The organism is Bacillus sp. MM2020_4, assembly GCF_011250555.1.
GTDB lineage: Bacteria > Bacillota > Bacilli > Bacillales > Cytobacillaceae > Neobacillus.
In genome coordinates, this window is sequence record NZ_JAANMZ010000001.1 from 115,343 (window position 1) to 172,849 (window position 57,507).

Sequence of the window (57,507 nt, forward strand, 5' to 3'; positions counted from 1 at the left end):
AGTATCATCAATTTCTTTATGTTATTCATGCTCCTTGGTGTAAGTGCTGTCATGTTGGCCGGCGCCGGTGCCGTTTTTGAGGAACAGCTCGGCTTGACAAAAAATCTTGGTGTATTTCTAACCATATTTCTTTCGTATCTTGTCATGCTTGTGGGCACAAAGGGTCTTTTTGCGGTAAATACGTTCGTCGTTCCCTTAATGATTACCTTTAGCTTAATCTTGATGTTTTTATCACTAGGAATGCCGAACTTTTTAGATCGCTTTTTATTTATACCACCTGCTACAGACGGCTGGAAGAGTGTGATTGCTCCATTTTCCTATACGGCCTTAAATTTGGGATTGGCACAAGCAGTTCTCGTTCCTGTTGCCACTGAGGTTAAGGATGACTGGACGATAAAATGGGGAGGTATTCTGGGAGGACTTGCGTTAACACTTATTTTAATTGGCAGCCATTTTACATTAATCATGCTGCCTAACCTTGAATTGTATGATATCCCAATGGCCATTATTATGAAAAACGTAGCCCCGTTTTTATATTGGATATTTGTACTTGTGATCTTTGGAGAAATCTTTACTTCTGTAATTGGAAATGTTTTTGGCCTTGATAGGCAGTTGCAGCAATATATCCGTATTCCAACGCTTGTATCGGTTACGGTCATTTTTACTGTTTCCTATCTCATTAGTTTGGTGAATTATAGTACGTTGCTTTCCTATTTATATCCATTGTTTGGCTATATTTGTATGACCTTTTTTATATTATTATGGATGAAACCATTTACACCAAGGAAGTAATAAAGGAAGAAGCAGCTGTGAAATCACAGCTGCTTCATTATGTTAAAGGAATAATGATAAAAATCATGAGATCGAAGATGATATGGGAAACAATCACAAGCGGCATGCTTTTTTTCCAATAATAAAGGAAACCCCATACGCAACCTGAGACAAAGGCCGCAAAGACAAGCAAAAATGAGCCTGCGTAAATATGAACAGATGCAAAAAGTACTGCTGCTAGTAAAATACTCCACAGGGGTTTAAAGTTCTTTAATAAACTTTTCTGAATAAATCCCCTCCAGAATAGCTCTTCACCAGGCGCGGCAACCAGCACGAGGGCAATGTATTGCCAAAATACATGTGGAGCATACCAACGGTACAGTTTTTTTATTGGTTTTTCAAACGGTAGGTGAAGAATTTGAATGGTTTGGTATCCTATCCAAAAAAGTAGATATAACAATAGACCGGAAAGGACGCCTAGAAACAGATATTTGATAAAGGATGCTTCATCATCCACATCCCCTTGAAACATGGCAAATGCTATTAATACAAGTACTGATCCAGTAAAAATGTACCAAAAGATTACTCGATCATGAAATGAAAAAAATAGTAGAGCATGTGCCAGAATTAGGCCAGCTAGAAGGCGAATGTTTAAAATGTTTTGCTTCATTATGTTTTTCCCCTTTGGAACTCAATAAAATATACTTTATCAAAAAATAGATGGAAAAGGAAATGATTGCATTAAACATTTTAACCAATTCTTATGATAAGAACCTGAAAAGAAGAAAAAAATAAGTGGGAAGGGAGTGAAAATCTATGAGTAAATCACGTAGCGAACAAGAAAGAGAATGGACTGTTAGGAAACAGGATCAAAATCCTCATGGGAAAGTAAAATCCTTGAGGCAGCTGTCAAAGGAAACAGAACAAGTAAAATAGCTTAATCCGTTGAAAACAGAAAAAGGCAGTCAATGTCTGCCTTTTTCCCAAAACGATTACATATAAGCGCTTTCTTTTACGACTTTATAGTTTTTATGGTTGACAACTGTCCGCTGATCTAATTCTAAATCACGGTAATTATCCATATAAGTTAAGTCGACTATTACAGAATTTTCATTTACCTTTTCAACAATCCCTTGCAAGCCACCGCGGAATTCTATGATATTTCCTACTTCTGCTATTTTCATTAGTCTCTCTCCTTTGCCTTAAAAACTCTTAAAAACTATTAATAAACCAATTAAATAACAGTTTGCACTACTTTTTTATATTCGTAAAGGTTTTTGTGTGACAATTTGGTTAATTTTTTCAATTTATACTATTATATAATTAAATAAGGTGTTTAAGAATGAAAAGCGCTTTCAATAATCAAATTTGTTGAAAACAGAAAGTGGACTTTTTAGATAGTTGATAGGTTACAATAGATGATGGAAAAGGGGGTGTATTGACATGCAGGAAGAGTTGATTAACGACATATTAAATGGTTTAATGTCGGGAGATCTTTCGGAATATTATGTAAAGAATGATGAATTTATGGAATTTCGAAAGGTTTTAGTAAAAAGAAAAGATTTTAAACATTTCCGTGGTATCGGGCAGCGTGGTGGGGATGTATTGTATCAATACCTTAAAGAACCGAGAAGCTAATCGGATTCTTGGTTGAACACGGTTACGAAGGGGATGAGAAAATGGCCTTACTAGAAAAGATCTCTCAATTAAAGCGGGAGATTGGTAAAGTGATTGTTGGAAAAGAGATAGAAGTTGAATTAATGGCGATCTCGTTATTATTTAATGGTCATATTTTACTTGAGAGTGTACCTGGAACAGGTAAAACACTACTCACAAAAAGCTTTGCTTCCGCCATTGGCGGGAGGTTTTCCCGTATCCAGTTTACCCCAGATGTTCTTCCAAGTGATGTCACTGGGATTCAATTTTTTAATCCAAAGATTCATGAGTTTGAACTGCGCCCTGGGCCCATTTGTGCAAACATTGTCTTAGCTGATGAGATTAATCGGGCAACACCAAGGACACAGTCAAGTTTATTAGAGGTAATGGAAGAGCGGCAAGTAACCATTGATGGTATAACCGTTCCCTTGGAAGAACCTTTTATAGTGATTGCGACACAAAATCCTGTAGAATCCCAACAAGGAACCTTTTCATTGCCTGTTGCGCAAATGGATCGTTTTTTTATCAAGATTAATGTTGGTTATCCCGATTATGAGGATGAAAAAAGGGTTTTGCGAATACATCGCAGGGAAGTAAAAAGGAATACCATAGCACAGGTGTTTTCTCTGACGGAAATTGATCAATTAAAAAAAGCGATTAATGAAATATATATTTCAGACGATCTTGAAGATTACATTTTATCGATTGCAAGAAAAACCCGAGAACATAATAGCATTGAGTTGGGTGTCAGCCCACGAGGAACCTTAGCGCTAATGAAAGCTGCTCAAGGAAAGGCTATATTGAACGATCGTACATATGTTACCCCGGATGATGTAAAGGCGGTTGCTCCATACGTCCTAGGCCACAGAATTATTCTCTCAATGGAAGGGTCATTAACAAAGACATCAGAATCCATTATTGGTGAAATCCTTGTTTCCATCCCTGCACCGGTCGAAAAAGGTGCAAATGAATGAGTTGGAATACGTATTCGATAGAAGATCGGAAGCTTACGGTAATTTCCGGCTTGGCCATTGTTCTCATTATTGTAAGCCTCTACATCCAGTCAAAATTAGTATTGTTTCTTTCCGTCTTTATTCTTACGGTCCTATGCTGTAATCAATTTTATTTAAAAAGAGTCGGAAAGCAGTTGTTTTTCGAAAATATCACTGAAAAACATCGGTATTTTGTGAACGATAAAGGGCAATGGACAATAACGATTCGAAATGAAGGCTACCCCATTTTAAATGCTAAGTTAAAAATATACTTTGATCAATGCGTGATTCCTGAGGGAGAGACCTTGGAGCCCAATCTTTCGCTCAATGAAATTTCTCTTCGATTTTCGATTTTCGCAAGACAAACCAAACAAATCATTGTCCCATTTTCGGCAAACGGAAGGGGAATTGCCCAAATCCATAAACTCGAATTCCGTATCCCAAGTTTATTAGGGTTTGGGGAAACGGTGCTGGAATCTAAATGGTATTTAAACCAGCTGGCTGTAGTTTATCCAGAACCTATTCCCGTTAAAGGATTAAAGGAACAGTTGTCTGTTCATCAAGGAATATATAGTGCCCCTTCCTCTTACTATGAGGATCGATTGGGACCAACAGGTACAAGAGACTATATTTCGTCAGACAGCTTTAACCGTATTCATTGGAAAGCAAGTGCCAGAAAGCAAGAATTGCAAACGATGATCTATGAAAAAATTTCTGAAAAGGGCTGGATGATTGCCTTAAATATCTCCGACGGTCATTCGATAACAGGTAACCTTGAAAAATTGCTTAGTAGTATAACCGAGATGGCATATTTTGCATATAAAAATCAAATTCCTTTTTCCCTCTGCATTAATGTTCGAACAGCAGGAAGTACCCCATTTCTTTATCTTCCAAAGGGAGAAGGAAAAGAGCATTTGCAAACTGTCTTGGAAACCATCGCATCCATCAATAGCCAAAATATAAGTTTACCATATGAACAAATGCTTTCTTTCTATAGTAAACATTTGGAATATCAGCCCATTTTCATCCACGCTGGAATTAGGAGAGATGATACGAATCGATTGCTCCTAAACTTGTCCAATAAAGGTGGGAAATTGTTTAATCTAAAAATTGAAGAGGATCATGGATTACTAAGTGAATTAGATATTCATCATGAACGAAGGGCGCTGTTATGTTGAATCGAGTGGCAGTTATTACCTATTACTTCCTTTTGGAACTAATCTCAGGGATTCTTTTTTTATTTTTATTTTTTATAAATAAAAGGGAGTTACCTCCACTCCATGTATTGGCAGGTTTGTGTGTTGGCAGCATCATCATATTTTCACTACTTCTAGTAAAATATCACAATAGGGGGAAATGGCTTTATTTTGTTACGGTATTTCCAACACTCTTGGTGATTTGCAATCACGCCAATATTTCTCTTTTTAGTGGAGCATGTCTTGGGTTGTTTGTGTTTTGGCGAGGGATTTCCTTGTTGGATGATTTTTCGTTGCATTCCGAAACATTGTTGTTACTGTTGTCGTTTTTCTTTGGATTAGTTGCCATCATCTACGCTGCAATGAGTCATTACCCCTATCAAAGTGAAATAATCTATCTACTAATTGGACAGTTAGTTATTGTCCTTATAGGAGAGTTTGTTAGAAAATGGTATTTGGTCAAGAAGGATCAATCAAAGTTTGTCTTTTATTTTTTACTAATTATTGCAGTAATTACATTAATAAGTATTTCTTTTACAACTTTCCTAAAATATTTTCAACTTCTCTTTTTTGGCATCTTACAGACCATTTTGTTGCTTTTGGCTAGTATTGCGAAACCGCTCTTTGCCATCCTGGAATTTCTTGTTAGTCTGGCGGGGAATGAAAGTAAACCAACAAAAATGATAGAAAGTAGTGATTTACAGGACAAATCGGATAATTACCAAGCTCTCTCCTATGATACGGCAGAGAATATATTGTATTTCATTCTTATCCTTGCTGCCGTTACATTTATCATCTATCTATTTTATAAAAAGAAACTAAAACCCCGGTCGGTTTCAATTGATTCTTCGCTTGTTATTTCCGTTTCTAAAGGGGTGGTTGGAGCTGTGCACACGACGCAATATCACCGAAGAATCAAACCGCCCGAGGATAAAATTAGGAGGGAAATATTTGAATTAGAAAAATATGCCGAAAGGCTAAATTTAGGAAGATTATCTTTTGAAACACTTGAAGAATGGTGGCTAAGGGTGGGACTTTCTGGTTCACTAGAATCGCTTAAAATCTATGAAAAAGTTCGCTATGGCGGTGTTCCCTCATCCCTTGAAGAACAGACCAAGATGAAAACGGAAATTCGCTGTTTGAAGCAGCAATTAAAGGAAATCAAAAAAGCCTGATTGGCTATTGTAATAAAGCCCTTTTCTATTTATGATAGGAGGAAAAGTGCTGGGAAAGGGTTTGAAAGGGATGGAACAAAAGATATTACCTGCTTCAGCAAACATGAAGGAATTCGAACGTTTTTTGCAAAGCTCATACGAAATTGGTGTTTTTCTAGATATGCACGTTGCACAATTAAAAAACATTAACATGATGGCCAATCAAAAAGGAAAGAAAATGATTTATCATGTTGATTTAATCCATGGCATTAAAAATGATGAATTTGCTACAGAGTACATCTGCCAAGAGTTTAAGCCCTATGGTTTAATTTCAACGAAGGCTAGTGTTATTTTAAAAGCGAAGCAAAAAGGGGTTATCGCTGTCCAAAGAATCTTTCTGATCGATACACATGCTATTGAAAAAAGCTATAAGTTGATTGAGAAAACACGTCCGGATTATATTGAAGTGCTTCCAGGTGCAATGCCTTGGATGATTACAGAAATAAAAGAACGGGTTAAAACCCCCATTTTTGCCGGTGGGCTAATTAGAACGGCAGAAGAAGTTCAGGCTGCATTAGATGCTGGGGCAGATGCGATTACTACTTCTAAGAGAGAGCTGTGGGAAGCTTATGTTAAACAAGGTTAAAATAGTAATATACTATTTTATCTTTAAAAAGATGTTGACACCGCTTTCATAACTTTATATAATCTAGTTAACAAGTTAATATCTTTGTGACGGAGATAAGGAGATTCACACAGATGCCCATTTTGGGGTATTTCTGCTGTGAATCTCTTTTTTTTCGTGAATTTATTCAAGGGGAGTGGAGAAAAATGTCACCATTTGTTGGGGAATTGATTGGAACAATGATTCTAATCGTATTTGGTGCCGGTATTGGAGCTGGTTCTTCTTTAAAGAAGTCATATTCCAATAACGCTGGTTGGATTGTTATTACTATTGCTTGGGGGCTTGCAGTCACAATGGGGGTTTTTGCTGTTGGTTCTGTCAGCGGTGCCCATTTAAATCCAGCTGTAACGGTAGCTTTAGCGTTAAATGGAGATTTTCCGTGGTCTGAGGTGCCAGGTTATATTGTTGCACAGATGATTGGTGCAATCATAGGAGCAGTACTTGTTTATTTACATTACTTACCGCATTGGAAGGCGACAGATGATCCGGCTACAAAGCTTGGTGTGTTTGCTACAAGTCCTGCCATCCCGCATACGTTTTCAAATCTTTTAAGTGAAATCTTTGGTACCTTTATTCTAGTACTTGGTCTATTATTTATTGGGGCAAATAAATTTACAGAGGGAGTAAATCCATTAGCTGTAGGATTATTAATTGTTGTAATTGGTATGTCTTTAGGCGGAACCACAGGGTATGCGATTAATCCGGCACGTGATCTTGGCCCACGTATCGCTCACTTCCTATTACCAATCCCTGGTAAGGGTGGTTCCAATTGGGGTTATTCATGGATACCAGTAGTCGGCCCGATTCTGGGAGGGTGTTTAGGAGCAGTATTTTACAAGGCTGTCTTTATTGGAAAAGTGACGGGATCGCTTTGGGTAGTGTTAGCAGTTTTGATCGGTATCCTAATACTTGCATATGCAGCAAGTAAAAAGCAGACTACTGCGATCAATCAATCAGGCCAAGCGGCTTAAAAGATGATAAGTTAAAATGGGGGGGATTTTACATGGAAAAGTATATTTTATCTTTAGATCAAGGAACTACAAGCTCAAGGGCAATCATTTTTAATAAAAGTGGCGAAATTGTTCACACAGCGCAAAAAGAATTTACACAGCATTTTCCAAAGCCGGGCTGGGTTGAGCACAATGCTAATGAAATCTGGGGGTCAATCCTGTCCGTAATTGCCGGGGTTTTATCCGAATCAGGCATTAAACCTGAACAAATTGCGGGAATTGGCATTACCAATCAACGGGAAACTGCTGTTGTCTGGGATAAAGAAACTGGTGATCCAGTTTACAATGCAATTGTATGGCAATCAAGGCAAACAAGTGAAATTTGTGATGAGTTAAAAGAAAAAGGCTATAATGACCTTTTCCGCGAAAAGACAGGCTTACTGATTGATGCCTATTTCTCTGGTACAAAAGTGAAATGGATCCTTGACAATGTTGAGGGTGCACGTGAAAAGGCGAATGAAGGGAAATTGTTGTTTGGAACGATTGACACGTGGCTAATTTGGAAACTCTCCGGCGGTCGTGCTCATGTTACAGATTACACGAATGCATCACGGACCTTAATGTTTAATATTCATGAACTCAAATGGGATGAAGAATTATTAGAAATTTTAAGTGTTCCTAAATCCATGCTTCCGGAGGTTCGTCAGTCCTCTGAAGTTTACGCCAACACTGTTGATTATCACTTCTTTGGCAAGGAAATACCGATTGCCGGAGTTGCCGGTGATCAGCAGGCCGCATTATTTGGTCAGGCATGTTTCGAAAAAGGTATGGCTAAAAATACTTATGGCACTGGCTGTTTTATGTTAATGAATACTGGTGAAAAGGCAGTTCAATCTAAGCATGGTCTATTAACCACCATTGCTTGGGGATTAAACGGTAAGGTGGAGTATGCGCTAGAAGGGAGCATTTTCGTAGCGGGATCCGCGGTTCAATGGCTTCGTGATGGATTAAGATTAATCCAAGATGCTCCACATAGCGAAAAATTGGCTGTCCAGGTAGAATCGACAGATGGTGTATATGTTGTTCCAGCATTTGTTGGACTGGGTACACCATTCTGGGATAGTGATGTCCGTGGGGCAGTGTTTGGTTTAACGCGTGGAACATCGAAAGAACATTTTGTCCGTGCTACGCTTGAATCACTTGCGTATCAAACAAAGGATGTTTTATCAGCCATGGAAGCTGATTCAGGTATCGAACTTAAAACACTGCGCGTCGATGGTGGTGCTGTTAAAAATAATTTCTTAATGGATTTCCAAAGTGATATCCTGAATGTACCGGTAGAAAGACCGATAATTAATGAAACCACTGCACTAGGGGCAGCATACTTAGCAGGGTTGGCAGTTGGTTTTTGGAAAGACCAGGAGGAAATTTCAACACAATGGGCAATTGACAAACAGTTTACCGCAAACATGACAGAAGAAAGTCGTAATGATTTATATGATGGCTGGAAAAAAGCTGTAAAGGCGGCAATGGCCTTTAAATAATAACGATTCTCATTATAAAAGAAGTATGGTATAATGAAAACAAGTTAATAAATTGGCTGGAGAATTCGGAGAGACCACAAAAACATTATCGAAAACGGTAATGTCTTTGTGGTCTTTTCTTATTTCCCCTACCTATATTTCGGCATATTAAATAATATCAGCTTGAAAAACTGGGAGGAATCACGATGAAATTTTCTAATTTAAATCGGAATGAAATTGTCAATAAGTTAAAAAGTGAACAATATGATGTACTGATAATTGGCGGAGGCATTACAGGTGCTGGCATTGCTCTCGATGCCACAGTAAGGGGAATGAATACAGCTCTTGTTGAAATGCAGGATTTTGCAGCCGGTACTTCAAGCAGATCTACAAAGTTAGTCCATGGCGGACTTAGGTACCTAAAACAATTTGAGGTGAAAATGGTTGCTGAAGTTGGGAAAGAGCGTGCCATCGTCTATGAAAACGGCCCACATGTGACAACACCGGAATGGATGCTACTACCGTTGCATAAAGGAGGGTCCTTCGGCAAATTCAGCACTTCGATTGGGTTACGGGTTTATGACTTCTTAGCAGGAGTAAAAAAAACAGAGAGAAGGACAATGTTATCAATCGACGAAACATTAGCCAAGGAGCCACTTATTAAGAAGAACGGTTTAAAGGGGGGAGGCTATTATGTTGAATACCGAACAGATGACGCCCGTCTGACGATTGAAGTAATGAAAGCGGCAGTTAGTAAAGGTGCTGTTGCCTGCAATTATACAAAAGTAATGAAGTTGATCTACGAAAATGGGAAAGTTGTAGGGGTCTTAGTAGAGGATCAGTTGACCGGGGAAAAATACCAAGTATATGCAAAGAAAATTGTCAATGCCGCTGGCCCGTGGGTTGATTCGATTCGTGAGATGGATCAATCAAAGAAAGGGAAGACATTGCAACTTTCAAAAGGGGTTCATCTTGTCATTGATCAATCTCGATTCCCGTTAAAGCAAGCTGTTTATTTTGATACGCCTGATGGAAGGATGGTCTTTGCGATCCCGCGGGCTGGTAAGGCATATGTAGGGACAACCGACACATTTTATGATAAAGATGCGATTAATCCCAATATGACAATGGCTGACCGCAGTTATATTCTTAATGCCATTAATTACATGTTCCCTGATGTGAAAATAAGCGAAAAGGATATTGAATCCAGTTGGGCTGGAGTAAGACCACTTATTTATGAAGAAGGAAAAAATGCTTCTGAAATATCCCGAAAAGATGAAATATGGGAATCACAGTCTGGTTTGATAACGATTGCGGGTGGTAAATTAACAGGGTACAGAAAAATGGCTGAAACTATTGTTGATGTATTAGCAGCTAAATTTAAGCAAGAGGGAGGAAAGCAATACCCAGCATGTGCAACAGTAACGATGCCGATTTCAGGCGGAGATGTCGGTGGATCGAAAAACTTCCATACATTTGTAAAATCTAAAATTGCTCTGGGAATGGAAGCTAATTTAGCCAACGAAGAAGCAGAAGAATTAACAAAAATGTACGGATCTAACGTAGAAGTGGTTTTCAACCTGCTGAAATTAAACAAATCTGATGCGGAAAAATATAATTTGCCGCTTTCCTTGTTAGCAAAGCTTGTATATGCCATTGAAGAGGAGATGGTTGCAACACCAATTGATTTCTTAAATCGCCGAACAGGGGCCATTTTGTTTAATATTGATCTAGTGAATAAATGGAAGAAACAAGTTGTTGATTACATGACTGATAAGCTGAATTGGACGGAAAAGGATAAGAATAAATATTCGTTATTATTAGAGGATGCCATAAAGGCAACCGTAATTCCTGTAGATGAACAAAAAGAATTTCCTCGTGCTGTGGGCGAAATTTAACCAAGAAAGCTGTCGATGACAGCTTTCTTTTTCTATAGTATTTTTTGGATGATAGTAGATGTTTTTGACAGTTTTGTGAACAATCGCGTTCTGGATGTTTTTTAGTTGTTTGAATAAGATGAAAATGCTATTCTAGCATTTGTATGATTGAAAACATGATGTAAAGTCAATACATGTTTATTTTCGTTTTTGGGGAAAATAAGTTGAATAAAATTGATTTTTTTCTCTAGTCAAGTAGTGATTTAGTTGACTAAATGGCGGGAAATGTTTATTTTTAATAAAGCAAGTTTTATTTTATTTTAAAGGAGTTTGATTAAGCATGGCAGAAAAACAATTTAAGGTAATCGCAGAAACAGGTATTCATGCAAGACCAGCAACTTTATTAGTTCAAACAGCGAGCAGATTTGATTCTGAAGTTAATTTAGAATATAAAGGTAAAACCGTTAATTTAAAATCCATTATGGGCGTTATGTCACTTGGTGTTGGCCAAGGTGCTGATATTAAGATTTCGGCTATGGGCAGCGATGCTAACGATGCGTTAAATGCATTAGAAGAAACATTGAAAAAAGAAGGTTTGGCAGAATAATGACTTTTTTACAGGGAATAGCTGCATCAAACGGAATTGCGATCGCTAAAGGCTACCGTCTTGTTGAACCTGATCTATCGTTTGAAAAGACCACCATTGAGGATTCCGCTGCTGAAGTGGAGCGGTTTCAAAGGGCAATGGAGAAATCAAAATCTGAACTTGAAGCTATTCGTGACAAGGCTAAAGTAGACCTTGGTGCAGATAAAGCAGCTATTTTTGAAGCACATCTCCTAGTTCTAAGTGACCCTGAACTAAATGCCCCGATTGAGGATAAAATTCAATCTGAAAAAGTAAATGCCGAATCTGCACTTAAAGATACGGCTGATATGTTCGTTACGATGTTTGAACAGATGGATAATGAATACATGAAAGAACGTGCAGCCGATATCCGTGATGTCACGAAGCGTGTTCTCGCTCATTTACTAGGTGTTCAATTACCAAATCCAAGCATGATTGCAGAGGAAGTAATCATCGTGGCTGAAGATTTAACTCCATCTGACACAGCGCAATTGAATCGTACCTTTGTTAAAGGATTTACGACAAATATTGGCGGTCGTACATCCCATTCAGCCATTATGGCCCGATCAATGGAGATTCCAGCTGTAGTGGGAACAAAGACGGCAACAAAGGAGATTAAAACTGGTGATCTTGTCATTGTCGATGGACTAAAAGGGGAAGTACATATAAACCCAACACCAGAACTTGTTGCAGAATATCGTAAAGTCCATGAAGATTATGAAGTTCAAAAAGCGGAGTGGGCTAAACTTGTGAATGAACCGACAATAACGAATGACGGCCATCGTGTCGAGTTAGCTGCCAATATCGGTACGCCTAAAGATTTAAAAGGGGTAATGGAGAATGGCGGTGAGGGTGTAGGTTTATATCGGACTGAGTTTCTTTACATGGGAAGAGAACAGCTCCCAACAGAAGATGAACAGTTTGAGTCCTATAAAGCTGTCCTAGAAGGAATGGCTGGAAAGCCTGTTGTTGTTCGTACTTTGGATATTGGCGGCGATAAGGAACTCCCATATTTGGATTTGCCAAAAGAAATGAATCCATTCCTAGGCTTCCGGGCCATTCGTCTATGTTTAGAAGAGCAAGGGATTTTCCGGACACAGCTTCGTGCCCTTTTACGTGCAAGCAGCTTTGGAAATTTAAAAATTATGTTTCCGATGATTGCTACATTGGACGAGTTTCGTGATGCAAAAGCGATTCTTGAAGAAGAGAAACAAAAGCTCCTTTCCGAGGGTCAAGCTGTTGCCGACAAAATTGAATTGGGAATCATGGTGGAAATTCCATCTACAGCAGTTTTGGCTGACCAATTTGCTAAGGAAGTAGATTTCTTTAGTATTGGTACCAATGATTTAATTCAATATACTATGGCGGCTGACCGGATGAACCAGCGAGTATCTTATTTGTATCAGCCATATAATCCTTCCATTTTAAGACTAGTAAAAATGGTAATTGATGCTGCACATAAAGAAGGTAAGTGGGCTGGTATGTGTGGGGAAATGGCTGGGGATGAAACAGCTATTCCAGTTCTTATCGGCCTTGGCTTGCACGAATTCTCGATGAGTGCTACTTCCATTTTGAAAGCACGTTCAATAATCAAGAATTTGAAAAAGACCGAAATGGAAAAGCTAGCACAAGAAGTGTTAAATATGCAAACTACTTCACAGGTAATTGAAGCAGTTAAAATAGCAACATCTAAAAACTAATGAAACGAAAAGACCGGCATAATGTGTCGGTTTTTTTGCTATTATTTTTATAGTCACATGTTCCCAAGTATTTCCTTACAATATCTTGTATAATAGAATTAACACTGGAAAAGGTAGGAGTGAAATTATGGAATTGAACTTAAGAGGTAAAACTGCTCTTGTAGTGGCTTCAAGCCAAGGGTTAGGATTTGCTATTGCAGAACGGCTAGTGAAAGAAGGAGCTAATGTGATGATTTCCGGCCGGGAGGAGGAGAAATTGAAACAAAAAGCAAGAGAGCTGGAAACGGTTGGTTCTGGAAAAGTAGCCTATCAAAAAGCCGATATTACCAATCCTGCTGATATTAAAAAGCTGGTAGCTGGTACAGCTGAAATATTTGGTGGCATCCAATTACTAGTCAATAACGCAGGAGGGCCTCCAGCTGCTTCTTTTGAAGAATTGACAGATGAAGACTGGCAAGCCTCCTTTGAATTAAATTTGTTATCTTACGTTCGTCTGACAAGGGAGTCCTTGCCCTACCTAAAACAACAGGGTGGAAAGATTTTAAATATCGCTTCTTCTTCAGTAAAAGAGCCTATTCCGGGATTGATCCTTTCCAACACATATCGAACTGGGATAATAGGACTCTCAAAAACACTTGCATCGGAGCTGGCACCCTATAATATTCTAATTAACACGATTGCTCCTGGAAGGATTGCAACCGACCGTGTTAAGCATTTAGACCAAGTAAATGCAGATAAGCTTAACGTCGAGAGGGAGGCGGTTGAACAACAAATGAAAGCGGGCATTCCATTGAAGCGATATGGAACACCTGAGGAATTTGCCAACGTGGCGGTGTTTTTACTTTCTGATGCTAATTCCTATATGACTGGCAGCTCATTCCTTGTTGACGGCGGTATGATAAAAGCTATTTAATTAAAATCCCCTTCTCCATATTTAACCTTTCTTAACGTTTATTACCAATGTATTTTGGCTATGGTAAAAATATAAGGGAGTGTTACGAATGCGCAAGAATTTTCGAACGGTCATTGTCTTCGTCATGGTTGTAATGGGATCATCCTTTTTAAGTGGGTGTGGAATTCTTTTTTCAAATGAATTAATTGTTAACCGCTATGCCGATGCCCTGCTCACGAAAAATAATGAACTTCAGTTTCGTTTTCGGATTAATAATGAAATATTGGAAGGTCACCAATTATATAAGGTGAAAATCACCATTCATGATGACAAATTGGCTGCAGCAATCGGAAAAAGGGAAATAATTTACGGTGAAGACCAAGTCCTTAATGGAGATTATTTGGAAGTCAAAGGGAAAAGTGAGAAATATATTTTTATGGATCCACTTCCTTTACAAAAAGATTTACATATTCAAGAGTTAAAGAATATGATTGTGAGGGATCAGGCTGTTTCTATTGAAGTATTTAACGATGAAGAAGTTTTTGGACGCACATACTTAACAAATTTTTCTTCAGAGTTATAAAAATGGTTTATTTTTAAACTGTAAAGGACAACATTAGTATGTGCATAAATTTGGAGATGGAGCACGAAAGACCGGACGAGCTGGGGCGTACGGTCTTTTTTATTCCCTTAAAGGGAATGGAAGTGCTAAAATAAAAGAAAAATTAGAATGAAGGGAAGGATTATATTGCTTACTCCAGAAAATACCGTAATTGGTTTTATAGGTACAGGTGTAATGGGCAGAAGCATGGCACTAAACTTTTTAAATGCCGGTTATTCATTAGTTGTCTATTCACGAACAAAAGAGAAAGCAAATGACCTATTGGATTGTGGAGCAGTGTGGGCTGCTACACCAAAAGAGGTTGCGGAAAAAGCAACAGTTATTTTTACTATGGTCGGCTACCCATCAGATGTTGAGGAAGTGTATTTAGGTGAAGGTGGTTTGCTTCGACACAGTAAACCGGGCAGTTATCTTATTGATATGACAACCTCTTCACCATCGCTGGCTGCAAAAATCTACAATGAGGCGGAAAAAAAGGAGATCCACGCAATCGATGCCCCGGTTTCAGGCGGTGATGTAGGAGCAAGGGAAGCAAAGCTCTCCATTATGGTTGGTGGCGAGAAGGAGGCCTTTGAAGCGATTCGTCCGCTACTAGAATTACTTGGGACAAATATTGTACATCAGGGGGAGCCTGGCGCCGGACAGCATACCAAAATGTGCAATCAAATAGCCATCGCTTCGAATATGATCGGTGTCTGTGAGGCCATTATTTATGCCGAAAAAGCAGGATTAGATCCAGAAAATGTCTTAAAGAGTATCACGACAGGAGCTGCTGGCAGCTGGTCATTAACAAATCTTGCTCCGAGAATGCTAAATGGAAATTTTGAGCCTGGATTTTACATAAAACATTTTATTAAGGATATGAAAATCGCTTTAGACGAGGCAGAGCGTATGGAAATGGATGTACCTGGATTGTCGCTCGCGAAATCTTTATATGATCAATTAGCTGAAAAGGGTGAAGCGAATAGCGGTACCCAAGCTCTTTATAAATATTGGCAAAACTAGCTTAGGAATCGGCACAATCTGGTAAGAATAAATTCCTCCTGACTTCAAGAAACTATGATAGAAATCTTGATAGGAGGAATTTTTTATGGCAAAAAGAACGAAAAAAAATGATGCAAAGCAAAAGAACAAAAAGGGTTTTGATTCTGCAGTATTAAACGAAGAATTTGCCCACGAAATGGGATCGGCTGCTGCCAATCAAAATCATAAAGACAAAGCAAAAAAAGAAAAGGCCGCTAAAAATAACGGTGAATATAAGGGACAATAAGCCAATTAGTTCAACAAAAAACCCTCACATCAAATGTTGAGGGTTTTTTGTTGAACTATGAGAAGGTACTGAAATAATGCTCCATTCGATTTAGGCCTTTCTCTAATGAGTCCATTGAACAAGCGAAAGAAAGCCGGAAATATCCTTCGCCATACTCGGAAAATGCGCTACCAGGGACAACAGCTACCTTTGTCTTTTGAACAAGATCAAGCGCAAAATTAAAGCTATTAAACGGAATATGAGCAGGTATTTTAATGAAGAAGTAAAAAGCACCATCCGGTTTAACGACATCCAGCCCCATGGAGGTTAATCGATTCAATACATATGCTCTTCTTGTTAAATATACCTCCTTCATGACAAGTGCGTCGTCAATTCCCGTAGTCAAGGCGTCATAAGCAGCTTTCTGAGCAATAGAATTCGCACAAGACACATTATATTGGTGCACCTTTAAAATATGCTTGGTGATGTTTTCAGGCGCAAATAAAAGGCCAATTCTCCAGCCAGTCATCGAGTGGGATTTGGAGAGCCCGTTGATCACGATTGTCTGTTCCTTTAAAAAGCTTGCAATCGAAGTATGTTTTTGATCAAAAGTGAGTTCACTGTAAATTTCATCTGCTAGGATAAAAATATCCTTATCGGTTAAAAAGTCGGCTATTTCCTTTAATTCCTTTGCTGATAAGCTGACACCGGTTGGATTAGATGGGTATGGCAAGACAACACAGCGGGTTTTTTCTGTAATATACGGTTTGATCATCTCAAGTGTAAAGCGAAAGTGATTTTCACGGATATCGACGTGAACCGGGACAGCACCCATCATGCGAATAATCGGTTCGTATCCGGGGTAAATCGGACCGGGTAAGATTACTTCTACCCCTTCTGACAGAATGGTACGAAAGGCAATATCAATTGCTTCACTTGCGCCCATCGTCACAATTACTTCTGATTCTGGGGCATAGTCTAAATCGTATTTCTTGGCGACAAACTCACATGCTGCTTTTCTTAATTCGAGTGTACCTGCATTGTGTGTATAAGACGTAAAGTCCTTTTCAATCGCAGCAATGCCGGCATCTTTTACATGCTCTGGGGTAGGGAAATCAGGCTGCCCTATGGTAAATGAAATGAGGTCATCGATATGGGCGACCATATTAGAAAATTTACGAATACCCGAGATTTCAATGGTTGTAACTCGCTGATTAATTAAATGCTCCACTTTTGTCCATCCCTTTTCATAAGAATCTCTGTCTACTTTGAATATGTTGATTATAGACTAAAAATCGCGAAGGATTCTACTAATTAAGGTATTCCCATTAGAAAAAATAAAAAACGGTCTCACATTTTTAGGCGATACCGTTTTTTTATGGTATAAGAAATTACAGAATCATTTGTTGTGGATAACTTTGTTTAAGTTTCTGAATCCAGCTCCAGCGCCTAGCCCCTCGGGTCATAAGCCGCCCCGCTGTGGTGGCTGGGGAACTGCCTTCTCGCGGTTCGTCTTATGCCTGTCGGGGCTGACCAAGGCGCTTGCGCTTTTTGTTTGGGGGAGGGGAGTATATATCAAATTTAAGAGTAATATTAATAGCCGTAATCCCAATCAACATCATTTTCATGCCAGAAAACAGGTGACACAGAACCGAATTCCACCGTCTTTTCATCAAGCGTGCAGCTGCAATGTTCACAACCGCATTGCTCTTTGATTTCCTCGAATAAAGAATGTTCAACATCCTCAATAAACGTAATAGTCTGCTCCTGAAAAAGAATGGCTGTTCCTTTCATTTACATACACCTCATTAAAATAATATTTCTTCATCATGAAAAAGTATTGCTTATGACGTAAGTGTACTTCTGATTGAAAGAGACGTCCATTATTTTGTGATGTCGTTCACAAAATTCTCAAGAAGATATTGCAAAAAGGGGAATTTCCATAAAAATCATTGAATGTTGGAAAACGAAAAAAGTCAGGAGCTCTTTTCCCTGACTTTCTGAATTTTTTTAAGAGTATCGCTCGCCTAATTTTTTGAAAATTGGTTTTTGGTAGGCTCGTTTTTTATTTTGGGGATTCGATGGTGGGTTCCTAAACTCAGATAGCCCAGTATAGGATTGTAACATTGCTTTTGCCGTATTAAGTGAGAGTGTTGCCCTTGGGTTTCTGACACTTCCATCTAGTTTTCCAAGATGTGGGAGATCTTGGAAGTCTGATTTAGTAGGAGGGATATGAAAGGTATAGCGGCCACATTCAACAAGTACATCGGATTGCTGTTGACTATTTCGCGGATGTTCAGAAAAATGAAGGCCAATTTTACTTGCCTTGCCCTCAGTAATTAACTTTTTTAGTGCCTCCTGTTTTAATTTGTACAAATATTTGGGATTTGTTGCAGTCTTTGCATGGCGATTCACGATAAAGACAGCTTGTGCGAGGTTATCAATGGATAAAATTAGATCTGTTGGTAGGGGATATTTCTGATCGTGATTCAACGTGTGTTCTCCTTTCATTCTTTCAAACAACTACATTATACCTTTTTTTCTTTTACCTTTCAATTCAGTAAAAATGCAGTTTAGGATAGGTTGTTTACTCATAATATAATGGATAAAGAAAAAACTTTAGTAAAATAATCATTATTTTCTATAAATTACTTCCTTTCAGTTAATTTCATTGTAAAATAGAAATGGTAGAATGTAAAAACATTATTTTAAAAAATTTAAACTTTCTTGATTGAAGGATGATTTCATGGATCCATTACATAATTTTTTAACCAACGAATTAGATTCCGGCAAAACCAGTGAAATAATACAGAAAATTATTTTTGATATCATTTTTCAACATGTACAGGATATGGTTTTTGTGATGAAAGTTGAAAAAGGCCCACGCTTTCGTTATTTATTTGTTAATGAGTCAGGAATGAAAAAGGCAAACTTAACGGTCAATTCAATCGGAAAAACGTTTCAGGAAGCACTTCCTGATGAATTCGCCCATCCTTTGCAGCAAAAGTACGAGAGGCTATTAAAAAGAAAAGAGATTGTCATATTTGATGACCAATTCGTTTTTGAAAATGGAAAGATACTTTATGGAGAAACCATTTTAACACCAATCTATAATGAGGAAAACTCAATTTGTTATGTAGTTGCTGTAACAAGAGACGTCACGGAATGGTCGATTAAGAGAAATAAAATTGTCGAAAGTGAACAAAGGTATCGTTCCATCATTGATAATAACCTTGATGCTATTTTTACGATAAGCCCTCAGGGAAAGATACTTGAAGCAAATCCCGCTGCAGCTGAATTGACTGGAAATACACAAAAACAAATGCATCTCAGGTCTATTTATAATTTCATGAATGATCAAGATTTAGAAAAATTTAAGACATTGATAGAAAAAACCTGTTCAGGTTATGCACTCGAATCATTGGATTGTAAAATTATGCACGCAAAAGGGCATCTGCTCATGGTGCATATTAAAACCGTCCCGATTGCCATCCATGGAAACATTAAAGGCCTATATGTCATATTCAAAGATATATCCCAGCAAACAAAGGATACAGAAATGATAAGGTTTATGGCTTTTCATGATCATTTGACGGGTTTGTTAAATAGAAGAGTGTTACTCGAACATTTAAATCAACATATTTATTCACCTTCTAAATATTCTCAAGAATTTGCGTTGATTTCAATCGATTTAGATCGATTTAAATATTTAAATGACACGCTTGGTCATCTGGCGGGGGATGAAATTTTAAAAAGAGTTGCCGAGCGTATAGCCCAATTTCAAAATGAAAAATGCCTTGCATATCGTGTTGGAGGGGATGAGTTTAATATTTTGCTCCTTTCAGCTGACCGGAAAACAACAAGCACTTTTGTAAAAAGGGTATTTTCTGTCTTCTCGAATTCGTTTTATTTTAATTCACAAGAATATTTTATTTCACCAAGTATTGGGATCAGCATGTATCCTTATGATGGGACAGATGCCGAACTGTTGATCAAGAATGCAGATGAGGCGCTTTTTCGTGTGAAGGAACGGGGAAAGGCCCATTTTCAATTTTATCGATCAGATATGAATGCTGTTTTTTCCAATGTCGTTACGTTAGAGACACACCTAAGAAAAGCCATAGACAAAGATGAACTTTCGTTGTTTTTCCAACCGCAAATTGACGTGATCACTGGTGAGGCGAAAAGTTTTGAAGCGTTACTTCGCTGGAATGACAAAGAATTTGGTGCCATATCACCGGAAGTGTTTATTCCGCTCGCAGAAGATACAGGTTTAATTATTCCGATTGGAAATTGGGTAATCGAACAAGCATGCAGGCAAATTCGGTCCTGGAATGAAAAGGGAATTTCTACTATACGGGTTGCCATAAACATTTCACCCAAACAATTTCAACATTCAAATCTTGTTCCGTTTATTCAATGTATGATAGAAAAATATCAAATATCGGCTTCCTCGTTAGAAATTGAAATCACCGAGGGTGCCATGAGTGATACAAAGGAAACCATTCCAATATTAAAAAAGGTAAAAGACCTAGGTATTTCGATATCAGTGGATGATTTTGGGACGGGTTACTCATCGTTAAGTTATTTAAAGCAATTTCCAATAGATGTATTGAAAATAGACCAATCCTTTATCAGGGATATTCTAATAGATCAAAAGGACGCTGCGATAACCACAACGATTATTCATCTAGGTAATAGCCTAGATCTGGAAGTTATTGCTGAAGGTGTAGAAAATAAAGATCAAGTAGAATTTCTCGCCAATGCTGGCTGTCATAAGATTCAGGGCTTCTTTTACTCAAAGCCGCTGCCAGTTGAAAAATTAGAGGAGCAATATCTGAGTAAACAAAAAAATCCTTGTCATTAATTTGAAAGGATTTTTTTGTTTATTCAGATTTAAATGTAAATATAGTTAGTTCGGGTTTAGCCATAAATCGGAAAGGGAGCCTAGTTGTTCCTATTCCTCTATTTACATAAAGGGTTAAGGGAGTTAGGTCACCTAAAGTATAAAGGCCTTCGGGAAACTTTTGGGCAAATGGAGGCGTGACAAGTGCTCCGATAAATGGAAGTTTAACCTGTCCGCCGTGGCTGTGACCGCTGATTTGCCAATGGATTGGATAGTGCGAGGCGGTTTCAGCAAGATCAGGGGCATGGGATAATAATAAGGTGAATTGGTTCTTTGGTACCCTTTTTATTGCCAACGGCAAATCTGGATTTCCTAACATGGCATCATCAATTCCTACCAGGTAAATGCTGCTGCCATCCTTCAATTGAATGGGAATGGATTCATTTAATAGGACGGTGAAATTAGTAATCTCCATAATATTGCGATAAATTTCAGACCCATAGCCGCCATGGTCATGGTTACCAAAAATACAGTATTTCCCAAGAGGAGCATGTAATTTTTCTAATATAGGGACTAATTTATTCATTTCAGCATATTTATTTGGCTCGTCCATCAAATCACCAGTAAATATGATAATGTCAGGCTGAAGGTCATTGATTTTAGCGGCTAATTTTTGAAATTGGCCTAGATTGTACTGAAAACCGAGGTGGGTATCACTAAATTGAACCATTTTAATTCCGTCGAAGCTTTTTGGGATGTGGTGATGTTTGATATCCAGTTCAGAAATATCAAGAAGGCTGGGTTCAATTCGATGGGCATAGAGATATCCCCCTGAACTTAGCCCCAGAACGGCAAGAAATGAACCAAATGAACGTTTTAGAAATGTTCTCCGCGTTTGTTTTTCAGCCATCTTTTCTACCAACCTATCTTTTTTTCACCCTCCCTAAAACAGAAGGCCGATATGTATTTTCTTGGTAAACAGGTGATATTGCAAGTGAAAAGGGTCTTATAAGTATTTATTCAAACTTTTTAGGAATAGTCCAAAATTGTATACTCAATGCTATAATGGTATCCTTTTTAATAATATCAGAAATTAAGATCAGGGGGCTTGCGCTTTTCTCTAAAGAACGGATAACAAGAACGAAGCGTATGGTATAGTGAGAAAAATTTTTTGGAGGAACTTGGATGGATGCATTAGAAATCCTATCGGATCTTGAAAACTGTTTTCCGTATTTTCAGCCGATTTTTAGTGCCGATGAGCAATGTATTATCGCCTATGAAGTACTAGGTCGTTATCAATCTGGGGATGGAGTCATTAGCTTAGGTCCCTTTTTTCTGGATGATCAAATTCCAGATGAATATAAATTTGAAGTCGATTTATTGTTGGTGAAAAAGGCACTTGATAAAGCGCTTCAACTTGATGAGGATGTCCTTATTTTTTTGAATCGAAATGCCGATTTATTAATGTATGGGCATGGGGAACCATTTTTACAAGAACTTTTAGCATTTGAAAAAAAGGGACTGAGTTTAAAGCGAATTGTTCTTGAAATTTCTGACCGGAACTATCATGGTGATATCGATCAATTTGATCATCTCTTGCAATATTATCGGACATACGGTTTAAAAATAGCGATTGCAAGTATTGGCGGTGAAAGGCATTATTTTGAACGAATTGGCCAGCTTGAGCCGGATATTATCAAAATCAACCTTCAAGCCTTGAAATCAACATCAACAGGGATAAACTTTAATGATGTTTTGTATTCATTGTCTCTTTTGGCAAGAAAAATCGGGGCGACCCTCTTATTTGAAAATATTGAAATGAGTTATCAACTGCAGTTTGCCTGGAAAAATGGTGGACATTATTATCAAGGGTTTTATTTACATCCACCTGGAGCCGATTTTATTAAGCATGATATATTGAAGTATCGCTTAAAAGAAAAATTTCATGACTTCATTTCATATGAAAAACGAAAATTAGAAGCTGTCTTTACAACAACTGAATATTTCCATGCAATGGTACAAGAAATAGTGATCAAAAACAGAAAGTCGGGCTACGATATCCTTTTTCAAGCATTAATAAAGGAATTTGACGAAATTGCTTTTCGTATGTATGTCTGTGATGAAGACGGATTTCAAAAGTCAGCCAATATTTTTAAAGGAAAGACAGGCTGGAGTGTACAGTCTGAATACTTGGATAAAAATTGGAGCTGGCGACCTTATTTTTTGGAAAATATCATAAAGTTGCGCCTTGAACAAAAGGGAAGATTATCTGATCCGTATTGTGATATTGAAACGGGTGAGACGATTCGGACTTTTTCATTTCCAGTGAATGAAACTGATTATTTATTTATCGATATATCTTACCAATATTTATTTGAACACGACCAATTACTGTAAGAATGCGACACCGGGGGCCTACTTTTTCATCCTTTTTAAAAAAAATTACACATTTTTTTAATTTTACTTGGACAAATGATGTCTATTATTTTATGCTTTTACTATTGGCATTAAAAAGATCCACCTGTAATATTTTGATAAAAATCCATCAGGATAGAATCATGCCAAATGAGAAACATAATTACAGACAGTTTGTTTTGTGTTTGAAAGGAGGAAAAGCCTTATGTCACAGCTCCAAGGTATATTAACAAGGTTAAAAAACCTTCAGGAACAATCCACAAGTGGTGAGCCGGCACAACGCTATTTTGAGGTAAATGGTGAAAGAAAGTGTCAGGTAACATTTCATCCAAAAACGGAAACATTTGAATTAGAAGTATATAATGAAAAAGAAAAGCCGAAGAGATATCAATTTGACAATATTGATATGATTACCATCGAAATTTTTGATTTAATTCAGTAGGGACCTTTAGGGGTTCCTTTTTTTATGTATCTAAAATTAACCAGGCCTCAGAAAACTATGATAAAATAAGTCTGTAGAAAAACAAACATTGAGGAGTTTTCGGTGATGATTAGTCTTCCCAGTGGAGAATTTTTAGAGTTAACAATAAAAGAATTAATGATACCATCAGAGCGGGTTGCCCATGTGCAAATCGGAAATAATCTTGAGCATGCCCTGCTAGTATTGACGAAAAGTGGATATACAGCTATTCCAGTATTAGATCCACATTACAAACTACACGGGTTAATTAGCACCCCAATCATTATGGATTCAATTCTGGGGCTTGAACGAATTGAATTTGAACAACTTGAAAATAAACGAGTAGAAGAGGTAATGAAAAGGGTGATTCCACGGGTATCAGTATCAGAGTCAATCATTGTCTGCTTAGATGAGCTTGTACATCATCCGTTTCTTTGTGTTGAAAATGAAGATGGTTTTTTTGAAGGCATTTTACCAAGGAGTACCGTTTTAAATCAATTAAATAAAATTGTAAAAAGGTTTAAAAAGCAATAAGATTCAAGCTCCCAATAGGGGGCTATATTTTTTCGGTTTGAGGTGTTCAGATGGATACGGATGGGAAGTCTCCTGGAAATTGCTCTCAAAAAAAACTAACGAAAAAATCACTTGTGCTTGCCTCGGTGATGCTTGCCATGTTTATGGGTGCGATTGAAGCAACAATTGTTTCAACTGCGATGCCGGCAATTGTTTCTGATTTAGGTGGGTTCAAACTTTATAGCTGGGTTTTCTCTGCTTACTTATTAATGAATGCTGTTACCGTGCTGATCTATGGAAAACTGTCAGATTTATTTGGTAGAAAGCCCATTCTGACAGTCGGAATCATACTATTTTTAATCGGTTCTATTCTCTGCGGTTTTTCCACATCTATGAAAACACTAATCATCTTTCGCTGTATTCAAGGTTTTGGTGCAGGAGCAGTTACACCAATAGCCACTACTATCGCCGGAGACATTTACACAGCGGAAGAAAGGGCAAAAATTCAAGGATATCTTTCAAGTGTATGGGGAATTTCTGCGATCACAGGTCCGGCAATCGGGGGCTTACTTGTCCAATATGTAAGTTGGCATTATGTCTTTTGGATCAACATTCCTTTGGGAATTCTATCATTAGTGGGACTTTGGCTGTTTTTACATGAAAATATAGAAAAGAAAAAACATAAAATAGACTATTGGGGTGCCACTCTATTAACCATCACAATTTCAACGCTTATGTTTGTTCTTGTTGAGGGCGGGGGCAAATGGGGATCATGGCAAATGGTAAGTCTACTAATTTTGTCTGGAGCGGCTTTAATAGCGTTTATTTTTCAAGAAGGGCGAGCATCTGAACCAGTTATGCCCTTTGCGATTTGGAAGAAAAGATCGATATTTATCGCCAATATCACATCACTGACAACTGGTGTCATGTTAATTGGAATCTCTAGCTTTTTACCGACCTTCGTGCAGGGTGTGATGGAACAAACCCCAATTGTAGCCGGGTTTACGCTAACCACAATGTCAATCGGTTGGCCGATCGCATCGACACTGTCGGGGCGATTGCTGGTTACAATCGGTTACCGGAAAACTACGATTATAGGCGGGGTTTTCTTAATTGTCGGGAGTATTGCTTTCGTAACGATGTCGGCTTCGTCCGGCCCGGTATGGGCGGCAGTTGGTTCCTTTTTCATTGGACTGGGTATGGGGCTGACATCCACTGCCTTTATAGTCTCGATTCAAAGCACTGTTAGCTGGGAGCAGCGGGGAATTGCCACAGCAGCGAATATGTTTATGCGAAATCTTGGCAACACGATTGGTGCCGCCTTGTTAGGAGGGATCCTTAATATCCGAATGAATGAATATTTTCATAAACAAGATCCTTTCTTAACAGTGGATGATGCTAATAAGCTCCTAAAAGCAAGTGATCGGAATAGTCTGAGTGAGTCTATTAAAAGTATTTTGCAGGATGGACTGACATTTTCTTTGCACTCTGTTTATTATGTAGTTCTTACCTTTGCTATCGTAAGTTTGATATTAATATTATTTATTCCTAAAAAAAACAATGGCTCTGTCTAAACAAGGGCAGGGCTTTTTAAGGAGAGATTTTCTTGTCCTCATTATCAGAATATCAATTATTATCTGTATTGGCTCAGGAAATGAATATGCGTAAGGCATCGGAACGATTATTCGTTTCGCAGCCGGCTCTTTCTCAGCGGTTACAGACAATCGAAAAAGAATGGGGAACAAAATTATTTATCCGCTCACAAAAAGGCTTGGCACTAACCCCTGCAGGTGAACATGTAATTGACTTTGTTGATGATGTTCTAATTAAACAAGAAAAGGTACGCGAAACCATTCATTCTCTCCAATCAGGAGTTTCCGGAACACTGAAAATTGCTGTGGCTTCGATTGTAGGTCAAAATTGGCTCCCTCAGGTTTTAAAGAAGTTTATTGATAGGTATCCACAAGCAAAGATTTCCCTCATAACGGGCTGGAGCAGTGAAATATTGAAATGCTTATACGACGATCAAGTCCATATTGGAATAATCCGTGGGGGGTCCCCGGACTGGAAAGGGATAAAAGTCCATCTTTTTAACGACCCACTTTATTTAGTTGATCGAGAAATTACGAAACCTGAACAGGTGTTAGCGACCGATCGTCCGTTTATTCAATTTAAAAGTGACTCTAATTATTATCAGGAAATTCAAGATTGGTGGATGCGAAACTTTAAAACCTCCCCAAAGAGGACGGTGGTCGTGGATCAAATTGAGACATGCAAGCAGATGGCCTTTAATGGTATTGGCTATGCAATTTTGCCGTCAATTACACTGTCGAAGGCGGAAAGGGACATTTTCAAAATCCCGCTAGTAGATGAGAATAACGAACCGTTAAAACGTGATACATGGCTTTTAGGGTATGAGTCAGCCTTTCAATTAAAACAAGTATCAGCCTTTGTTGAGTTGATTAAGGAACACATCGCTGAATCTTCTGAAGATTAGTGTTGTTTTTCTTGTTTTCATTACTTTTGTTTGTTAAAGTATTTTTTAGTACATATCTATAGGGGGTAACATTATGAAAGTAATGGATGCAAATGAAATTATTTCTTTTATTCAAAATAGTAAAAAGTCTACACCTGTTAAAGTTTACTTGAAGGGTGAATTAGAAGGAATCAATTTTGGAAGCGGGGCAAAATCCTTTATTAGTGGGAATACTGGTGTGGTCTTTGGCGAATGGTCTGAAATCAATGCAGCGCTAGAAGCAAACAAGACAAAAATTGAAGATTTTGTGGTCGAAAATGACCGCCGGAATTCAGCCATTCCATTGTTAGATACCAAACACATAAATGCGAGGATTGAGCCGGGTGTCACCATTCGTGACCAGGTAGAAATTGGTGATAATGCGGTAATTATGATGGGTGCAGTGATAAATATTGGAGCTGTAATTGGCGAAAAAACGATGATAGATATGGGGGTTGTCCTTGGCGGAAGAGCTACGGTTGGGAAAAATTGTCACATCGGTGCCGGAACGGTTTTAGCAGGGGTCATTGAGCCGCCGTCTGCAAAACCAGTTATCATTGAAGATGATGTCCTCATTGGCGCAAATGCCGTAGTCCTTGAGGGTGTCACAGTGGGAACAGGATCAGTTGTTGCAGCAGGAGCAGTTGTTACTCAAGATGTCGCTCCGTTTACTGTGGTTGCCGGTATGCCAGCAAGAAAAATCAAGGATATTGACGAAAAAACGAAATCAAAGACGGAGATTATGCAAGAACTTCGACAACTATAGAAAAGCGAAAGCGCCCCTAGGCGCTGTAGCTAGACAATTCTTGAAGTAAGAATTGAATTTACTTTTATAAAATTTACAGGCGTGGATCCCATCCACGCTTCTTTTTTAAAAGGAGAGATACATAAATGAACCCATTAATTACTATTCGTCGTGACCTGCATCAAATACCGGAACTGGGTTTTCAAGAGTTTAAAACGCAGGCATATTTATTAGTCTACATACAGTCATTACCACAAGAACGTATCATAATTAAAAAATGGAGAACTGGCTTGTTTGTAAAAATTCAGGGTCTAAAACCGGTCAAAACAATTGGATATAGAACCGATATTGATGGTCTGCCAATAGAGGAAGAAACAGGATTACCATTTTCATCGTCACATCAAGCAAGAATGCATGCCTGTGGACATGATTTTCATATGACCATCGCCCTGGGCGTACTGACTCACTTTGTTGCTAATCCAATTAATGATGACCTTTTATTTATCTTCCAACCCGCTGAGGAGGGACCAGGCGGGGCAGAACCCATGTTGAAATCAGAGGAAATGCGGGAGTGGATGCCGGATACCATTTTAGCCCTTCATATTGCACCAGAGTATCCTGTGGGGACAATTGCGCTTAAAGAAGGATTATTATTTGCCAATACATCTGAATTATTTATCGATTTAAAGGGTAAGGGAGGTCATGCCGCTAGACCCCACGAAACGAATGATATGGTTATTGCAGCCTGTTCACTCGTTCCACAGCTGCAAACTATTATCTCCAGAAATATCGATCCGTTAGATAGTGCTGTTATTACGATTGGGAAAATCACAGGCGGTACAGTTCAAAATATTATCGCAGAAAAGGCAAGGCTTGAAGGAACGATTCGCACTTTATCACCGGAATCGATGAAAAAGGTAAAACATCGTATTGAGGCGCTCGTTAAAGGAATGGAAATAGGCTTTGAATGTGAAGCAGTTATCGACTATGGATCAATGTACCATCAGGTATATAACTCGGAAACCGTCACTAGAGAGTTTATCCAGTGTATTGAACAGGATCCGGAAATAAATGTAATCGAATGTACAGCGGCGATGACGGGCGAGGATTTCGGCTATATGCTTAAGGAAATCCCTGGTCTCATGTTTTGGCTCGGTGTCGATTCAACTTTTGGACTACATCATGCAAAATTAAACCCAAATGAGGCGGCAATTGATGTAGCTATAAAAGTTATGACACGCTATATATCCTACAAAGGGAATCTGCCAATTGAATGAAATTAACAGGCCATTTTATTTGGTTCTGGCAGGTAATCATGTTACTATGAAAAAGGAATAATGTTACATATTGTCGTTTATTCTCGTTGGAAATAGGCAAAACTGTCTAAGGGGATTAGTGATCATTAAATAATATTTGGAGGGATTCTAATGCCAGAACGTATGGTAGGCAAACAAGCTCCACGCTTTGAAATGGATGCGGTCATGCCGAACAAAGAATTTAAAAAAGTAAGCCTGGAAGAAAACATGAAAAATGATAAATGGACTGTATTGTTCTTCTACCCAATGGACTTTACATTTGTATGTCCAACTGAAATTACAGCGATGTCGGATCGTTACGAAGAGTTTGATGATCTTGATGCAGTTGTTATCGGTGCTTCAACTGACACCATCCATACACACCTTGCATGGATTAAAACTGACCGTAAAGAAAATGGTCTTGGTGAGTTAAACTATCCTTTAGCTGCAGATACAAATCATGTTGTTGCACGTGATTATGGTGTATTAATTGAAGAGGAAGGTATAGCTCTTCGCGGTTTGTTCATCATTGATCCAGAAGGCGAATTAAAATATTCTGTTGTAAACCACAACAATATTGGCCGTGATGTGGATGAAACATTACGCGTGCTTCAAGCATTACAAACTGGCGGTCTCTGCCCTGCAAACTGGAAGCCTGGACAAGCCACATTAAACGCATAAGTTAACTAAACATGATAGACCTAACCTTCCATAAGTGTTAGGTCTATTTTAAAATAGGGGGTAAAACATGAAATTACGCGAACCAATGCCAGAATTAATCGGTGCAACTGAATGGTTAAACGGTCAAGTCACAAAAGATGAATTAATTGGCGACAAGCCAACATTGCTTCATTTTTGGTCAATAAGTTGCCATCTATGTAAAGAAGCAATGCCACAAGTGAATCAATTCCGTGATGATTTTAAAGAAAAATTAAATGTAGTCGCGGTTCATATGCCACGCTCTGAAAATGATTTAGATCTTGAAGAAATCAAGAAAGTTGCTGCAGAACACGGTATTACACAGCCGATTTTTGTGGATAGCGACCATAAACTAACAGATGCTTTTGAAAATCAATATGTTCCAGCCTACTATGTTTTTGATCGTGAAGGAAAGCTCCGCCACTTCCAAGCAGGCGGGAGCGGCATGAAAATGCTCGAAAAGCGTGTCAATCGCGTATTAGATGAATTGGAAAAAACTGAATAAGGGTATAAAAATAGCTGTTCGTTATCAGGTAACGAGCAGCTATTTTTATGTTCCTTTCTGTAACCTTGTTTTCTGTTTATCGTCCGTATTAGTAATGAGTGATTCTTTTTTTGATAATAAAAAGAGGGGGTTAGGGGATTGAAAAAGGGAGTAAAGATACTTCCGGTTTTTATTTTTGCCATTATCGTTGGAATTGCCGGCTGCAGTTCTAGCAGCAAGAGTGAGGATCGTGCAAAAATGAGTATGGAAAATAAATCAGTAATGGATTCCTCCCAGTCTGACGGTGGTGAGCAACCTGCGCTTGTAAAAGGGGATAATGCGAAGGCAAATCAAACTCCACCCACTGCTAATTTAGAAGTACCAAACCAGATGGTGATCTATCAGGCTGACCTCCAGTTGCGCATAAGGAATTTTGAGCAGACTGTCAAGCGCTTAGAAGAAAAAGCAGAGAAATATGGTGGATATATCGCTGAGTCCAATGCGTCTAAGGGAGATAAAGACCAGGTAAGCGGCAGTCTGAAAATAAGAATACCTCAAAAGTACTTTCAAGATTTTTTACATGATGCTGAAGGCCAAGCAGCTGAGGTGCTGCAAAGGAACATAACGGGACAGGATGTTACAGAGGAATATGTCGATCTAGAATCAAGACTGAAATCAAAAAAAGCTGTTGAGGAGCGGCTGTTAGCCTTTATGAAGGCTACAGTCAAAACGGAGGATCTACTGAAAATATCAGCGGATTTAGCGGCTGTTCAAGAGGAGATCGAGGTGATTGAAGGGAGGATGAAGTTTTTAGAGAACCAAACATCGCTTTCGACTATAACCATCACCATGTATGAAAATAAGGTCATTATTCCAAATATAGATAAAGACAAGTTAAATACTTGGGAGAAAACGAAACAGCAATTTATGAAAAGTATCAATTTATTATTGGCGGGCCTATCCGGATTCGTTGTATTTATTATTGGAAACATTCCCATATTAGCTATTTTCATCATTATTGGAGTAGTGTTCATTGCATTTTATAAAAAAAGGAAAAATAGAAATAGTCAGGAGTAAGTGTTGATAACTCTCTCTATAAAATTATGCTGAGGAATGTTACAATTAAATACAGATTGGATCATTGTTTTTGCGGGGGAGTTTATATGAAGAAGAGTTTTGCTGTAATAGGGCTTGGTCGGTTCGGAGGAAGTATTTGCAGGACTTTAACGGACGAGGGAATGGAAGTATTAGGCATCGATGAAAATGAAGAACGTGTCAATGAATTTGCCATGATTGCATCCCATGCAGTAGTTGGTGATTCAACCGATGAAAACGTCTTAAAAAGTTTAGGAATTCGCAATTTTGATCATGTAATTGTTGCGATTGGCGATGATATTCAGGCGAGTATTCTCACAACCCTTATTCTAAAGGAATTGGGGGTCGGCTGTGTGACTGCAAAGGCCCAAAATGATTATCATGAAAAGGTTCTTCGGAAAATAGGCGCCGACCACGTGGTCCATCCAGAACGGGACATGGGTAGAAGGATTGCCCATAATATGGCTTCAAGTAATGTTGTTGATTATCTTGAGCTCTCAGATGAACATAGTATCGTTGAAATTGTGGCAAACGGGAAGTTAAGTGGCCGCACCATAATGGATATGGATATTCGTAAGAAATATGGATTAAATATTGTCGCCATTAAACGGGGAGAAGAAATTATTGTATCCCCGCAAGCCAAAGAAACCCTTTATGAAAATGACGTGTTAATTGTAATTGGAAATGATACGGACATCGATAGATTTGAAAGAAAAGTTTTAGAATAAAAAAAGGAAATGCCCTAGATATCGGGCATTTCCTTTTTTATTATACTTCCATGATGATAGGTAAAATCATTGGTCTTCGTTTTGTTTTTTCATAGAGGAAAGGCGCTAATGTATCCGTGATTTCATTTTTAATCTCAGACCATTGACTTGTCTTTCTTTCCATCACTTTATTTAGGTGTTTGGTAATCAAATTTTGAGCGTCGTTGATGAGGTCGCCTGATTCACGCATATAAACAAATCCACGAGAAATGAGGTCAGGGCCGGAAGCGATTTTAAAATCTTTCATGTTAATACTCACGACAACGACTACTAAACCTTCTTCTGAAAGAATTCTACGATCCCTTAATACGATATTTCCGATGTCACCTACACCGCTGCCATCAATATAAACTGAACCAGATGGAATCTTTCCGGCAACCTGTGCTGTTTGGTCGGAGAGAGCTAGTACTTCTCCGTTGTCCATGATAAAGCAATTTTCTTCTTCCACACCGCAATCGACAGCAAGCTTTGCATGCATTTTCTGCATTCTATATTCACCGTGGATCGGCATAAAGAATTTCGGTTTAATTAACCTTAGCATTAACTTTTGTTCTTCTTGTCCCCCGTGTCCAGAGGTGTGGATATTACTTAATTTTCCATGAATGACTTCAGCACCTGCACGGTAAAGCAAGTTGATCGTTCTGCTAACACTGATCGTGTTTCCTGGGATTGGTGACGATGAAAATACGACAGTATCGCCGGGAATAATTTGAATTTGTCTGTGTGTCCCGTTGGCAATACGAGAAAGGGCTGCCATCGGCTCACCCTGGCTTCCAGTGCATAAAATTGTAACCTTATCAGCAGGAATCCGGTTAATTTGATTTGGTTCAATAAATGTTTCCTTTGGAGCCATAATATAACCTAAATCAAGGCCAATATTGATTGCCGCTTCCATACTCCGACCAAAAACGGCAACTTTTCTTCCATTTTCTACTGCAGCCTCTACCACTTGTTGCAGTCTGTGGATATTTGAAGCAAAGGTGGCAAATATGATCCGGCCATCCACTTTTCTAAAAATATCTTGGATGCTTTCACCAACCCGGCGTTCAGACATGGTAAAATCAGGTATTTCACTATTTGTACTATCTGAAAGTAAACAAAGTACACCCTCTTTACCAATCTCCGCCATTTTGGTTAAATTGGCAGGTTCCCCTACAGGAGTAAAATCAAATTTAAAATCACCAGTATGGACAACTTGTCCTGGAGGCGTCTTTACGACGATTCCATAGGAATCAGGAATACTGTGCGTAGTTCGGAAAAAAGTAACGGATGTTTTGCGAAACTTAATGATATCGTCCTCTTTGATTTCAATCAATTTCGCATTTCTGAGCAGGCCGTGCTCTTCCAATTTATTTTTAATTAGCCCCAAGGCTAGTTTGCCACCGTAGATAGGGATATTTACTTCCCGCAATAAATAGGGGATTCCGCCAATATGGTCTTCGTGTCCGTGTGTGACGAATAGACCCTTTATTTTTTCCTCATTTTTTACTAAATAGGTGTAATCAGGTATAACATAATCAATACCTAATAATTCATCCTCAGGGAATTTAATTCCGGCATCAATTAAAATAATTTCATCTTGGAACTGTACTGCATACGTATTTTTGCCGATTTCGCCTAAACCACCGAGGGCAAAAACAGCCGTTTGATCATTTTTAACAAATTTCATAAATTATCCAATCTCCAATACTTTAAAGTCTTCATTTTGTTTCTCATATTCTAAATGTGCTCCTGATACTTCTTGTACAATTTCAACATTATATCCGCGATCGGCAATCTTAATACGAACATCTCTTACCGATTCTCCTTTAATAAAAAGGGTTTTTGTGTTTTCCCTTACAGGGACCTGATTAATGCTTTCTTGATAATATACTTTATATATCATGACAAATTCGCTCCTTACTCAATCATAACTTTTTCTATTATATATAATAATTTCATCTTTTTCATTTATTTTCTTTGGTGGGTCATGGACTTTTATGAAAAAGTAGGTAAAAATCAGCTATTTTTACAATTTACAATAACGAAGGAGCCCTTCTTGTTTTGGAAGGGCCCTTAAAAATAATTAGGCAATGGATTTTTTTCTAAGCAAATCTTTCCACTGTTTTAAAAGCTTTTTCCTTAGCTTCTTTAACATAGTGGATCATCTCCTTACCTCTTATTTTATACGAACCTTGTCCAATGTAAAGCAAGCAATGGCAGATAATCGAAAATTTTTAAAAATAAATGTTTTTTCCTATTATTATATGATGAATTCGCTGATTTTTTCATGGGTAAACATGGAATTACTATGCCCCACAATCATAAAAAAAACACAGGGCCTCAAATAAAGGCCTGTGTTTCACCTTATCTTTCGATAGCAATGGCATTTTCAATTGCCATAAATGGATCTTCTTTATTGATATAGTCATAAAACATGATGCCATTTAAGTGATCGATTTCATGTTGAAAACAAATAGCGGCGAGTCCTTTTAAGCGAAGTTTGACCTCTTCACCAGCAAGCGTGACCCCCTTAACTGTAACCCTAGCGTGTCTAGGAACGAACCCCGGTATCGGTTCATCCACCGAAAGACAGCCCTCTCCTGCTTGTAAATATGATTTTTCAACGGAGTGGCTGATGATTTTGGGGTTATATAAGGCATAGCTATAAAGCTTCCCTGTGTCGTCAGTTAAATGAACAGCAATCATTCGTTTTGAAACATTTATTTGCGGAGCAGCTAAACCAATTCCCGGACGTAAACTATATTCCGCAGCAATTTCGCCATTTTGGCTATTAATAACATATTCTAAAAGGCTGGCTAAAATTTGTTGATCCTCTTCTGATGGCGGCATGGCGACTTCCGCAGCTACCTTTCTAAGGGTAGGATGGCCATCTCGAATAATATCCTCCATCGTTAACATGAACCTTCACTCCTGTGTTCAAAAAAGTTATTAGCTTCATTAGTCTATCAAACATTAGATAAAATGTTAACAATTGATTGATAAAACATCCCTATTTTTTTGCCCCGAATATTGTCAAACAAATAAAGTATAGATATAGTAAAGGTGGAAGTAGTTAGGAGGTATTCAAGTGTTGTTTAAACAAAGTGGCCGTTATTTACTATCTCTAATAGCTATATCATTGTTGATTTTATCGGGTTGTGTTGGAAACAAGACACCTGCTGAAAAAATGTATGATGTTTTAGAGGATGTAGTAACAAAAGAAAAAGTTTTTGAAGAACAACAAGACCCCCTTGTTACGTTAGAAAAGAAAGAAAAAAATATATATGACCAAATTATTGAACTTGGAATGAAAGAATATGACCAGATCGTCAAGCTTTCAGACGAGGCCATTCAATTAACAAATGAAAGAAAAAATCATATGGAAAGAGAAACAAAAAGCTTGAAAGAATCTGAGCAGGCATTTAAGAAAGCAGCCGGCATTAAGGATGACTTTGATGATACGGAAGTTAAAAAAACGGCTAATGAATTATACGATATCATGATGCAGCGGTATCAAGCACATGAATGGCTATATAAGGAATATTCTTCTGCTTTAACATATGATAAAGAATTATATGGTATGTTTAAAAATAAAAACTTGCCTTTAGAAGACTTAGAAGCACAAGTAAATAAATTAAATGAACAGTATAAACAGGTTTTTGAAGCCAATGAAAAGTTTAATATGCTCACGGATCAATATAATGATAAGAAACAGTCATTTTATAAAAAGGCAGGATTAAAATCGAATAACTAATCGTCAAACCATTGATTAGCATTGGCAGAATACTGCCGATGCTTTTTCTATATTATAACAAAGAAAATTTTGGCGAGATTTTATATAACAGTTTTTGGATTAATGGTGATACAGTTGCCAAAATTGAATTTAATATTTTTATCATGTTTATGGTGAAAAATAATGATACTTAGTATTTGACGAGTCAAAATTATTGATGTAAACTCATAAGTGAGCTGAAAAGTTGTATTAATGAAGTTACATAAAAGAGTAATACAGAATAAAATGATGATGGGATAATCCTATCATGTTTTATCAAATTGCTATTGCGCTTTTAATCTGTGTTTTTTGGGTAATCTAACTTAGTGGATTTATTTTTAAAAAATTAAGCTCTGAATAGAAAGGAAGAGGTGACCAAAATGGCTTCTAAACTTAAGAACGCCCAGCTTGATGCGAAAGTAGCGCTCGAGACTGTAGAAGATCAATTTCAAACGCTTCAAATTCTAAATGAACAAGGTGAGGTAGTTAACGAAGCTGCAATGCCTAACCTAACTGATGAACAACTTCAGGAATTAATGCGCCGTATGGTGTATACAAGAATCCTTGATCAGCGTTCCATTTCTTTAAACCGTCAAGGAAGATTGGGTTTCTATGCCCCAACTGCCGGACAGGAAGCTTCTCAATTGGCTTCACAGTTTGCCCTTGAAAAAGAAGACTTTATTTTACCTGGATATCGTGATGTTCCGCAGATTGTATGGCATGGATTACCGTTATCCCAAGCATTTTTATGGTCAAGGGGCCATTTTCAAGGCGGGCAGATTCCTGAAGGAGTTAATATTGCGATTCCACAAATCATTATCGGAGCCCAATATGTTCAGACTGCCGGTGTTGCACTTGGTATGAAAAAACGCGGAGCAAAAGCAGTTGCTATTACCTATACAGGTGACGGTGGTACATCACAAGGTGATTTCTATGAAGGAATTAACTTTGCCGGTGCATTTAAAGCTCCTGCGATCTTTATTATTCAAAACAACCGTTTTGCTATTTCAACGCCTCGTGAAAAACAAACAGCGGCCAATACATTGGCACAAAAAGCTGTTGCAGCTGGAATTCCTGGTATCGTAGTTGACGGTATGGATCCATTGGCTGTTTATGCGGCAACACATGATGCTCGCGTGCGTGCGCTTAATGGTGAAGGTCCAACACTCATCGAAACTTTAACATACCGTTATGGCCCGCATACAATGGCTGGCGATGACCCGACTCGTTATCGTACCGCTGACCTTGACAATGAGTGGGAGAAGAAAGATCCGCTTGTTCGTTTCCGTAAGTTCCTTGAAAATAAAGGACTATGGAGTGAAGAAAAGGAAAATCAAGTAATTGAACAAGCCAAAGAAGATATTAAAGAGGCAATCAAAATTGCTGATGCTGCTCCTAAACAAAAGGTGACAGATCTTATCTCTATTATGCATGAAGATATGCCTTTTAACTTAAAAGAACAATTTGAAATTTATAAAGAAAAGGAGTCGAAGTAAGCCATGGCTCAAATGACAATGATCCAAGCAATTACAGATGCATTACGTACGGAATTACGTAATGATCCGAATGTGTTAGTATTCGGGGAAGATGTAGGTTTAAATGGCGGTGTATTCCGTGCGACAGAAGGACTGCAAAACGAATTTGGCGAAGATCGTGTATTTGACACACCACTTGCTGAATCAGGTATTGGTGGTTTAGCAGTCGGACTTAGTTTACAAGGATTCCGACCAGTACCAGAAATCCAATTCTTCGGGTTTGTCTTTGAAGTAATGGACTCCATTTCTGGCCAGGCTGCCCGACTTCGCTATCGTACAGGCGGAAAATTTAATGCTCCGGTAACATTCCGTTCGCCTTTTGGAGGCGGCGTACATACACCCGATATGCACGCTGACAGTTTAGAAGGTCTAATGGCACAATCACCAGGTGTGAAGGTCGTTATTCCGTCAACACCATATGACGCCAAAGGTCTTCTAATATCATCTATCCGTGATAATGATCCGGTTATTTTCCTTGAGCACATGAAGTTATATCGTTCATTCCGTCAGGAAGTACCTGAAGAGGAATATACCATCCCATTAGGGAAAGCGGATGTGAAACGAGAAGGTAAAGATGTATCCATCATTACTTATGGGGCAATGGTTCACGAATCATTAAAAGCTGCAGAAGAGCTCGAGAAAGAAGGGTACTCTGCTGAAGTAATCGATTTACGAACAATTAGCCCAATTGATATTGAAACGATTATTGCCTCTGTAGAAAAAACAGGACGTGCAATTGTTGTTCAAGAAGCACAAAAACAAGCCGGGATTGCAGCAAATGTTGTTGCAGAAATTAATGACCGTGCCATCTTGAGCTTAGAAGCACCTGTACTGCGTGTTGCGGCACCAGATACTGTATTTGCTTTCCCGCAAGCGGAATCCGTTTGGCTTCCTAACTATAAGGATATAATCGAAACAGCTAAAAAGGTATTAAATTTCTAAATCTTTGCAGGATACTTTCGTAAAGTTCGACAATCATATTCGGGAAAAGGCTTTTCTTTTCCCATTTTTCATCATAGCAAAGTTGACAAAAATTTATGTAAAAATAGGAGATGAATCTCAGTGTCATTTCAATTTAAAATGCCTGACATCGGTGAAGGTATTCATGAAGGGGAAATCGTCAAATGGTTTGTAAAGCCAGGTGATAAAGTCCAAGAGGATGATGTCCTATGCGAAATACAAAATGATAAAGCGGTAGTAGAAATTCCGTCCCCAGTTGAAGGTACAGTTCAGGAAGTTTTAGTTGGAGAAGGAACTGTAGCTACTGTTGGTCAGGTTCTCGTTACTTTTGATGCACCAGGTTATGAAAACTTACAATTTAAAGGCGATGAGCATGCTGAAGAAGCTCCAAAACAAGAAGCAGCACCTGCAGCACCTGCACAAGAAGTAAAACAAGAGACTGCAGCTCCGGCAGCAGAAGCAGAGCAACAAGCAGAGGTTGATCCGAATCGTCGAGTAATTGCGATGCCATCTGTTCGTAAATATGCGCGTGAAAAAGGTGTTGAAATTCGTCTTGTTGCCGGTTCCGGAGATAACGGACGTGTACTAAAGACAGATATTGATGCATTCTTAAACGGCGGTGCAGCTGTTCAAGCTTCAGAAACAACGACAGCTCCAGCTCCTGAAGAAGCCAAAACAGAGGCTCCAAAGGCTGCTCCAATTCCACAAGGCGAATACCCAGAAACAAGAGAGAAAATGAGCGGTATTCGTAAAGCAATTGCTAAGGCAATGGTTAATTCTAAACACACGGCACCACATGTAACTTTGATGGATGAAGTGGATGTGGCAAAACTTGTCACACATCGTAAGAAATTTAAGGAAGTTGCTGCTGCGAAAGGTATTAAGCTTACTTTCTTGCCATACATCGTAAAGGCTTTAACAAGCGCATTACGTGAATTCCCAGCATTAAACACATCACTTGATGATGCAACAAGTGAAATCATTCATAAGCATTACTACAATATTGGGATTGCAGCGGATACAGATAAAGGCTTGTTAGTACCAGTTGTAAAGGATGCAGACCGTAAATCAGTTTTCACTATTTCAAATGAAATTAATGAATTAGCTGGCAAAGCACGTGACGGTAAACTTGCTCCACATGAAATGAAAGGTGCATCATGCACGATTTCGAACATTGGTTCTGCAGGCGGACAATGGTTTACACCTGTTATAAACCACCCTGAGGTAGCCATTTTAGGTGTTGGACGTATTGCAGAAAAACCAATTGTGAAAAATGGTGAAATTGTTGCTGCACCTGTTTTGGCACTTTCATTAAGTTTTGATCACCGGATGATTGACGGCGCAACAGCTCAAAATGCATTAAATCATATTAAACGTTTATTGAACGATCCTGAACTATTGTTAATGGAGGCGTAATCTAATGGTCGTTGGAGATTTCCCAATTGAAACAGATACTATAGTCATCGGTGCAGGCCCTGGAGGGTACGTGGCAGCCATTCGTGCCGCCCAGCTGGGACAAAAAGTAACGATTGTTGAAAAGGAATATGTAGGCGGCGTTTGTTTAAATGTCGGTTGTATTCCATCAAAAGCATTAATAGCAGCAGGTCATCGGTACGAAACAGCGCTACATTCTGAGTCTTTCGGAATTACTGCTGAAAACGTAAAAGTTGATTTTTCCAAGGTTCAGGAATTTAAAGCCGGAATCGTTAAAAAATTAACAGGCGGTGTGGCAGGATTATTAAAAGGAAATAAAGTCAATATTGTCAATGGTGAAGCATACTTTGTTGATGCTAATACACTTCGTGTAATGGATGAAAATTCAGCTCAAACGTATACGTTTAAAAACGCGATTATCGCGACAGGTTCACGTCCGATTGAGCTTCCTACTTTTAAGTATACAAAACGTGTTCTAAATTCTACTGGAGCTCTTAACCTTAATGAGGTCCCTGAAAAAATCGTTGTCATTGGCGGCGGTGTAATCGGAATTGAGCTTGGCGGTGCCTACGCAAACTTTGGCAGTCAAGTGACGATCCTTGAAGGCGCTGATGAAATTTTAGGTCTTGGTGTTTTTGATAAACAAATGGCAGCACTTGTTAAACGCAGCATGAAGAAAAAGGGTGCGGAATTCTATACAAAAGCATTGGCTAAAGGCGTTGAAGAGACAGAAAACGGTGTGGTTGTCACTTTCGAAACAAAAGGCGAAGAAAAGAAAATCGAAGCTGATTATGTTTTCGTCATGGTTGGCCGCCGTCCAAACACTGATGAAATGGGCTTAGAACAAGCAGGTGTAAAACTAAGCGATCGTGGTCTAATTGAAATCGACAAACAATGTCGCACGAATGTAAGCAATATTTATGCGATTGGTGATGTTGTTCAAGGACCACAATTAGCACATAAAGCATCATATGAAGCTAAGATTGCTGCCGAAGCAATTTCTGGTCATCCTTCTGAAATTGATTACTTAGGAATTCCGGCTGTTGTCTTCTCAGAACCTGAGTTAGCATCGGTTGGATATACAGAAGCACAAGCTAAAGAAGAGGGTATTGAAGTAAATGCTGCTAAATTCCCATTTGCAGCAAATGGACGTGCCCTTTCACTTGATAGCGGCGATGGTTTCTTAAAATTGATTACACGTAAAGAAGATGGTCTTGTGATTGGCGCCCAGATTGCTGGAGCAAGTGCATCAGACATGATTGCCGAGTTAGGCTTAGCGATTGAAGCTGGCATGACTGCTGAAGATTTAGCGATGACGATCCATGCACATCCAACACTTGGTGAGATTACAATGGAAGCAGCAGAAGTTGCTCTTGGAACCCCAATCCATATTATTAAATAATAAAAAAATAAAGTCCTTTCATCGAAAAGATGAAAGGACTTTATTTTTATTTGGCGAATTAGTTTAGTAATTAAGGATTGAAGGGTCATTTCCAAAAATGTGAAAGTCCATTAAAAATGAAATATATCCCATCCTTCCAGAACATATACTTATAACACTAGATGTCTTTGCTCATTCTTAAGATCAATAGATTATGAGTGGTGATAAATATGAGAAACTATGTGGTATTATTGCTCCAGTTTATTATTTGGAGTGGGTATACACTGATAGAATTTATCTCAAAGCATGATCAGCTCATTTATAAGGTAATGATGTTTTTTATATTTTTTTATCTGGCCTTTTTATTAGGAAACCAAGTAACAAAATCAAAGCGAAAAGGGCTCTTTATAACTGTACTGAGTTTAGTCATTTATACTTCCATCCATTATACATTGTTCCAATTTTTACATTAAAAAAGCTCCGTACAGGAGCCTTTACTTTCTTGGATAGTAATACATGATTCTTTCGTTAAAAAGATGCAATTCACCTTGCAGCTTTTTAGCAAGGAATTTGGCAAATTCGTTTGCCTTTCCTTTGTCTCCATGTGTAGATTGTTCTGGGAGTGTAATTTGAATGTTCACCTGCTCGCTTTCCTGTCCATCCTCACTACGAACCGATTCTTTGTCAATACCAATTAAGATAGCATAATAGCGCTCATGATTTGATTTTAAATAAAACCACTTTCCTTTGCCTTCTTCTGTTTCTTTAATTTCATACGGAAAGGCGGAATCACCGTACTGCCAATTCAATTGGTCACCCGTTTTAGTAGTAATATTTTTATAGTAATGAAATAAGTCCATTACCTCATCAATTGTTACTGTTTGTTTTGCAGATGAGGGCACTAGCTTAATAAATGCGTTTTCAGCCATCATCATTCCCCCCCTAATGTCTATTGATTATGCAATTCTATTCTAGCATTGATTAAAAAGTACTGACAACATTTACCGAAATAAAACCTGTGTTTTCTTGTTATTTTTTAGAAAGTAAATTATAATAATATTCTAAATATTAAATGAAAGGTAGGGGTCCAATGGAATTATTTGATAAACTCTATGATGAGCATGAAAATGCAAAGGTGAGGTTCATTGGTTTTACCACAGAGGATACTCGATATGATTTCGGAATTATTTATACAAATTTGTTTTTTGGAAAACCACTTGTCGTCTGCATGCAAACCGGCCGTTCAACTCTCCTCGATCCTAAAGACATTGAAGATATTGATTACCTTCAAACTGTATTCCGTATCCCAGATAAACAACAGGCAGCAGATTTAGCTGATTTTTTTAGCACTACACTTCCAACTATTCCTTTTGTTACCCAATATGAGTGAAGTATTTTGAAAATGGCCCAAATAGGGGCCTTTTTTTAATGAAATTTATTCAATGTGACATACAATTTAGGCTTGAAATTTTAAATGTGATATATTATTATTGAATTAAGGATATTTAAACGCTTTCAAAATTCATGATCATTCAATTAAGAAAAGGGGATTGAACAGATGGGTACTCTTGTATGCCAAACATGTAACTCTACTATTGATCATTTTGAAGATGAAAAAGTAACAGTACTTTATTCGAAGTGTAACTGTTGCGAGGACCATCATACTGCTGAAGAAAAATAATTTCATTAACCATTCTTATAAAAAATGAAAACAGGATTCCTTTTCGGAATCCTGTATTTTTATTTAATTGCTTTGTACTCTTTTATCACATGGATAAATTTAATTTCATCGTCTTCAGGTCCTTGAACAGGCAATCCTGCTTCAAGATTTTCATGAATGTAATGAAGGTTTTCTTTTGTAATGATTTCTCCGGGAATAAAGATTGGAATCCCTGGTGGGTAAACCATAACAAATTCGGCAATGATTCTGCCCTCTGACTCAGCAAAAGGAATGACTTCCGTTTCAGCATAAAAAGCATCACGGGGTGTTAATGCAAGAATTGGAATTTCAGGAAGTAGAACCTCTACTGGTTCAATTTTTTCTGGACGATGAGCACATTCAGCTGCAAGTTCCTTTAAAGCGTTAATTAATAGGGCTGCTTCATTCTCTGTATCACCGAGTGCGATAATACAAAGGATGTTATAAAGGTCTGATAATTCAACTTCAATATTGTGTTTTTCTCTAAGCCAATTTTCAACCTCATAGCCAGTTAAACCAAGCTCTTTTACCGAAATAATAAGTTTTGTTGGATCATAATCAAAAGTAGCTTTGGATCCTAAGATTTCTTCACCAATACAATGAATATGATCAATTTCATTGATTCGTTGGCGAATGGACTGTGCTAATTGTATCGTTCTGCTGATCAAATCTTTTCCCTTAGTTGCTAACTGCTTGCGTGCAACATCCAGTGAGGCTAATAATAAATAGGATGTTGATGTTGTTGTCAACATGCTTAAAATCGATTGAACATGTTTAACAGATACCAATCCTTCTTTTACATTTAGAATGGAGCTTTGCGTCATGGAGCCTCCTAGCTTATGGACACTAGTTGCGGCCATGTCTGCACCAGCCTGCATGGCTGAAAGTGGGAGCTCATCATGGAAATGGATATGGACACCATGTGCCTCGTCAACTAGAACAGGTACTTGGTAGGAGTGGGCAATTTCTACAATCTTCTTCAAATCTGCCGAGATACCAAAGTAGGTAGGATTAATGACTAATACTCCTTTTGCATCTGGGTGTTGCTCGAGTGCCTTTTCAACAGCATCTGTCGTAATTCCATGGGAAATTCCTAATTCTATATCAATTTCAGGATGAATAAATACAGGAATGGCACCGGAAAAAACTATCGCTGACATAACGGATTTATGGACATTTCTAGGTACGATGATTTTATCCCCAGGTCCGCAAACAGCCATAACCATGGTCATAATTGCCCCGCTTGTACCCTGGACAGAAAAGAATGTATGGTCTGCGCCAAAGGCTTCAGCAGCTAAATCCTGTGCTTGTTTAATCATTCCCTTTGGGTGATGGAGATCATCAAGGGGGGCAATGTTAATAAGGTCAATTGAAAGGGCATTATCACCAATAAACTGGCGAAATTCTGGATCCATTCCTGTACCTTTTTTATGGCCTGGAATATGGAATTGAACCGGATTTCTTTTTGCATGGGCTACTAAACCGCTGAATAACGGTGTTTGATTTTGTGACAATGATTACTACACCTCTTTATGAAAAAATACTCATCTTTACTATGGTCAATAAAACATAAAGCAAAAGGAATTATAGCACTATTCCAAGGGGTTGCATAGATTTCTTAAACATTTCTTTGTTTTTATTTGTTTCAAGTTAGTTTCCCATTAATACAGGAAATTTAACCTTTTAAGGCGAAATAACAAATTAACAAATTATTTGGGGGGATCCATTTGAATTGGCAAACAAGAGTGACCGAGATTTTAAATATTCGTTATCCGATTATCCAGGGAGGGCTTGCCTATTTGGCATATTCTGAATTGGCAGCGGCTGTTTCAAATGCTGGAGGGTTGGGTCAAATTACCGCGATGTCATTAAGCAGCCCCGATCAACTTCAAAAGGAAATTCGAAAAGTAAAAGAGTTAACGAATAATCCCTTCGGGGTTAATTTTGCTATTGGACAGCATGGCAGACCATTTGCTGATTTCCTTCAGGTAGCCATTGATGAAAACGTTCCTGTTGTCTCGATGACAGGCGGAAACCCTGCCCCCATTTTTGAACAGTTAAAAGGAACATCCATAAAAACACTTGTCCTAGTTGCAGCGAGACGGCAGGCGATGAAGGCAGAACAGTTGGGAGCAGATGCAGTTATGGTCGTGGGGCAAGAAGGAGGCGGCCACCTTGGCAGAGATGATATTGGTACCATGGTGTTAATTCCACAAGTGGTCGATGCTGTTTCTATTCCAGTAATCGCCTCTGGCGGGATTGGTGACGGAAGGGGCTTGATGGCAGGCTTAAGTTTAGGGGCTGAAGGAATTGAAATGGGAACGAGATTTATTGCTACGAAAGAGTGTGTCCATGCACACGAAATATACAAACAAACATTAGTGGAAGGAACAGAGTCAGACACGGTGGTGATCAAGCGAACATTGGGAGCGCCGGCAAGGGCCATTGCCAACACCTGGACGAAGAAAATTATTGAAATTGAGCAATCAAAGGGTGAATATGATCAGTTAAAGGACTTCATCAGTGGAACCGCTAATAAACGATACATATATGATGGAGAAACAAATGAAGGCTTTGCGTGGGCCGGCCAGGTGATGGGACTGATTAAGGATGTACCTGCCGTTACAGATCTTTTTACCCGAATGATTAGTGATGCGGAACAAATTCGTGCAAAATGGGGAAAATAAAGGTATGATTCACTATAGTGAAAAAGTTAGCAGGTGAAAAAATGGAATATCAATATCCGATCGATTACAATTGGTCTACAGATGAAATTGTTGATGTCATTAAATTTTTTGAGGCAGTTGAACAGGCATATGAAAAGGGAATTGAACGAGACAAGATTATGAAGACTTATAGAAGGTTTAAAGAAATTGTCCCGAGCATCGCGCAAGAAAAAACCATTTGCGGCGAATTCGAAGAAATAAGTGGATATTCTTCCTATCGAACAATTAAAAAAGCAAAAGAATCCGCATCAGGTGACAGAATTAACATGAAATAACTGGAAAAACTCCCGAAAAATATTTCGGGAGTTTTTCCAACTGCCCAGCTCCAGGGCGCTTCCGCTTTTCTTATTTCATGTTTTGAGCAATTTTATAGAGGGGAGCCACATGGTTAAATACATCCTCAATTTGCTGCAATAACCCTTCGGAACCTAACTGGATGGTTTGATCCCTCTCAATGGTAAAACCGCATAATAACTCTGCCTTTTTTACATTTTGCAGTCTAGCAAAGTTTGTAAGCAAATCAGCTTTTGACAAATTTCCGTGTTTAATTGTATCAGGCTTCATATGATCTAACGACCAGACGTAGTCTTTTGGTATTTCCTTAAATATTTTATTGGCCTTTTTTGTAAATCTTGCTCCCATGTCCTCTTTTTGAGGTGCTTCATAAATGACGGCAAACCAAATGAATAAATGGGTATGCCACAAGCCTATTTGGAAATGGGGCAGCATTTTATAGCCGCGAGGATTATTGGCAAAGGCCACCCATGTATCTTTTGGCGGATTGATTGTCCGTCTTGCATGCTTTGCCACATGGACAAACATTTCATCTCCTGTTAAATGAGACAAAGATGGCGCAAAGTGCGCCCCTAGAAGCTCTAATTTAGGACGGATTGTCCTTTTAAGTGCGTCCATTCTTGCTTCTAACCCATCTAGTAAGAACACATCAAAATCTTCATTTGTAAATCCATTGAATTCCATCTGTAATCCCTCCAACACGCAATTCGCCATTAATTGTAGCACATTGCCGAAATTACAAGAAGTTTGGTGCTTATATAGGTTAAAGCACATATTTGTTGCAACCCTTCAAGAATCCTCATATGATACAGTAAAAAAATAATCAGAAAAGTCAATCAAAATGGAGGAAGGGGAGGAGAAAGGTGAAACAATTAATGAATACTTCATTAAAAAAAGCGGGCGAAAAAGAAAGAACTGCGGTATTGAGATTAGAAATGGATTATGAATTGGCGGTATTATTTGAAGCAATTGAGGAAAAGAATGAGAGAAAAATGAAAGAATGTAAACAAAAGTTAGAAAAAATCCGTCAGGAATTATTACGATTTAAAGCTCTTTGATTGATTGGGGATATTTTAATCAAAGGAGTAATAAATTAGAATGAACCCAAAAAGAATAAATTATTTGCTTATCTAAAACGGACTCCAAAAATGATTGCGAGGAGTTCGTTTATTATTGTGCAGATATGTGATATTTTGAACGTATAGGGAGCTATAAGTTGCTGTGTTTCATCAATTTGATTAAGCTAAAGGTACATCAAATAATAGAGCATGCTTGATACTACATACAATAGAAATCGGGAAATGGAGGGGTATTATGAATTGGGAAGAAATTGATACTTATGCAAAAGAATGGGTAAAGGAAGCAGGAAACAGGATACGTTTATCCTTTGAGAAGACATTAAGTATTGAAACAAAGTCAAACGCCAACGATCTTGTGACAAATATGGATAAGGAAATTGAACAATTTTTTATAAATAAAATTAGGGGGATGTATCCGGAGCATAGAATTATGGGGGAAGAAGGATTTGGTGATGAACTGAACAGCCTTGATGGAATTGTCTGGTTAATTGATCCCATTGATGGAACGATGAATTTTATCCATCAACAAAGGAACTTTGCGATATCCATAGGGATTTACGAAAATGGAATTGGCCAAATTGGCCTCGTTTATGATGTGGTCCATGATGAATTGTATCATGCAATTCGGGGCAAGGGTGCTTTTTTAAATGGAAAACAACTACCAGTACTTAAGGAATCAAAAGTGAAGGAATCCATCATTGCCCTTAATGCCACATGGGTAATGGAGAATCATCGTATCGATCATAATTTGTTGATTCCATTAGTTAGAAATGCCAGAGGGACCAGATCCTACGGGACAGCTGCACTTGAATTGGTGTTTGTTGCAACAGGGAGGGTGGATGCCTATCTTTCGATGCGATTATCGCCATGGGACATTGCTGCAGGAGCAGTTATTGTAGAAGAATTAGGTGGAGTAGTAACTAATTTAAAGGGGGAAAAACATAATTTTCTTTCCCAAGATTCACTTTTCACGGCAAATCCCGGTTTACATCAAGAAATCTTAAAGGATTATTTAAAGGCAGGTCAATCGTAAAAAAAAGAAGCCATTTGGCTTCTTTTTTAAGAGATAAGAAAGTATAATTTTTAACTTTGAGAATTGTCCAGCTCCAGCACCCTAGCGGCTAGTGTCCTTCGCCCTCCGCCCTAAGATAAGTCAACATCGAATCGCTGACGCTCTTCGTGTTTCCTTTATCTCAGTTGGAGCGCTCCAGGCCATACGCCGCTGACCAGGGCGCTTCCACTTTTCTCATAATTCTCCACTTTCACGCATTTTTCTTTTTGTTTTAAATCCTAGTCCCATGATGACAATAACTGCTAAAATACAGCCAATTGCTCCCAGTAAACTTTTTTCACTAATAGCAATACCGATTCCCATGATACTAGCTGCAGCAAGTATTGCATACATAAGTAAAGGCCATTTTACACTTTTCATTTTTTCAGATCCCTTCAATAGTAAACGGTAACAATCATATTTTTTAGATATATTTTTTATTCTACATAAAATGCTTTAGGGTTTCCACTTTATTTATGGTATAATGTTTTAGTTGTAAATGAAAAACTATAAATAGATTTTATTTTTATGAATATAGGCAGGAGTGGAAATTTTTGAAAATAAGAAATGATATTCGTAATATTGCGATCATTGCACACGTTGATCATGGGAAAACAACGTTGGTGGATCAATTATTAAAACAGTCTGGAACGTTTCGTTCAAATGAGCATGTGGAAGAACGGGCAATGGACTCTAATGATCTAGAAAGAGAGCGCGGAATTACCATCCTTGCTAAAAATACAGCGGTACAATATAAAGATACCCGTATCAATATTTTAGATACTCCGGGACACGCTGATTTTGGCGGCGAGGTTGAGCGGATTATGAAAATGGTTGACGGAGTATTACTTGTCGTAGATGCTTATGAAGGATGTATGCCGCAAACTCGTTTTGTTCTTAAAAAGGCATTGGAGCAGAAAATCACACCGATTGTCGTTGTAAATAAAATTGACCGTGACTTTGCTCGTCCAGCAGAAGTAATTGATGAAGTAATCGACTTATTTATTGAACTTGATGCATCGGAGGATCAGCTTGAATTCCCTGTTATTTATGCATCAGCCATAAATGGTACGGCAAGCGTCAATCCTGAACAACAGGATGAAAACATGCAGTCATTGTATGATGCCATCGTTGAATATATTCCGGCACCAGTTGATAATCGTGAAGAGCCATTACAATTCCAAGTAGCTCTTCTAGATTATAACGATTATGTCGGCAGAATCGGCATTGGGCGTGTTTTCCGTGGCACGATGCAAGTTGGTCAACAAGTTGCTTTAATGAAATTAGATGGTAGTGTAAAACAATTCCGTGTCACCAAAATCTTCGGATTCTTTGGCCTAAAACGTCAGGAAGTTCAAGAAGCAAAAGCTGGTGACCTAATAGCGGTATCTGGTATGGAAGATATTAATGTTGGTGAAACCGTTTGTCCAATTGAGCACCAAGAAGCATTACCAATTTTGCGAATCGACGAACCGACACTGCAAATGACTTTTGCCGTAAACAATAGTCCATTTGCTGGACGAGAAGGAAAATATTTAACTTCACGAAAAATTGAAGAAAGACTTCTTGCACAATTACACACAGATGTAAGTTTACGGGTTGAAAACACAGACTCACCCGATGCTTGGATTGTTTCCGGCCGTGGTGAACTTCATTTATCTATTCTGATTGAAAATATGCGCCGTGAAGGCTATGAACTTCAAGTTTCAAAACCTGAGGTCATTGTTAAAGTTATTGATGGCGTTCGCTGTGAGCCTGTAGAAAGAGTGCAAATCGACGTTCCTGAAGAACATACTGGTTCTGTTATGGAGTCAATTGGTGCGCGCAAAGGTGAAATGCTTGATATGATTAATAATGGTTCTGGTCAAGTTAGGTTAATCTTTAATGTCCCTGCACGTGGTTTAATTGGGTATACTACTGAATTCCTAACCATGACACGTGGATATGGAATTATTAATCATACTTTTGACAGCTACCAGCCAATGCTTGCGGGTCAAGTTGGCGGAAGACATCAAGGTGTCTTAGTCTCAATGGAGTCTGGAAAAGCCTCGACATATGGTATTATGCAGGTAGAGGATCGTGGTACGATATTCGTTGAACCAGGCACGGAGATATATGAGGGAATGATTGTTGGTGAAAACACTCGTGAAAATGACATTACAGTCAATATCACAAAAGTGAAGCAGGCAACAAATGTTCGTTCAGCCAATAAAGACCAAACATCAGTTATTAAAAAACCACGTATTATGACATTAGAAGAATCGCTAGAATATTTAAATGATGACGAATATTGTGAGGTAACACCAGAATCTATTCGCCTACGTAAGAAAATTTTAGATAAAAATGAACGTGAAAAATCAGCTAAAAAGAAAAAATATGCTGAAATGAGTTAATTAATGAGGTGCACGCTGTGGAAGATTTAAAATCATTCTCCCCTAGTTTAAGATTTTTTATTGAGCTTGTTGCAGGTAATTCACCTGTATCACAAAGTGATGTAGAAACTGGTGTGTTACTCCAATATTTATTTATTGTCATTTTAACCATTATTGTCTACAGATTAGGCTTTGCAAAAAAATTGCCTCTGTTAAAAAACATTGTCGTCTATGTCAGCCTTTGCGTTGGATGCCTGATCATGTTGTTCTTTTCTTACGCATTGCCAATTGCTGAAGGGCTTGGTGTAGCGGCGGTATTATTAATCATTTATAAAATCCGCCGTTACCAATCGGAAAAGAATCATGCGGAAGCAAAATAACGGGGGTTTAAGTAAATGAATTCCTTACAGGATGCACTATATAATTGGCTAACGATAAAGATTGTCTGCGATGCTCGTCCTGATGATTCTGCAGCAAAGGAAACTCGAGATTTCTTTGAAGAAATGTTAACAAATGAGCATCATGTATCATCTATTGAAACAACAAAAGATGATGTGATGTATTATATTTCCTATCAACAAGGTGAAGAAACTAAAAAACAACGCTACCCGCGTGAGTTAATTGAAATCATGCTGGACCAAATTAACAAAGAACCTGAAAAGTATCAGGAATATCCAATAGTGGAATAAAAAAAGTGCTGGCCTGTTTTCGTAATGGGCCAGCACTTTTTGTAAATAAGAACCAATCGTTATTGACTTTGAGAAATGTCTAGCTCCAGCGCCCTAGCGGCTAGTGTCCTTACCATTCATCTTTTTCCAATTTGGTCCGATATAAGCGGAAATTACCAGTATCAATTCGGGCATTGGTTTTTTCGGTTATTCTAGTGCTGCAGTTATCGCACATATATGTATGGATTGGACGATTACGAAGACGTTTCGCTGTTAAAGATTCATCCTCGATCGCTTCAATTTTATCGCAAATGACACACTTTACTCTCATGAAGCCACCTCATCAATTCTTTCTTAAAATCTGAATGTTTGTATTATAGTATAACATGTGTGAACACAACATGTAATCAATTGGGTTAGAGTTGATGAAAAAAAGGGATAGTAGTAATATGAGAATATCTGTTTTCAAACAGTCAAGGAAAAATAAAGGGGTTGTAAAAATGGCAAATCAAGTAGAGCCAAAGCTAATTAAGCCATTATATGATGAAATGCAGAAAGAACGTTTTGTTACATTGGCAACAGTTGATTATGAGACAGGCGGACCAAATGTTAGTGCAATTTCTTGGGTGATGGCAATAGATGAAAGCACCATCTATTTTGCGGTTGATAATCGTTCACGGATTTTAGAAAACATTCATAAAAATAACAAGGTAGTTATTAATTTAATTGCAAATGAATCTACATATTCGATTCAAGGGGATGCACAGCTAAAAGAAGAAAGATTACAGGATGTTCCATTAAAGCTCGCATTAGTAAAAGTGACTATACAAGAAGTAAGGGATGTCATGTTTTACGGATCCAAAATTGTCACTGAAGTACAGTATGATAAAACCTATGATAAAAATGCTGCCGAAAAATTGGACCGACAAGTAATGGAAGCAATGAAAAAAGCTTAGTGAAAACTAAGCTTTTTTTGATAAAAAGGCGCTTCTGCTTTTCTTATTTATGATGATTGGATTGATCTTTTTGTTCCTTGTTAAGTTTTTCTTGTTCATTTTCTGGAAGTTTTTTATTAGGCTTCTCTGTTGCATTTTTGGGACTAGGTGTGATTAAATCACCAGGTATTTCCGGCATTAATCGCCCTGCCACATCGGCTAGCTCCTCCATAATACCTCGTATAGGTCTGCCTTTTTTTATATCCGCCTGAATTTCCTTTAAGCGTTCGGTTGTATCCGCATCGGCGACAACAACAGCATTGGCACCATATGGATCTTTTCGCAGGCTCTCCGCAACTGAATATTTAATGGAGCCAACCTGTGATCGGTCAATTTTTGCATTGACATCAATCCCAACAATGGCATATTTCCCTAAAACTACGGCAGTTGCATCATTTACATTTGGTATACTTGTTGCGAGCGTTACTAACCGTTTTGAAATTTCCTGCCCTGATTTCGTGTCCACACTTTCAATATAACTATTTTTTACATTTACTAAGGAGTTATTTTCACTTTTGGCAATCTCTTTATGTTTATCGGTAGTACAACCAGCTAAGAGTAAACATATTGGGATGGTTAACAATAGTTTTTTCATTTTAAAACCTCCTCCATGAAGATTGATCATATGGTCTCATTAACAATTATTGTGTGAAACGTCTTCTATCTTTATTCCAATAAACATATATTTTACCAAAGTCCAATCTAGCAAAGGGTTATTGAACTGAATTTACAAGCTTGACACCAAGTGAAGCAGGAGGCGTCGCTTTGAGTAAAATATACGTGTTAGATACAAACGTCTTATTACAAGACCCGTATTCCATTTTTTCCTTTGAAGATAATGAAGTTGTTATTCCCGCAGTCGTTCTTGAAGAGGTGGACTCAAAGAAAAGATACATGGATGAGGTGGGAAGAAATGCGAGACATGTATCAAGACTAATTGATGGCCTTAGGGCCTCAGGGAAGCTGCATGAAAAAATTCCTCTCGATAGGGGTGGAACGATTAGAATCGAATTAAACCATCGTTCCTTTCATGAACTTCAGGATATTTTTGTAGAAAAGACAAATGATAATCGGATTCTAGCGGTGGCAAAAAATTTATTTTTAGAAGAGCAAGCAAAAGAAGATGGTAAGCCGGTTATTATTGTTAGTAAGGATGCGTTAGTTAGGGTTAAAGCAGATGCAATTGGATTGACCGCAGAAGACTTTTTAAACGACCGTGTGGTAGAAATTGAACATATTTATACAGGATTTTTTGAGTTACTTCTGCCAATTGAATTATTAGGCCGTTTTTATGAAAAGGGTGAGTTATCACTGTCAGAGGTTGCAAACCACCCATTTTACCCCAATCAATTCCTATTAATGAAGGATATTCTTGGCGGTTCCGCATCAGCAATAGGGATGGTGGATAAAACTAGTCAGAAAGTAAGGAAATTAACGCTAAATCAAGAGCATGTCTGGGGCATTCATTCAAGAAATGTCCAACAGACAATGGCGATAGAATTGTTATTACGAAAAGATATTCCACTTGTTACCCTAACCGGTAAAGCAGGGACTGGGAAGACATTGCTTGCTCTCGCTGCAGGTTTAATGCACACGGAGGATTTTAGGGAGTATAAAAAGCTATTAGTGGCTAGACCCATTGTACCTGTAGGGAAAGATTTAGGATTTCTGCCGGGGGAAAAACAAGAAAAGCTTAGGCCGTGGATGCAGCCCATTTATGATAATTTGGAATTTCTCTTTAATACAAAAAAGCCTGGCGAACTTGATGCCATCTTAGCTGGGATGGGATCAATCGAAGTGGAAGCTTTAACATATATTCGGGGCAGAAGCTTACCGAAGCAATTTATTATTATTGATGAAGCACAAAACTTAACAAAGCATGAAGTAAAAACCATCTTAACTAGGGTAGGTGAGGGCAGTAAGATTGTCTTAATGGGTGACCCGGAACAGATTGATCATCCATATCTTGATGCCTATAACAATGGATTAACCTACGTCGTTGAAAAATTTAAAGATCAAAACATTTCCGGTCATGTAAAATTATTAAAAGGGGAGCGGTCTGGGCTTGCGAGGCTTGCAGCAGATTTATTGTGAGAATAAACGGGCGCCAAGAGGCACCCGTCTATTTCAATGTAAACCCCATTACATTTTTTATGGGGTTATCCTGATTCGAACCATCGGGATAAAGGATGTGTACTGGGCCGTCAGAAGATAAAGGTTGGCCATTTTTTGAAAATCCTAAAATGAACCCATAGGCTTTTTCAAGAGAAAACTCATATTCACCATTTGTTGTATGTACAATCAGGGTCTCTGCATCACCTGCAGGTTCTGCATTTAATAAAAATGGCTTTAAAGGTATACCAAAGGTACCTGTTAATACTTTTTCTTTTAAAAATTTCTTCTCTGTTTTTAATGTCGGCGGAAAGACGGCCCCTTCCATTATTTCACGATCCCAATGCTTTGAAACAGCCTTGGTATATGCCTCAACTGAATCAGATTTTTCCTTTTCCTTTGTAAAATAAGTAGTCAAATCAATCCGACGGTCATCAAAAATCCAGACCCCTGGATCAAGTGTAATAGGATATTTCACATTTCCCGATATACTCATAATTGTTTCCATTATCCATCCCCCTCAGGTTCTAACAAGCTTAAGTATATCTTTTTTTGCGTGGAATGTCATAGGTGTAACATATGTTTTGCAAAATCCTTCATTGTTCTTGCAATTTAAACTTGTAAACGGTAAAATTTATAGATAAGTTGAATAATCGCTCTGAAACGGGGGGATCAATGGTGGCGTCTGAAATGATCGTGAATCACCAGGAAAAAGCCTTGGCTTTATTACAGGCTGATGCTGAAAAAATATTAAAGCTTATCAAAGTGCAAATGGACAATCTCACGATGCCTCAATGCCCTCTTTATGAAGAGGTATTGGATACACAAATGTTTGGTTTATCTAGGGAAATAGACTTTGCTGTTCGATTAGGCTTAATAGATGGTAAGGATGGTAAAGCGATTCTAGCTCAATTAGAGAAAGAATTATCGGGTCTACACGATGCATCCTTGAAAAAATAATGACTTAAAAACTCAAACAATTCACCTAATTGTTTGGGTTTTTTATTAAACATATTAAGTTTCAGAATCTTCTTTATTAAAATATTATAACAAATCCACTTTTCCTCAAGTCATATCATTCATTTTCTATTATAATAGAGTTTATATATCAATTTTGAAAATGAGGACGTCTTACATGGTTAAAAAAATACTGAAATCATATGATTATACCCTGATTATTGCCATCATCCTGCTTTGTACATTCGGACTTGTGATGATTTATAGTTCAAGTATGGCATCAACCGTACAAAGGTATGGGTATCAAAGTGATTATTTTTACCAAAAACAAAAAGTCTGGCTCTTAGCTTTTACGATGATTTTCCTTTTTATGGCGATTGTTCCGTATAAAATTATGAAGTTTACCAAGATTCTGGTTTTGATCGTTTTAGCCTCGATTGTCTTGCTCTTAGGATTGTTTATGTTTGGACAGGTAAAGAACAATGCACAAAGCTGGTACCAAATTGGTTCATTTTTATTTCAACCTTCAGAATTTGTAAAGCTTGCTGTCATCATTTACTTGGCAGCCGTTTATGCGAAAAAACAGGCCTATATCAATCAATTTAATAAAGGCGTTCTCCCGCCGTTAGTTTATCTTTTTATCGTTTGTGCGTTGATTATTTTTCAACCAGACTTCGGAACAGCATTTATTATAATGGTCATCGCCAGTATGATCATTTTGTGCTCCGGAATGAATTTTAAAAGTATAGCAAAATTAGTCATTCTGGCCTTAATCATCCTTCTGCCGATTATTTTAGTATCGTGGGGAAAGTTCTTTTCTGATGAACAATTAAGTCGTTTTGCTGTATTGGAGAACCCCTTTTCTGAAAAATATATAAAAGATGAAGGATTTCATCTAGCAAATTCATACATTGCGATTGGATCTGGTGGTGTAAATGGATTGGGTCTAGGTAGAAGTATCCAGAAGCTTGGCTATTTACCGGAATCACATACCGATTTCATTATGGCAGTAATTGCTGAAGAACTAGGGATATGGGGTGTTGGTTTCGTTATTTTCCTTCTTGGCTACGTCGTCCTTCGTGGAATATATATCGGCTTACAATGTAAGGATCCTTTTGGCAGCCTGTTGGCCATTGGGATTTCAAGTATGATTGGAATCCAAACCTTTATTAATCTTGCAGGTGTGTCTGGGTTAATTCCGTTAACGGGTGTCCCGCTCCCATATATAAGCTACGGTGGTTCCTCATTGTTAATGCTAGGGATTGCAACTGGGATACTTGTAAATGTTTCTATGTTTACTAAATATGAAAAAAAATATAAAGATAAACAAGAACATGGGGTTAAAAAGAAAAATTCCCAAGATGGAAAGGTATATTACATTAATTAAGACGCGGGGGACAAGTAATCCCTTGCGTTTTTAAAAATACATAGAGAATAGAAGGTGCTTTACGTGACAAGACAGATAAATAAAGTATTGGTTGCCAATCGGGGAGAGATTGCAATAAGGGTTTTTCGCGCTTGTACTGAACTGAATATTCGCACTGTTGCGATTTATTCTAAAGAAGATTCAGGAGCCTACCATCGCTATAAAGCGGATGAAGCCTATTTAGTTGGGGAAGGAAAGAAACCAATTGATGCCTATTTGGACATAGATGGAATTATTGCCATCGCTAAAAAAAGCGGTGTGAATGCCATCCACCCAGGTTATGGATTCATGTCTGAAAATATTCATTTTGCAAGAAGGTGTGAAGAAGAAGGAATTATTTTTATCGGCCCATCGCTTGAGCACTTGGATATGTTTGGTGATAAGGTAAAAGCAAGAAAACAGGCAGAGCTTGCCGATATTCCGGTTATTCCTGGTAGTAAAGGGCCTGTTGATAATGTGATGGAAGTAGAAGAGTTTGCAGATGCACACGGATTCCCAATTATTATTAAGGCCTCGCTTGGCGGGGGTGGACGTGGAATGAGAATTGTTAAAAACCATGGAGAAGTTCGGGAGGCGTTTGATCGGGCAAAATCTGAAGCAAAAGCGGCATTTGGAAATGATGAAGTTTATCTTGAAAAATTAATTGAAAAACCTAAACACATTGAGGTTCAAATAATTGGTGACAGCTTCGGAAATATTGTTCATCTATTTGACCGCGATTGTTCAGTTCAAAGACGCCATCAAAAAGTAGTTGAAGTTGCCCCAAGTGTATCCATCTCGGATGACTTACGGAAACGTATTTGTGATGCGGCTGTAAAATTGATGAAAAATGTCAATTATCTTAACGCAGGGACTGTTGAGTTTCTTGTGGCCGGAAATGATTTCTATTTCATTGAAGTAAACCCACGTATTCAAGTTGAACACACGGTTACCGAATTAGTAACAGGTATTGATATTGTCCAAACACAAATATTGGTTTCGGAGGGCCATGAGTTAAACGGGCCAATCATTAACATACCAGAACAAGAAAAAATCCAATTGAACGGATTTGCCATCCAGTCCCGTGTTACCACTGAGGATCCGCTTAATCATTTTATGCCTGATACAGGGAAAATCATGGCCTATCGCTCTGGAGGCGGCTTTGGGGTTCGCCTCGATGCCGGAAATGGGTTTCAAGGATCTGTTATAACACCTTATTATGATTCATTGTTAGTTAAACTTTCAACATGGGCATTGACATTTGAACAAGCTGCATCAAAAATGGTTCGTAATTTACAAGAATTTAGAATAAGGGGAATTAAAACCAATATTCCGTTTTTAGAAAATGTGGTCAAGCAT

At 38.2% G+C, this 57,507-nt stretch carries 63 protein-coding genes (2 of these 63 only partly in view); 47 read left to right on the forward strand and 16 right to left on the reverse strand.

The genetic code is table 11. From position 1 onward, the window contains the following. Positions 1–792, forward strand: partial view of a GerAB/ArcD/ProY family transporter gene (locus G6554_RS00580; protein ID WP_166237704.1) — the 3' portion only. It extends 252 nt beyond the left edge of the window; the window shows 792 of its 1,044 coding nt (coding positions 253–1,044); its start codon lies beyond the left edge, outside the window; it ends in the stop codon at positions 790–792. A gap of 37 nt (positions 793–829) precedes the next feature. Here G6554_RS00580 and G6554_RS00585 read toward each other — a convergent pair whose 3' ends face one another. Beyond that, entirely contained in the window at positions 830–1,441 is a 612-nt protein-coding gene (locus G6554_RS00585; protein ID WP_166237705.1) for a CPBP family intramembrane glutamic endopeptidase, read from the reverse strand. 146 nt (positions 1,442–1,587) lie between these two features. Here G6554_RS00585 and G6554_RS25655 point away from each other — a divergent pair, with 146 nt between their 5' ends. Then, the gene (locus tag G6554_RS25655) at positions 1,588–1,707 is read left to right on the forward strand and encodes a DUF6254 family protein (protein WP_242637799.1); all 120 of its coding nucleotides are present in this window, start codon (positions 1,588–1,590) and stop codon (positions 1,705–1,707) included. Between the two features lie 56 nt (positions 1,708–1,763). Here G6554_RS25655 and G6554_RS00590 read toward each other — a convergent pair whose 3' ends face one another. Beyond that, a complete protein-coding gene (locus G6554_RS00590; RefSeq protein WP_007086967.1) occupies positions 1,764–1,955 on the reverse strand; it encodes a YkvS family protein in 192 nt (63 codons plus the stop codon). A gap of 259 nt (positions 1,956–2,214) precedes the next feature. On the opposite strand from G6554_RS00590, the gene G6554_RS00595 reads away from it, so the two are divergent. The 14 genes from G6554_RS00595 (at position 2,215) to G6554_RS00660 (ending at position 15,913) form a co-directional block, all read left to right on the forward strand. Beyond that, positions 2,215–2,409, forward strand: coding sequence for a hypothetical protein (locus G6554_RS00595; RefSeq protein ID WP_166237706.1), 195 nt, complete (start codon positions 2,215–2,217; stop codon positions 2,407–2,409). Positions 2,410–2,450: 41 nt separating this feature from the next. Further along, positions 2,451–3,401 carry an AAA family ATPase gene (locus G6554_RS00600; protein WP_166237707.1) on the forward strand — a complete coding sequence of 317 codons (951 nt, stop codon included), beginning with the start codon at positions 2,451–2,453 and terminating at the stop codon, positions 3,399–3,401. Further along, entirely contained in the window at positions 3,398–4,597 is a 1,200-nt protein-coding gene (locus G6554_RS00605; RefSeq protein ID WP_166237708.1) for a DUF58 domain-containing protein, read from the forward strand. The genes G6554_RS00600 and G6554_RS00605 overlap by 4 nt, the downstream gene beginning before the upstream one ends. Beyond that, a complete protein-coding gene (locus tag G6554_RS00610; protein WP_166237709.1) occupies positions 4,591–5,790 on the forward strand; it encodes a hypothetical protein in 1,200 nt (399 codons plus the stop codon). The genes G6554_RS00605 and G6554_RS00610 overlap by 7 nt, the downstream gene beginning before the upstream one ends. A 70-nt stretch (positions 5,791–5,860) precedes the next feature. Then, positions 5,861–6,415, forward strand: a complete 555-nt coding sequence (locus tag G6554_RS00615) for a glycerol-3-phosphate responsive antiterminator (RefSeq protein ID WP_166238117.1) — start codon at positions 5,861–5,863, stop codon at positions 6,413–6,415. 185 nt (positions 6,416–6,600) lie between these two features. Continuing rightward, a complete protein-coding gene (locus G6554_RS00620; RefSeq protein ID WP_166237710.1) occupies positions 6,601–7,425 on the forward strand; it encodes an MIP/aquaporin family protein in 825 nt (274 codons plus the stop codon). Positions 7,426–7,457: 32 nt separating this feature from the next. After that, positions 7,458–8,948, forward strand: a complete 1,491-nt coding sequence (gene glpK / locus G6554_RS00625) for a glycerol kinase GlpK (protein WP_166237711.1) — start codon at positions 7,458–7,460, stop codon at positions 8,946–8,948. Between the two features lie 185 nt (positions 8,949–9,133). Then, entirely contained in the window at positions 9,134–10,825 is a 1,692-nt protein-coding gene (locus G6554_RS00630; RefSeq protein WP_166237712.1) for a glycerol-3-phosphate dehydrogenase/oxidase, read from the forward strand. 319 nt (positions 10,826–11,144) lie between these two features. Further along, positions 11,145–11,411, forward strand: coding sequence for a phosphocarrier protein HPr (locus tag G6554_RS00635; RefSeq protein ID WP_166237713.1), 267 nt, complete (start codon positions 11,145–11,147; stop codon positions 11,409–11,411). Next, the gene (gene ptsP / locus G6554_RS00640) at positions 11,411–13,129 is read left to right on the forward strand and encodes a phosphoenolpyruvate--protein phosphotransferase (protein WP_166237714.1); all 1,719 of its coding nucleotides are present in this window, start codon (positions 11,411–11,413) and stop codon (positions 13,127–13,129) included. The genes G6554_RS00635 and ptsP overlap by 1 nt, the downstream gene beginning before the upstream one ends. Before the next feature lie 127 nt (positions 13,130–13,256). Next, positions 13,257–14,042: an SDR family oxidoreductase gene (locus G6554_RS00645; RefSeq protein ID WP_166237716.1), complete on the forward strand. Its 786-nt coding sequence runs from the start codon at positions 13,257–13,259 to the stop codon at positions 14,040–14,042. An 88-nt stretch (positions 14,043–14,130) separates the two neighbouring features. After that, entirely contained in the window at positions 14,131–14,604 is a 474-nt protein-coding gene (locus G6554_RS00650; protein WP_166237718.1) for a hypothetical protein, read from the forward strand. Positions 14,605–14,769: 165 nt separating this feature from the next. Next, complete coding sequence (locus tag G6554_RS00655; protein WP_166237720.1) at positions 14,770–15,648, forward strand: NAD(P)-dependent oxidoreductase; 879 nt, start codon at positions 14,770–14,772, stop codon at positions 15,646–15,648. An 85-nt stretch (positions 15,649–15,733) separates the two neighbouring features. Continuing rightward, positions 15,734–15,913, forward strand: coding sequence for a hypothetical protein (locus tag G6554_RS00660; protein ID WP_166237722.1), 180 nt, complete (start codon positions 15,734–15,736; stop codon positions 15,911–15,913). Between the two features lie 55 nt (positions 15,914–15,968). Here the strand turns inward: G6554_RS00660 and G6554_RS00665 are convergent, their stop codons facing one another. The 3 genes from G6554_RS00665 to G6554_RS00675 all read right to left on the reverse strand — a co-directional run bounded on the left by G6554_RS00665 (position 15,969) and on the right by G6554_RS00675 (position 18,385). Continuing rightward, positions 15,969–17,123, reverse strand: a complete 1,155-nt coding sequence (locus G6554_RS00665) for an aminotransferase A (protein ID WP_166237724.1) — start codon at positions 17,121–17,123, stop codon at positions 15,969–15,971. A 362-nt stretch (positions 17,124–17,485) separates the two neighbouring features. After that, positions 17,486–17,686: a hypothetical protein gene (locus G6554_RS00670; RefSeq protein WP_166237726.1), complete on the reverse strand. Its 201-nt coding sequence runs from the start codon at positions 17,684–17,686 to the stop codon at positions 17,486–17,488. Between the two features lie 216 nt (positions 17,687–17,902). After that, the gene (locus tag G6554_RS00675; RefSeq protein ID WP_166237728.1) at positions 17,903–18,385 is read right to left on the reverse strand and encodes a YkyB family protein; all 483 of its coding nucleotides are present in this window, start codon (positions 18,383–18,385) and stop codon (positions 17,903–17,905) included. Positions 18,386–18,638: 253 nt separating this feature from the next. Here G6554_RS00675 and G6554_RS00680 point away from each other — a divergent pair, with 253 nt between their 5' ends. Next, on the forward strand, positions 18,639–20,759 hold the full coding sequence (locus G6554_RS00680) for a sensor domain-containing protein (protein WP_207343106.1): 2,121 nt from the start codon (positions 18,639–18,641) through the stop codon (positions 20,757–20,759). 19 nt (positions 20,760–20,778) lie between these two features. On the opposite strand, the gene G6554_RS00685 is transcribed toward G6554_RS00680, so the two are convergent. Further along, positions 20,779–21,648: a metallophosphoesterase gene (locus G6554_RS00685; RefSeq protein WP_166237730.1), complete on the reverse strand. Its 870-nt coding sequence runs from the start codon at positions 21,646–21,648 to the stop codon at positions 20,779–20,781. A 275-nt stretch (positions 21,649–21,923) separates the two neighbouring features. Between G6554_RS00685 and G6554_RS00690 the strand changes: the two genes are divergently transcribed. The 11 genes from G6554_RS00690 to G6554_RS00740 all read left to right on the forward strand — a co-directional run bounded on the left by G6554_RS00690 (position 21,924) and on the right by G6554_RS00740 (position 31,687). Then, positions 21,924–23,135 (forward strand): EAL domain-containing protein, encoded by a 1,212-nt coding sequence (locus G6554_RS00690; RefSeq protein ID WP_166237732.1) that lies wholly within the window; start codon positions 21,924–21,926, stop codon positions 23,133–23,135. Between the two features lie 223 nt (positions 23,136–23,358). Beyond that, on the forward strand, positions 23,359–23,595 hold the full coding sequence (locus tag G6554_RS00695) for a YkuJ family protein (RefSeq protein WP_166237734.1): 237 nt from the start codon (positions 23,359–23,361) through the stop codon (positions 23,593–23,595). A gap of 105 nt (positions 23,596–23,700) precedes the next feature. Continuing rightward, on the forward strand, positions 23,701–24,147 hold the full coding sequence (cbpB, locus tag G6554_RS00700; RefSeq protein WP_166237736.1) for a cyclic-di-AMP-binding protein CbpB: 447 nt from the start codon (positions 23,701–23,703) through the stop codon (positions 24,145–24,147). A gap of 50 nt (positions 24,148–24,197) precedes the next feature. Then, the gene (locus tag G6554_RS00705; protein ID WP_166237738.1) at positions 24,198–25,700 is read left to right on the forward strand and encodes an MDR family MFS transporter; all 1,503 of its coding nucleotides are present in this window, start codon (positions 24,198–24,200) and stop codon (positions 25,698–25,700) included. A gap of 32 nt (positions 25,701–25,732) precedes the next feature. Further along, positions 25,733–26,623 (forward strand): LysR family transcriptional regulator, encoded by an 891-nt coding sequence (locus tag G6554_RS00710; protein ID WP_166237740.1) that lies wholly within the window; start codon positions 25,733–25,735, stop codon positions 26,621–26,623. 73 nt (positions 26,624–26,696) lie between these two features. Then, complete coding sequence (gene dapD, locus G6554_RS00715; RefSeq protein ID WP_166237742.1) at positions 26,697–27,407, forward strand: 2,3,4,5-tetrahydropyridine-2,6-dicarboxylate N-acetyltransferase; 711 nt, start codon at positions 26,697–26,699, stop codon at positions 27,405–27,407. A 125-nt stretch (positions 27,408–27,532) separates the two neighbouring features. Next, the gene (locus G6554_RS00720) at positions 27,533–28,663 is read left to right on the forward strand and encodes an N-acetyldiaminopimelate deacetylase (RefSeq protein WP_166237744.1); all 1,131 of its coding nucleotides are present in this window, start codon (positions 27,533–27,535) and stop codon (positions 28,661–28,663) included. 150 nt (positions 28,664–28,813) lie between these two features. Next, the gene (locus G6554_RS00725; protein ID WP_166237746.1) at positions 28,814–29,362 is read left to right on the forward strand and encodes a peroxiredoxin; all 549 of its coding nucleotides are present in this window, start codon (positions 28,814–28,816) and stop codon (positions 29,360–29,362) included. A 67-nt stretch (positions 29,363–29,429) separates the two neighbouring features. Beyond that, positions 29,430–29,885, forward strand: coding sequence for a TlpA disulfide reductase family protein (locus G6554_RS00730; protein ID WP_166237748.1), 456 nt, complete (start codon positions 29,430–29,432; stop codon positions 29,883–29,885). A gap of 138 nt (positions 29,886–30,023) precedes the next feature. Then, on the forward strand, positions 30,024–30,941 hold the full coding sequence (locus tag G6554_RS00735) for a DUF4349 domain-containing protein (protein ID WP_166237750.1): 918 nt from the start codon (positions 30,024–30,026) through the stop codon (positions 30,939–30,941). 86 nt (positions 30,942–31,027) lie between these two features. Beyond that, positions 31,028–31,687: a potassium channel family protein gene (locus G6554_RS00740; protein WP_166237752.1), complete on the forward strand. Its 660-nt coding sequence runs from the start codon at positions 31,028–31,030 to the stop codon at positions 31,685–31,687. Between the two features lie 40 nt (positions 31,688–31,727). On the opposite strand, the gene rnjA is transcribed toward G6554_RS00740, so the two are convergent. The 3 genes from rnjA to def form a co-directional block, all read right to left on the reverse strand. Continuing rightward, positions 31,728–33,395, reverse strand: coding sequence for a ribonuclease J1 (gene rnjA / locus G6554_RS00745; RefSeq protein ID WP_166237754.1), 1,668 nt, complete (start codon positions 33,393–33,395; stop codon positions 31,728–31,730). Positions 33,396–33,398: 3 nt separating this feature from the next. Continuing rightward, positions 33,399–33,611, reverse strand: a complete 213-nt coding sequence (locus G6554_RS00750) for a DNA-dependent RNA polymerase subunit epsilon (protein WP_166237756.1) — start codon at positions 33,609–33,611, stop codon at positions 33,399–33,401. A 461-nt stretch (positions 33,612–34,072) separates the two neighbouring features. Next, positions 34,073–34,627 carry a peptide deformylase gene (def, locus tag G6554_RS00755; RefSeq protein ID WP_166237758.1) on the reverse strand — a complete coding sequence of 185 codons (555 nt, stop codon included), beginning with the start codon at positions 34,625–34,627 and terminating at the stop codon, positions 34,073–34,075. Between the two features lie 169 nt (positions 34,628–34,796). Between def and G6554_RS00760 the strand changes: the two genes are divergently transcribed. The 5 genes from G6554_RS00760 (at position 34,797) to lpdA (ending at position 40,811) form a co-directional block, all read left to right on the forward strand. Next, positions 34,797–35,462: a YkyA family protein gene (locus G6554_RS00760; RefSeq protein WP_347564266.1), complete on the forward strand. Its 666-nt coding sequence runs from the start codon at positions 34,797–34,799 to the stop codon at positions 35,460–35,462. Positions 35,463–35,860: 398 nt separating this feature from the next. Further along, positions 35,861–36,976, forward strand: a complete 1,116-nt coding sequence (pdhA, locus tag G6554_RS00765) for a pyruvate dehydrogenase (acetyl-transferring) E1 component subunit alpha (RefSeq protein ID WP_166237760.1) — start codon at positions 35,861–35,863, stop codon at positions 36,974–36,976. A 3-nt stretch (positions 36,977–36,979) separates the two neighbouring features. Then, the gene (locus G6554_RS00770) at positions 36,980–37,957 is read left to right on the forward strand and encodes an alpha-ketoacid dehydrogenase subunit beta (protein ID WP_166237762.1); all 978 of its coding nucleotides are present in this window, start codon (positions 36,980–36,982) and stop codon (positions 37,955–37,957) included. A gap of 120 nt (positions 37,958–38,077) precedes the next feature. After that, positions 38,078–39,391, forward strand: a complete 1,314-nt coding sequence (locus tag G6554_RS00775) for a 2-oxo acid dehydrogenase subunit E2 (RefSeq protein ID WP_166237764.1) — start codon at positions 38,078–38,080, stop codon at positions 39,389–39,391. Positions 39,392–39,395: 4 nt separating this feature from the next. Beyond that, positions 39,396–40,811 (forward strand): dihydrolipoyl dehydrogenase, encoded by a 1,416-nt coding sequence (gene lpdA, locus G6554_RS00780; protein ID WP_166237766.1) that lies wholly within the window; start codon positions 39,396–39,398, stop codon positions 40,809–40,811. 473 nt (positions 40,812–41,284) lie between these two features. On the opposite strand, the gene G6554_RS00785 is transcribed toward lpdA, so the two are convergent. Then, entirely contained in the window at positions 41,285–41,719 is a 435-nt protein-coding gene (locus G6554_RS00785; protein WP_207343100.1) for a DUF1885 family protein, read from the reverse strand. A 161-nt stretch (positions 41,720–41,880) separates the two neighbouring features. Between G6554_RS00785 and G6554_RS00790 the strand changes: the two genes are divergently transcribed. Then, entirely contained in the window at positions 41,881–42,180 is a 300-nt protein-coding gene (locus G6554_RS00790) for a DUF3055 domain-containing protein (protein ID WP_166237770.1), read from the forward strand. 168 nt (positions 42,181–42,348) lie between these two features. Further along, complete coding sequence (locus G6554_RS00795; protein WP_166237772.1) at positions 42,349–42,471, forward strand: GapA-binding peptide SR1P; 123 nt, start codon at positions 42,349–42,351, stop codon at positions 42,469–42,471. 59 nt (positions 42,472–42,530) lie between these two features. Here the strand turns inward: G6554_RS00795 and G6554_RS00800 are convergent, their stop codons facing one another. Further along, positions 42,531–44,003, reverse strand: a complete 1,473-nt coding sequence (locus G6554_RS00800; RefSeq protein ID WP_166237774.1) for an aminotransferase class I/II-fold pyridoxal phosphate-dependent enzyme — start codon at positions 44,001–44,003, stop codon at positions 42,531–42,533. Positions 44,004–44,216: 213 nt separating this feature from the next. On the opposite strand from G6554_RS00800, the gene G6554_RS00805 reads away from it, so the two are divergent. Further along, positions 44,217–45,176, forward strand: coding sequence for an NAD(P)H-dependent flavin oxidoreductase (locus G6554_RS00805; protein ID WP_166237776.1), 960 nt, complete (start codon positions 44,217–44,219; stop codon positions 45,174–45,176). A gap of 41 nt (positions 45,177–45,217) precedes the next feature. Beyond that, on the forward strand, positions 45,218–45,490 hold the full coding sequence (locus G6554_RS00810; protein ID WP_166237778.1) for a UPF0223 family protein: 273 nt from the start codon (positions 45,218–45,220) through the stop codon (positions 45,488–45,490). 70 nt (positions 45,491–45,560) lie between these two features. Here the strand turns inward: G6554_RS00810 and G6554_RS00815 are convergent, their stop codons facing one another. Then, positions 45,561–46,193 carry a YktB family protein gene (locus tag G6554_RS00815; protein ID WP_166237780.1) on the reverse strand — a complete coding sequence of 211 codons (633 nt, stop codon included), beginning with the start codon at positions 46,191–46,193 and terminating at the stop codon, positions 45,561–45,563. 179 nt (positions 46,194–46,372) lie between these two features. Here G6554_RS00815 and G6554_RS00820 point away from each other — a divergent pair, with 179 nt between their 5' ends. Together G6554_RS00820 and G6554_RS00825 are read left to right on the forward strand one after the other, a co-directional pair. After that, entirely contained in the window at positions 46,373–46,567 is a 195-nt protein-coding gene (locus G6554_RS00820; RefSeq protein WP_166237782.1) for a hypothetical protein, read from the forward strand. Between the two features lie 256 nt (positions 46,568–46,823). Then, positions 46,824–47,621: an inositol monophosphatase family protein gene (locus tag G6554_RS00825; RefSeq protein ID WP_207627469.1), complete on the forward strand. Its 798-nt coding sequence runs from the start codon at positions 46,824–46,826 to the stop codon at positions 47,619–47,621. 213 nt (positions 47,622–47,834) lie between these two features. Here the strand turns inward: G6554_RS00825 and G6554_RS00830 are convergent, their stop codons facing one another. Continuing rightward, positions 47,835–48,020 (reverse strand): YlaF family protein, encoded by a 186-nt coding sequence (locus G6554_RS00830; RefSeq protein ID WP_166237784.1) that lies wholly within the window; start codon positions 48,018–48,020, stop codon positions 47,835–47,837. Between the two features lie 173 nt (positions 48,021–48,193). On the opposite strand from G6554_RS00830, the gene typA reads away from it, so the two are divergent. From typA to G6554_RS00845, 3 genes are read left to right on the forward strand one after another with little or no spacing between them, the layout of a single operon-like run. Then, entirely contained in the window at positions 48,194–50,032 is a 1,839-nt protein-coding gene (typA, locus tag G6554_RS00835; RefSeq protein ID WP_166237786.1) for a translational GTPase TypA, read from the forward strand. A gap of 59 nt (positions 50,033–50,091) precedes the next feature. Next, positions 50,092–50,391, forward strand: coding sequence for a YlaH-like family protein (locus G6554_RS00840; RefSeq protein ID WP_166238125.1), 300 nt, complete (start codon positions 50,092–50,094; stop codon positions 50,389–50,391). A gap of 15 nt (positions 50,392–50,406) precedes the next feature. Beyond that, entirely contained in the window at positions 50,407–50,700 is a 294-nt protein-coding gene (locus G6554_RS00845) for a hypothetical protein (RefSeq protein WP_166237788.1), read from the forward strand. 109 nt (positions 50,701–50,809) lie between these two features. On the opposite strand, the gene G6554_RS00850 is transcribed toward G6554_RS00845, so the two are convergent. Next, on the reverse strand, positions 50,810–51,010 hold the full coding sequence (locus G6554_RS00850) for a YlaI family protein (RefSeq protein WP_166237790.1): 201 nt from the start codon (positions 51,008–51,010) through the stop codon (positions 50,810–50,812). 169 nt (positions 51,011–51,179) lie between these two features. Here G6554_RS00850 and G6554_RS00855 point away from each other — a divergent pair, with 169 nt between their 5' ends. Next, a complete protein-coding gene (locus G6554_RS00855; protein ID WP_166237792.1) occupies positions 51,180–51,635 on the forward strand; it encodes a pyridoxamine 5'-phosphate oxidase family protein in 456 nt (151 codons plus the stop codon). A gap of 43 nt (positions 51,636–51,678) precedes the next feature. Here the strand turns inward: G6554_RS00855 and G6554_RS00860 are convergent, their stop codons facing one another. Then, a complete protein-coding gene (locus G6554_RS00860) occupies positions 51,679–52,269 on the reverse strand; it encodes a YhcN/YlaJ family sporulation lipoprotein (RefSeq protein WP_166237794.1) in 591 nt (196 codons plus the stop codon). 170 nt (positions 52,270–52,439) lie between these two features. Between G6554_RS00860 and G6554_RS00865 the strand changes: the two genes are divergently transcribed. Beyond that, a complete protein-coding gene (locus G6554_RS00865; protein ID WP_166237796.1) occupies positions 52,440–53,768 on the forward strand; it encodes a PhoH family protein in 1,329 nt (442 codons plus the stop codon). A gap of 28 nt (positions 53,769–53,796) precedes the next feature. Here G6554_RS00865 and G6554_RS00870 read toward each other — a convergent pair whose 3' ends face one another. After that, positions 53,797–54,294: a peptidyl-prolyl cis-trans isomerase gene (locus tag G6554_RS00870; RefSeq protein WP_166237798.1), complete on the reverse strand. Its 498-nt coding sequence runs from the start codon at positions 54,292–54,294 to the stop codon at positions 53,797–53,799. A 170-nt stretch (positions 54,295–54,464) separates the two neighbouring features. Here G6554_RS00870 and G6554_RS00875 point away from each other — a divergent pair, with 170 nt between their 5' ends. The 3 genes from G6554_RS00875 to pyc form a co-directional block, all read left to right on the forward strand. Continuing rightward, a complete protein-coding gene (locus tag G6554_RS00875) occupies positions 54,465–54,746 on the forward strand; it encodes an Fpa/YlaN family protein (RefSeq protein WP_166238127.1) in 282 nt (93 codons plus the stop codon). Positions 54,747–54,921: 175 nt separating this feature from the next. After that, positions 54,922–56,130 (forward strand): FtsW/RodA/SpoVE family cell cycle protein, encoded by a 1,209-nt coding sequence (locus G6554_RS00880; protein WP_166237800.1) that lies wholly within the window; start codon positions 54,922–54,924, stop codon positions 56,128–56,130. A gap of 63 nt (positions 56,131–56,193) precedes the next feature. Next, positions 56,194–57,507, forward strand: the start of a protein-coding gene (pyc, locus tag G6554_RS00885) for a pyruvate carboxylase (RefSeq protein WP_166237802.1). 2,130 nt of this gene lie beyond the right edge of the window; 1,314 of the gene's 3,444 nt are visible here — the first part of the coding sequence; its start codon is at positions 56,194–56,196; its stop codon lies off the right edge, out of view.

Excerpts from the sequence above, each read along its gene's own strand:
- G6554_RS00845 (WP_166237788.1), top strand. The coding sequence starts at position 50,407 with ATGAATTCCTTACAGGATGCACTATATAATTGGCTAACGATAAAGATT.
- glpK (WP_166237711.1), top strand. The coding sequence starts at position 7,458 with ATGGAAAAGTATATTTTATCTTTAGATCAAGGAACTACAAGCTCAAGG.
- G6554_RS00685 (WP_166237730.1), bottom strand. The coding sequence starts at position 21,648 with ATGGCTGAAAAACAAACGCGGAGAACATTTCTAAAACGTTCATTTGGT.
- G6554_RS00650 (WP_166237718.1), top strand. The coding sequence starts at position 14,131 with ATGCGCAAGAATTTTCGAACGGTCATTGTCTTCGTCATGGTTGTAATG.
- lpdA (WP_166237766.1), top strand. The coding sequence starts at position 39,396 with ATGGTCGTTGGAGATTTCCCAATTGAAACAGATACTATAGTCATCGGT.
- G6554_RS00670 (WP_166237726.1), bottom strand. The coding sequence starts at position 17,686 with ATGAAAGGAACAGCCATTCTTTTTCAGGAGCAGACTATTACGTTTATT.
- G6554_RS00795 (WP_166237772.1), top strand. The coding sequence starts at position 42,349 with ATGGGTACTCTTGTATGCCAAACATGTAACTCTACTATTGATCATTTT.
- G6554_RS00790 (WP_166237770.1), top strand. The coding sequence starts at position 41,881 with ATGGAATTATTTGATAAACTCTATGATGAGCATGAAAATGCAAAGGTG.
- G6554_RS00610 (WP_166237709.1), top strand. The coding sequence starts at position 4,591 with ATGTTGAATCGAGTGGCAGTTATTACCTATTACTTCCTTTTGGAACTA.
- G6554_RS00605 (WP_166237708.1), top strand. The coding sequence starts at position 3,398 with ATGAGTTGGAATACGTATTCGATAGAAGATCGGAAGCTTACGGTAATT.
- G6554_RS00750 (WP_166237756.1), bottom strand. The coding sequence starts at position 33,611 with ATGATATATAAAGTATATTATCAAGAAAGCATTAATCAGGTCCCTGTA.
- G6554_RS00825 (WP_207627469.1), top strand. The coding sequence starts at position 46,824 with ATGAATTGGGAAGAAATTGATACTTATGCAAAAGAATGGGTAAAGGAA.
- def (WP_166237758.1), bottom strand. The coding sequence starts at position 34,627 with ATGTTAACGATGGAGGATATTATTCGAGATGGCCATCCTACCCTTAGA.
- G6554_RS00725 (WP_166237746.1), top strand. The coding sequence starts at position 28,814 with ATGCCAGAACGTATGGTAGGCAAACAAGCTCCACGCTTTGAAATGGAT.
- G6554_RS00615 (WP_166238117.1), top strand. The coding sequence starts at position 5,861 with ATGGAACAAAAGATATTACCTGCTTCAGCAAACATGAAGGAATTCGAA.
- G6554_RS00870 (WP_166237798.1), bottom strand. The coding sequence starts at position 54,294 with ATGGAAACAATTATGAGTATATCGGGAAATGTGAAATATCCTATTACA.
- G6554_RS00850 (WP_166237790.1), bottom strand. The coding sequence starts at position 51,010 with ATGAGAGTAAAGTGTGTCATTTGCGATAAAATTGAAGCGATCGAGGAT.
- G6554_RS00630 (WP_166237712.1), top strand. The coding sequence starts at position 9,134 with ATGAAATTTTCTAATTTAAATCGGAATGAAATTGTCAATAAGTTAAAA.
- G6554_RS00595 (WP_166237706.1), top strand. The coding sequence starts at position 2,215 with ATGCAGGAAGAGTTGATTAACGACATATTAAATGGTTTAATGTCGGGA.
- rnjA (WP_166237754.1), bottom strand. The coding sequence starts at position 33,395 with ATGAAATTTGTTAAAAATGATCAAACGGCTGTTTTTGCCCTCGGTGGT.
- G6554_RS00880 (WP_166237800.1), top strand. The coding sequence starts at position 54,922 with ATGGTTAAAAAAATACTGAAATCATATGATTATACCCTGATTATTGCC.
- G6554_RS00855 (WP_166237792.1), top strand. The coding sequence starts at position 51,180 with ATGGCAAATCAAGTAGAGCCAAAGCTAATTAAGCCATTATATGATGAA.
- G6554_RS00830 (WP_166237784.1), bottom strand. The coding sequence starts at position 48,020 with ATGAAAAGTGTAAAATGGCCTTTACTTATGTATGCAATACTTGCTGCA.
- G6554_RS00785 (WP_207343100.1), bottom strand. The coding sequence starts at position 41,719 with ATGGCTGAAAACGCATTTATTAAGCTAGTGCCCTCATCTGCAAAACAA.
- G6554_RS00810 (WP_166237778.1), top strand. The coding sequence starts at position 45,218 with ATGGAATATCAATATCCGATCGATTACAATTGGTCTACAGATGAAATT.
- dapD (WP_166237742.1), top strand. The coding sequence starts at position 26,697 with ATGAAAGTAATGGATGCAAATGAAATTATTTCTTTTATTCAAAATAGT.
- G6554_RS00860 (WP_166237794.1), bottom strand. The coding sequence starts at position 52,269 with ATGAAAAAACTATTGTTAACCATCCCAATATGTTTACTCTTAGCTGGT.
- G6554_RS00815 (WP_166237780.1), bottom strand. The coding sequence starts at position 46,193 with ATGGAATTCAATGGATTTACAAATGAAGATTTTGATGTGTTCTTACTA.
- G6554_RS00635 (WP_166237713.1), top strand. The coding sequence starts at position 11,145 with ATGGCAGAAAAACAATTTAAGGTAATCGCAGAAACAGGTATTCATGCA.
- G6554_RS00680 (WP_207343106.1), top strand. The coding sequence starts at position 18,639 with ATGGATCCATTACATAATTTTTTAACCAACGAATTAGATTCCGGCAAA.
- G6554_RS00600 (WP_166237707.1), top strand. The coding sequence starts at position 2,451 with ATGGCCTTACTAGAAAAGATCTCTCAATTAAAGCGGGAGATTGGTAAA.
- ptsP (WP_166237714.1), top strand. The coding sequence starts at position 11,411 with ATGACTTTTTTACAGGGAATAGCTGCATCAAACGGAATTGCGATCGCT.
- G6554_RS00720 (WP_166237744.1), top strand. The coding sequence starts at position 27,533 with ATGAACCCATTAATTACTATTCGTCGTGACCTGCATCAAATACCGGAA.
- G6554_RS00705 (WP_166237738.1), top strand. The coding sequence starts at position 24,198 with ATGGATACGGATGGGAAGTCTCCTGGAAATTGCTCTCAAAAAAAACTA.
- G6554_RS00585 (WP_166237705.1), bottom strand. The coding sequence starts at position 1,441 with ATGAAGCAAAACATTTTAAACATTCGCCTTCTAGCTGGCCTAATTCTG.
- G6554_RS00660 (WP_166237722.1), top strand. The coding sequence starts at position 15,734 with ATGGCAAAAAGAACGAAAAAAAATGATGCAAAGCAAAAGAACAAAAAG.
- G6554_RS00645 (WP_166237716.1), top strand. The coding sequence starts at position 13,257 with ATGGAATTGAACTTAAGAGGTAAAACTGCTCTTGTAGTGGCTTCAAGC.
- G6554_RS00740 (WP_166237752.1), top strand. The coding sequence starts at position 31,028 with ATGAAGAAGAGTTTTGCTGTAATAGGGCTTGGTCGGTTCGGAGGAAGT.
- G6554_RS00590 (WP_007086967.1), bottom strand. The coding sequence starts at position 1,955 with ATGAAAATAGCAGAAGTAGGAAATATCATAGAATTCCGCGGTGGCTTG.
- cbpB (WP_166237736.1), top strand. The coding sequence starts at position 23,701 with ATGATTAGTCTTCCCAGTGGAGAATTTTTAGAGTTAACAATAAAAGAA.
- G6554_RS00730 (WP_166237748.1), top strand. The coding sequence starts at position 29,430 with ATGAAATTACGCGAACCAATGCCAGAATTAATCGGTGCAACTGAATGG.
- G6554_RS25655 (WP_242637799.1), top strand. The coding sequence starts at position 1,588 with ATGAGTAAATCACGTAGCGAACAAGAAAGAGAATGGACTGTTAGGAAA.
- pdhA (WP_166237760.1), top strand. The coding sequence starts at position 35,861 with ATGGCTTCTAAACTTAAGAACGCCCAGCTTGATGCGAAAGTAGCGCTC.
- G6554_RS00690 (WP_166237732.1), top strand. The coding sequence starts at position 21,924 with ATGGATGCATTAGAAATCCTATCGGATCTTGAAAACTGTTTTCCGTAT.
- G6554_RS00695 (WP_166237734.1), top strand. The coding sequence starts at position 23,359 with ATGTCACAGCTCCAAGGTATATTAACAAGGTTAAAAAACCTTCAGGAA.
- G6554_RS00620 (WP_166237710.1), top strand. The coding sequence starts at position 6,601 with ATGTCACCATTTGTTGGGGAATTGATTGGAACAATGATTCTAATCGTA.
- G6554_RS00770 (WP_166237762.1), top strand. The coding sequence starts at position 36,980 with ATGGCTCAAATGACAATGATCCAAGCAATTACAGATGCATTACGTACG.